The following is a 55958-nucleotide window of genomic DNA, read 5'->3' on the forward strand; positions in this document are numbered from 1 at the left end:
GTCCACGGTGATGATGCCGGCCGACGGCGCAGCCACCGTGCCTTCGACGCTGCCTTCCTTCTCAAGCACCAGCTTTTCCGAAGGCACCAGCACCTGGTGGCCGACCAGTGCCGCACCACGCAGCACCTGGTCGCTGGCCATCGATTCCTGGAAGCCCTTCACCGTCTTGTTCAGATCGGTGATGCCCTGCACGGTGGACATCTGCGCCATCTGCGCGACCATCTGCGTGTTGTCCATCGGCTTCAGCGGATCCTGGTGCTGCAGCTGCTCGGTCATCAGGCGCAGGAAATCGGCCTGGTCCAGCGTGTTCTTCTTCTTGGTGGCGTTGCTGTTCGGGGCGTTCAGGCCCAGCGCGGAATAGACGTCCTGGCTGGTCTGGTTGTTGACGGCGGTGGTCATGGCGGTATCCGGTGCTGCGGGGCTCAGCGGCCCATGGTCAGGGTGGCCAGGGCCAGTTCCTTGGCGGTGGTCAACATCTCCACGCCGGCCTGGTAATTGCGCGAGGTCGAGATCAGGTTGACCATCTGCGCCACCGGATCGACGTCGGGCTGGTAGATGTAGCCATCGCCATCGGCCAGCGGGTGGCCCGGCTCATAGCGCTTGATCGGCGCGGCCTCGCTCTGGGTGATCTCCTTGACCTTCACCGAGGTGATGTTCGGATCGTTCTTGCTGGTCACGGCCTGGAAGATCGGCTCCAGCGGCTTGTACACGGCGTCGGCGGAACCGGCGACGGTGTCGGCGTTGGAGAGGTTGGAGGCGATGGTGCTCATGCGCACCGACTGCGCCTGCAGCGCGGAGCCGGCGATATCGAAGATCGGCAGGTTGCTCATGGCTTATTGCCCCGTGATCGCGGTCAGCATGGAACGCACCTTGCTCTCGACGAAGCTGAGCGAAGCGCGGTATTCGAGTGCGGCGCGGCCATAGGCGGCACGCTCGGCATCGGGATCGACGGTGTTGCCGTCCAGGCTGGGCTGTACGCCGCCGCGCGCGATCTGGAACGGATTCAGGCCACTACTGATTTCGTAGTGCTGCTCGTTGGTGGTGGTCATCAGGCCGTTGGCATCCTGCCCCTGGGCATGGCGCAGGGCGGCATCGAAGTCCAGGTCCTGGGCCTTGTAGCCGGGAGTGTCGGCATTGCCGAGGTTGCTGGCGATCAGCTTCATCCGCTGTTCGCGCAACGGCATGGCCTGGGCGTGGACGCCCAGGTAGTCGGTAATCAGGTTGCGCACGGTGCACTCCCACGGGAACGTTGCCCGGGAAGCTGCAAGGGGTGTGCCAAAGCACGCGCGACATCGCGTCCGCCGGGCATGGTCCGGCGCTAGCCCAGGGGTCGGGGAGGTTGTGGTAGCGCCGGGCCATGCCCGGCGGAGACCCGTGACGCGGCCCTACGCCGCCATCGCGACCTTGCGCAGGCGGTCCAGCACGAAGTCAGCCAGTTCGTGAGGCGAGTATTTGGCGACGAAGGCGTTGGCGCCGACGCGCTCGACCATCGCATTGTTGAATACGCCCGACAGCGAGGTGTGCAGCAGCACGTACAGGCCGGCCAGGCCCGGATGGCGCCGGATTTCCGTCGTCAGCGTATAGCCGTCCATGGCCGGCATCTCGATGTCCGAGATGACCATGGCGTAGCGCTCGGCCGGGTTCTCGCCGGAGGCATGGATCTGAAGCAGGTGGTCCAGTGCCTGCTTGCCATCGGAAAGCAGGGTGGCGCCCACCCCCAGCTGGTCCAGCACGCTGCGGATCTGCTGGCGGGCTACGCGCGAGTCGTCCACCACCAGCACCTGCAGCTGCGGGCCGTCGGCCGGCATTGCCATGGTCGGGTCCAGCACCGCTTCGCCACGGACCTGGGCGATGTCGGCCAGTACGCTTTCCACGTCGATCACCTGGATCAGCTCGCCCTGGAAGCGGGTCACCGCGGTCAGGTAGCTCGATTCGGCGCCCAGTTCCGGCGGCGGGTGGATGTCTTCCACCGCGATGTTGACGATGCGCTCCACGCCGCTGACCAGGAAGCCCTGGATCGAACGGTTGAATTCGGTGACGACCAGATAGCCGGGCGAGGTGTCCGCATCGGGCTCGCGCTCGGGATGGCCGATCGCCAGCCCGAGGTCCAGCACCGGCACCGAACGGCCGCGCACGTCGGCCACGCCGGAGAACTGGCTGGGCAGCCCGGGCACCTGGAACAGCTCCGGGCGCCGCAGGACCTCCTGCACCTTGAAGACATTGACGCCAAAAAGCTGACGTCCGCCGAGACGGAACAGCAGCAGCGCCAGGCGATTGTGGCCGGCCAGTCGGGTCCGCTGGTCGATCCGGTTGAGCAGGTCATGGGACATGGCTGCTGTATCGGCGCCGCAGTGGCGGAACTTGAGGGCGCTCTGCCGCCCGCGTGGTCCGCACCGCAATTGTGGCGTCGCGCCATGTTCGACCGAGGCTCGACTCTACAAAACGCAGCTCTGCCCATCTGGCACACCCCTTGCACGCACCAGGGCCAGATCCCCTCGACAGGAGGCGCCATGCGCCGGGTCACATCTCTATTCGCCATCGCGCTGGCGCTGGCCTCGCCGTGGGCGGTTGCCGCCGACTGGCAGCCGGTGGCCAGCATTCGCGCCGCGGCGTTGTCGACGCTGCCGGCCGGCAGCGAGGGCGAGGCCCAGGTGGCCGATGCGCTGCGCCTGCCCAGGTGTGGTGGCGCGCTGCAGGTGCAGCCCACCGCCAACACCACGGTCGAAGTCAGCTGCCCGGATGCCGGTGGCTGGCGCCTGTTCGTGCCCGTAAAGGTGCGGCGCAACCAGACCGTGCTGGTGCTCAATCGTGGAATCGGCACTGGAGAAACCCTCACCGCCGCCGATATCACTACTGCCCAGCGTGACGCCGCCCGGATTGCCGGTGCAGTGCTGGCCGATCCCAACGCGGCGATCGGTCGCATCGCCCGCCGTCCGTTGCAGGCCGGAGCCCTGCTGTCGAACAACGATCTGGTGGTGCAGCGTCTCATCAAGAGGGGAGACAATGTGGCCCTGGTATCGCGTCGCGGCTCGGTCGAGGTCCGCATTGCCGGTCGCGCGATGGGCGATGCCGGTGAAAACGAACGGGTCTCGGTAGAGAACCTGTCCTCGCGGCGGATCGTGCAGGGCACGGTCGATGCCGCCGGTGACGTAATCGTGGCGCGTTGATTTACCGCAAAATATCCCTAAAGATCACGGCCCTGCGGCCGTTATCCCTTGTGAACGGCAACTCCAGGACACCCCATGAGCCAGAAAATCGACGGCAACCTGCAGGTCCCCCAGGCACTGCGCAGCGTGACGACCCCGGCCAACAAGCCCGGCGTCAGCACCGATGCGGCAGCACGTCCGGTCGAAGCGGCCGACAGCCTGCGCCTGACCGGCGAGGCCACCAATCTGCAGGCCATCGAGCGTGAGCTGACCACCGCCCCGGCGATCGACGCCCAGCGCGTGGCCGCCGTGCGCGAATCGCTGCAGAACGGCACCTACAAGATCAATCCGGACGCGATCGCATCGCGCATGCTCGAGCTGGACCAGCAGCTGCACGGATGACCGCGGCGATGAGCGAGCCGCTGCAGCGCCTTGCCCAGGCCCTGGACGTTGAACGCCAGGCCTTGGTCGAGCACGACGTGCACGCCCTGATCCGGGCCACCGGCGCCAAGCTGGAGGCGCTGCGTGCGCTGGAAGGCGCGCCGCCGGTGGGCGAGGGCGAACAGCTGCAGGAACTGGCCGAGCGCAACCGCGCCAACGGCGTACTGCTGTCGCGCCGCCGCCGCGAGGTCAACTGGGCATTGCGCCAGCTCGGCCGCACCGAAGATGCCTCGGCCTACGATGCCAAGGGCCAGGCGCACACCGTCACTGCGCGCCGTCCACTCGCCGTCGCCTGACGCGACGGCGGTCGCACAACCCATTCCTGCGGGCTGAAGCCCGCTGCGTGACCGCGTATATTGGGCGCCTGTTCGAATGCCCCGAGTCGCCGTGTCCGCTGCCAACGCCCTGGTTACCGCCCCCCTTCCGCCACAGCCGGTGCTGCAGGCCCTGCTTGAGCGCCTGCGCGAAGGGCTGCTGCTGTTCACTGAAGACGGGCAGGTGGCGCTGGCCAATCCGGCCGCGCAGAACCTGCTGGCCAGCGGCGAGGGTGGCGGTCTGCCACCACCGCAGCGCCTGCGTGAACTGCTGCCGCCCGATGCCCTGGAACAGGCGCGCCAGCATGGTCACTGGAATGGCAGCCTGCCGCTGGGCGAGGGCGTGGTCATCGCCCATCTGTATCACCACGGCCCGGTGGGCCAGGGGCACTTCCTGGCGTTGTTCCGCCATATCGAGGGGCAGGAAGACTACGAGCGCGAGCTGCAGCAGCGCCATGCCGAGCTGCGCCAGGCCTACCTGCGCCTGAACGGCACCCAGGAAAAGCTGCTGCAGTCGGAAAAGATGGCCTCGATCGGCCAGCTTGCTGCCGGCGTCGCGCACGAGATCAACAACCCGATCGGCTACGTGCACTCCAACCTGGGCAGCCTGCAGGAATACCTACGCAGCCTGTTCACGGTGATCGAAGCCTACGAACGCGCCCTGCGCGCGCCGGACCCGAAGGCGTTGATTCCGGAAATCGACGATATCCGTGACCGTCTGGACATCGATTTCATCAGCCGTGACCTGCCGCAGCTGATGGCTGAATCGCGCGAAGGCATCGAGCGGGTCACCCGCATCGTGCGTGACCTGAAGGACTTCTCGTATTCCGGCCGCGACGAATCGTGGAAGCTGGTCGACCTGCACGCAGGCCTGGAATCGACCATCAACATCATCTGGAACGAGCTGAAGTACAAGGTCACCCTGGTGCGGGAGTTCGGCCAGCTACCGCTGGTGGAATGCCTGCCGTCGGAGTTGAACCAGGTCTACATGAACCTGCTGCTCAACGCCGGCCATGCCATCGCCGAGCGCGGCACGATCACGGTGCGCACCGGCGTTGATGGCGATCACGTGTGGGTCGAATTCGAGGACACCGGCGGCGGCATCTCGCCGGAACTGCGCCAGCGCATCTTCGATCCGTTCTTCACCACCAAGCCCGTTGGCAGCGGCACCGGCCTGGGCCTGTCGATCTCCTACAGCATCATCAACAAGCACCACGGCCGCATCGACCTGGACAGCACCCCGGGCGTGGGCTCGCGCTTCCGCGTGGTGCTGCCGGTGAAGCAGCCGCGCTGATCGACTCTACATGTGGGTCACCGCAGCGGACGATCCTCACCGCCATCTCCGCTCTCCACCGGCGCCGGACCGGCGTTGCTGCGGCGTTGCTCCTCATAGGTGCGGAACGCCTGGTGGATGTGCTTGCGCAGCTCGTCATCGTTCCACGGCTTGGTCAGGAAGCGATAGATCGCACCGCGGTTGATCGCGTCGGTCACGGTGTTCAGATCGGTGTAACCGGACAGCACCAGGCGGATCGTGTCCGGGTACAGCATCTTCACCCGGCCCAGGAACTCGGTGCCGCTCATGTCGCTCATGCGCTGGTCGGACAGGATCACCTGCACGTCGTTGATCGCCAGCAGGTCGAACGCATCGCGCACGTTGCCGGCGGCCAGGATGCGGTAGCCATCGCGACGGAACAGGCGCACCAGCGAGCGCAGCACGTTCTCCTCGTCGTCCAGCAACAGCAGCGTGCGGTCGGGACGGGTCTCGGCAAAGGCCTCCGGGCGCAGGTAGCGGCGGCGCAGGGTCATGCCGGCGGCATCGGCCGACATCGGTTCGCCGAACAGGTAGCCCTGGAACACGTCGCAGTCGTTGCGGCGCAGGAAGCCCAGCTGCGCCTGCGATTCCACGCCGTTGGCGATCACGGTCATGCCCAGCTGGTGGCCCATGGCGATGATCGCACGAGCGATGGCCGCTTCGCGGTTACCGGCCGGCGCACTCTTGATGAAGCTGCGGTCGATCTTCAGCTTGTCCACCGGGTAGCGCACCAGCGCACTCAGGCTGGAATCGCCGGTGCCGAAATTGTCCAGGCTCAGGCTGATGCCTTCGTTGCGCAGGTTGGCCAGCGTCTCGTGCACGAAGTTGACGTTGTTGGTCAGCGCGCTTTCGTTGATCTCCAGCGTCAGCATCTGCGCCGGCACGCCCGCCGCCTGGATCAGGCCCATGACTTCTGCGAAGAAGTTGGGCCGCAGCAACTGCAGGGTGGAGACGTTCACGGCGATGGTGAAGTCGTCGAAGCCCTGGTCGCGCCACAGGCGGGCCTGCTTCAGCGCGCCCTCCAGCACCCAGGTGCCGATCTGCACGATGATGCCCAGCCGTTCGGCGGTGCGCATGAAGCGCTCCGGCACCAGCATGCCCAGCGTCGGCGACTGCCAGCGCAGCAGCGCCTCCATGCCCACCACGTGGCCGTCGCGGGCACTGACCAGCGGCTGGTAGCGAAGCTTCAGCTCGCCATTGGGGATCGCGTCGACGATCTGGCGCGCGATGATGCTCTCGCTGTGCGCGCTCGGCGGCGTGTCCACGGCGTGGATGCGCACCGCGTTGCCGCCTTCGCGGGCCGCCTGGTACAGCGCATCCTCGGCATGATCGAGCAGGCGTGAGGCGCTGCTTGCATGGTCCGGGCACAGGCTCACGCCCAGCTTGCCGGTCATGAACAACGTATACGGCAGCACCGACAGGGGCAGCTCCATCTGCTGCCGGATCTCCTCGGCAAAGTCCTCCGGCAGCGGCACGTCGGCCGTGCGTGGCACGGCGATCAGGAACTCATCGCTGCCGTGGCGCCACAGCTTGCCGCGCCCGCGCAGGTAGGACTGCAACCGCTGCGCCACCAGCGCCAGGGCCTGGTCACCCACCTCGGCGCTCATGTTTTCGTTGACCGAAGCGAAGTGGTCGATGTCGACATGCATCAGCATCAGTGCGGTGCCGCCCGAGGCCGCCTCGGCGACCATTACCTGCAGCTCGGGGTTGCCGGCGCCAAGGCGATCAGGCGCATCATCGATGCTGACCGGGGGCTGGTTGGGATTCCACATAGGCTCAGTATTCCGGTGACTCAGCGGCGGCCATGCTGGCCGCCTGGTAGGGGAGGTGGACGTCGATCAGCGTGCCTTCGCCGTGCGCGGATTCGATCCGCACATGGCCACCGACGCTCTGCGCGCGCTCACGCATCACGATCAGGCCCAGCCCGCGCGGACCATCGGGGTCGAAACCCTCGCCATCGTCGCGGATCTGCAGGTGCAGGCCGCGCTGGCCGACATCGCGCAGCTGCAGCTGCACCTGGCTGGCACGGGCGTGGCGCAATACGTTGGTCAGGCTTTCCTGCGCGATACGGAAGCAGGCCTGCTCGATGCTGTTGTCGGGACGGTGCGGCAGGGGCTCGATCTCGGCCAGCAGTTCCACCGGCGACGAACGGAACAGTACCCGTGCCTGCCAGCTCAAGGCTGCTTCCAGGCCCAGCGCGTCGAGCTGCGGCGGGCGCAGCAGGGTAGAGATGTCGCGCAGCTTGGCCACCGTGGTATCGGCCAGACTGACGATCTGCGCCAGATCCTCGGCGCGGCGCTGCGGATCATCTTCGTCCTGTGCTGCGTAGGCGGACAACTTGATCGCCGTGATCGCCTGGCCGATGTCGTCGTGCAGATCGCGCGAGATCGCGCGGCGTTCATCCTCCTGCAGCGAGAACAGGCGGCCGGCCATCGCCTGCAGTTCACGGTTGCTGGTTTCCAACGCACTGCGGGTGCGCTCGGAATCGCTCAGGTCGCGCACGATCAGCAACTTGCAGTCGCGTCCGCCATAACGCACTTCACCTACCGCCAGGCCGGCATGGAAGCTGCGGCCATCAGCGCGCTGCATCGCCACCACGCTGCTGTGACCGGGCCCCAGATGGGGCTGGCCTGCACGCAGCTGGCTACGCACGCGGGACAGATCGGCGTTGTCCACCAGTGCCGACAGCGGCTCGCCCAGCAGGGTGTGGCTGCCATAGCCGAACAGGCTGGCGGCCCAGGCATTGGCGTACAACACGTGTTCGTCGGAGAGGATCACCACGCCATCGGGCAGTACCCGTACCAGCTCGCGGAACTGCTCCTCGCGCTCGCGCAGCAGGCGTCGCGACTGCTCGCGCTCGGTCACGTCCTGCAGCGTGCCCAGCACGCGATTGCGGCCGGCCTCGTCGATGCCGCTGGCAGCACGCAGATGCACCATCAAGGCGCGGCCATCCATCGACAACAGCGGCAGCAGCACGTCCACGTGCACGGGATCGCCGGAGCAGAGTTCGGCCAGCAGCTGTTCGGTCTGGGTAGCGGTGGCCGGATCGGCCGGCACCAGCAGTTCGTCGAAGCGATGCCAGCGCCGGGCCTCGGGCGGGCGGCGACCCAGCAGGCGGTAGACCTGGTTGGAATAACGGCCGAGCCCGGTGGACGGGTCCAGCTCCCAGGCGCCGATGCGGGCCAGCTCGTGGGCTTCTTCCACCCGGGCCAGCGCCTGGTCGCGGCGCAGTTGCGCCAGATCCTCCGCAGTGCGGTCGATGGCAATCAACAAGCGGGCGTTGTGGCCGTCGTAGCTGATGGCGTTGGAGCGCAGCTCCATCTGCCGCAGCGAGCCGTCACGCAGCTGCAGCTGGGTACGCAGGATGCACAGTTCCTCTGGTGCCTCGCGGATCGCCTCCAGCTTGGTCTGCAGTGCCTGGTCCTGGCCTGGCGGCCACAACGCGTCGATGGTCTGCTCCAGCAGTTCGTCACGGTCCCAGCCGAAGGCGGTGCAGGCCGCCGGATTGGCATCGAGGATCGCCAGCGTATCGAGGTCATAGACCAGGATCGGGCCGGGGTTGCCTTCGAACATCTGCCGCAGGCGCAGCTCCGAGGCCTGCTGGCGTGCATGGGTGTGCAGCACGTGCTCGGCCAGCGGGCGCAGCAGCAGATACAGCAGGCCCGCACTGGCAAGGGCGAAGAACGAGCCCTTCAGGCCCTGCCACAAGGCCGCCTGCTGCGGGTCAGGCACCAGTGCCTGCACCGCACTGTCGGTGGAGATCATCCAGGCCAGCGCCATCGCCAGGTAGCTCAGCACCACCCGGCGCCGGTCGCGGCTCAGCGCCTGCGCCATCCGCGGGTCGGGAACTGGGGCGTTGCCGGTCGGTTCTGCGGGCATGGACAGGGCGGAAGAAAGGGGCGCCGGCCATCTTACCGCGCAGGTGCGCCCAGACCACTCAATTATCCGCCGCAGGCGCCGTTAACCACTGCGTGCCCCGCTGACGGGCGTGTCATCCGGAGCAAGATCGCGTGGACCAAGGGATCATCGCCAGCCTGCTGCAGCACCCGCTTGCGTCGGCGCTGGTCATCGTCGACCGCACGGGCCGCCCGCTGGCGGCCAATCCGGCTGCGCGCGAGCACGGCTTGCCGGCTACCGTGGCTGCGTATGCGCCGATGCTGGAAGATCTGCGCCTGATGGCCGCCGATGGCGGCATCGTGGCCTGCACGCTGCCGGGTGGCCCGCACGGGCACTACGACGGCCACCTGCGGGCCGTGCACGATGGCGCCGGCAATCTGCTGGCCTTCACGCTGAGCATTCCCGAACCGGTGCCGCTTGGCGGCGGTGGGCGCTGGGAGCTGGCGCTGGACAGTGCCGGGCACAGCCTCTGGGACTGGGACATTCCCAGCGACCGTGTGGTGCGCACCCCGGCGCTGGGTGACGAAACCGCCACCGAGATCCTGGCCCGCGTGCACAGCGAGGATATCGCCCAGGTGCGGGTCGCACTGGACGAGCATCTGCGTGGCTTGAGCGAGCAGTACAGCGCACAGTTCCGTTTCCGCCAGGCCGATGGCCAGTGGCGCTGGGTACTGGACCGCGGGCGCGTGGTCGCGCGCACCGCCGATGGCCAGCCGCTGCGCATGGTCGGCACGCATACCGATATCGAACAACAGAAGCAGCTGGAAGGGCTGCTTCAGGAACAGCAGCTGCACCTGAGCGAGGCCCAGCGCATCGCCAGCATGGGCAGCTGGTCGTTCGACCCCAACAGTGGTCATTTCTGGTGGTCGCCGGAACTGCGCTCGATGCTGGCGCTGGAGCAGGGCAGCGCGCCCGGTCAGCGCCGCTGGCTGAAGCAGCTGCATCCGCGCTCGCGGGGTGCGTTGCGTGCAGCCTGGCGGCGTCTGTGGCGTGATGGCCGGGCCGCCAACATCGAACTGGAACTGACCCGCGGCCACGAACCGTCGCAGCATCTGCGGCTGTGGATGCAGCCGCTGCTGGACATGGATGGCCAGCCCAAGCGCCTGCTCGGCCAGGTGCAGAACATCACCGAGCAGCACCAGACCGATGCACTGATCCGCTGGCGCACCGAACTGCTCAACCGTGTTTCCGCGCTGGGTCGCATCGGTGGCTGCGAGATCGAGGTGCAGACCCGGCACATGCAGTGGACCGAGGAGTGCTACCGCATCCACGGCCTGCGCAAGGAGCCGATCACCCTCGACCAGGCGCTGGCGCTGTACACCGAAGATTCGCGCAATGCCTTCGACGCCGCATTGGTCCGCATTGCCGGCGGCGGACTGCCCGAACAGCTGGACCTGTGCTTCTACCGTCAGTCCGGCCTGCGCGTGTGGGTGCAGGTGCTGATCGAGCTGGACCGCCGTGATGGCCTGCCGCCGCGCTTCGTGGTGCTGTTCCGTGACATCACCCGCGAGCGCGAGGCCAACGAGCGCATCGAGCTGCTGGCCCACTACGATCTGCTCACCGGCCTGCCCAATCGCGTGCTGCTCGGCGAACAGACGGCAGAAGCCATCGAGGAAGCGCGCGACCGTGGCACCTCGCTGGCGATGCTGTTCATCGATCTGGACGGTTTCAAGACCATCAACGACAGCTTCGGTCATGCCACCGGTGATGCGCTGCTGAAGGCCGCTGCGACGCGCCTGCACCAGAACCTGCGCAACAACGACCTGTTTGGCCGCTTCAGTGGTGACGAGTTCATCGTGGTGCTGCGCGATCTGGCCGAGCCGGAAGACGCCGGCCACGTGGCGCGCAAGCTGATCGCCTCGCTGGCCGAGCCGCTGCGCCGTGGCGAGACCACCTTGAAGGTCGGCGCCAGCGTCGGCATCGCGATGCTGGGCGACGCGCAGACCGACTTCGATTCCCTGCTGCGCGCCGCCGATGCGGCGATGTACGCGGCCAAGGAAGCCGGCCGCAATACCTACCAGTACTACAGCCAGGACGCGCTGGCCCGCATCCAGCGCAAGCTGGAGCTTGAGCACGCCCTGCATGGGGCGATCGAACGTGAAGAGTTCAGCCTAGCCTACCAGCCGCTGCTGCATGCCCACCATGGCGAGCCACCTGCAATCGAGGCGCTGCTGCGCTGGCACCGGCCCGGGATCGGCTACTGCAGCCCGGCCGAGTTCATTCCGATTGCCGAGAAGTGCGGTGAGATCGTACGGATCGGCGACTGGGTGCTGAATGAAGCCTGCCGCCAGGCCACCGCCTGGGACCGCGCCGGCCTGCGCTTCGACCGCATTGCGGTGAATGTCTCTGCGGTGCAGCTGCGTGACCGTGGTTTCGCCGAGCGCGTGATCGAGATCTGCCACACCCATGGTTGGCCGCCGCAGCGACTGGAACTGGAACTGACCGAGTCGGCACTGATCCGTGACACCGACATCCTGCGCCATTGCTTCGATGTGCTGGAACGGCACGGCGTGCCGCTGGCGGTGGATGACTTCGGTACCGGCTTCTCCAACCTCAATTATCTCAACCGCTTCCCGGTGGGCCGCCTGAAGATCGACCGCAGCTTCGTGCAGGGCATGCTGCATGATTCGGGCACGGCCGAAGTGACCCAGGCCATCGTGCACCTGGGCCACGCGCTGGGCATGAAGGTGGTGGCCGAGGGCGTGGAAACACACCAGGAAGAAGACATGCTGCGCCGCCAGGGCTGCGACGAGATCCAGGGCTACCTGTACTCGCGCCCGCTCAGCCCGCGCGACCTGGCGCAGTGGCTGCGCCAGCCACAGCAGGTTTCGCTGCGTACCGATGCCAGCGGGGAAGTGGTGCTGGCGCGCTGATCAGCTGCACTGGTTGGAACTGACCTTGGCTGCTGTGTCTATCCACGCATGGCGTGGATCTACCGCAACCCGTTTTGGTGGCTGCTGACCTTGGTCGGCACGAATGCCTCCTGCACGCGCGACCATCCACGCATGGGGTGGATCTACCTTGGGAACTCCGCCTTCAACTGCATGCGCAGCGCTTCGACGATGGCCGCATAGCGCCGCTTCTGGACCAGATAGCTGGCCAGGAACAGCGGCAGCACCAGCAGCATGGGCGCCACCATCGGGCGCATCGCCACCAGCGGCAACAGCAACAGCGACAGGATGGCCACGAACCAGCTGCACAGTCCGATCACCCGCACCTCGTGCCGTCGCGTGTTGAGTACGATGCGACCGCGCATCACGGGGAAGTAGCGCAGGCCGAAGCTCGGCGCGAAGCTCTCGCGGAACGCCATGCTGCCGTCAGGCAGCGCATGGAAGGCCAGTCGCAGCCACTTGTCCCGCGGCAGGTCACGTTCCAGGCTGCCCAGCGAGAGCCGGGCCTGCATGGCCGGTGACGCCGCGATGCGTTCGTTGAACACGGTGATGCCCCAGCTGAAATAACCGGCCACCCAGGCCATCAGAAGGACGGTCTCGATCAGCAGGAGTGCGATCAGGGCGATGGCCATCGGTCTTCCATGATCGGGATCGGTGGATCATGCCACTGCCCGGACAGTAGATCCACGCCATGCGTGGATGGCAGGCGGTCCGAGCCACCATGCGGGTGGGGCCGCCCAGCGACTCAAGCAGCCTCTTGGCGTCAGTCCTCTTCCACCAGATCGCTAAGATCCAGAATCCGTGGAGCAACACTGTGCGCAACGACGCTTTGGATCATTCCGGGCTTGGGCCGAAGTGAATAGGCTCGCATCGTGTGGATGGGATTGAACTCCAGCCACGGGCAGGATGAATGCCCCACGATAACCGGCATGTTGAAACTGATGTCCTTGGGATCATCCAGTGGGAGAGTCCATTTGCCGCCGTGATGCTGACACACGGTTTCCCCAAGATATCGTGCAAACACAACTCTCAAGGCAGCCTGCTCGTCCTTCGATAACGTTGCGGCCATCAACGTGTACAGGGTTTCGAGGCGATCAAGGCTCTCCAGGCTACCGTCTAGGTCGACGCCGCGCTGCTGCGCCTGCTCGATCAGCCATTCAATCTGATCGTCCATGATGATCAGAAACTGTTCGAAGGCTTCTTGCGCTTCTTCCGGATTGAATGCCATGACGCTGTCAAGGAGGGAGAGCGATGAGTGTGCCCGGAGCCGGTGATTCAGACCATGCAACAAATCTGAAATGGTGGGTGGCCGCTACCATTTCATCCACGCATGGCGTGGATCTACTTCAGCGCTTCCCCATCCAGCCCCAGGTCCCACGCCAGCCCCAGCAGCGCCTCGTCCGCGCGGGACGGCGCCGGCCGCGCATCGGCCAGCTGCTGCAGCTCGCGGATCTCCTCGCGTGCCACATCCTCCAGCTGTTGCAGCTGCTCACGCACGCTCGCGTTGCGCGGGCGCTCGGTATCGGTGAGGGAGGGCAGGGCACGGATCAGGGTCATGGTGCGCGTACAGGATGCATCCAACGGCGGGTCACAGGCAAAGGCCCCGGAGGAACCGGGGCCTTGCGGGCTGCCGGCGAGGGCAGCGGACATCAGGGTCAGAACAGCTCGACGGTGCCGGCGCCCATGCTCTGCTGGGCAACCGGCTTGTGCGGCGGGCGTTCCCATTCGCTGCGCAGTTCGCGCAGGCGGCTGCCGGTGCGCTGCAGGGCGGTGGCGATCTCTTCGTCGAACACGCCGCCGTTGCGGTGCAGCAGTTCCTGCAGGGCGACTGCTTCGCGGTTGATCGCGGTCAGGCGGTCCAGGTGGGTGTGCACGCCGCCCAGCGCCTGGGTGGCGATGTCTTCGAACTGCAGGGCGCGCACGGCTTCGGCCACGCTGCCATCAATCGAACGGGCACACTCGGAGACTTCGCGCATGCCATCGCCCAGCGAGGCATTGATCTGGGCCACGTTGTCGAGCATCGCGGCCGCTTCCTGGCGCGCTTCACGGGAGCGATCCATGTCACGCGACGCCATGTGCGAGACCGTCTCGCGCACCTTGGCAATGGCGTCCTTGGAGCTGTGCGCCAGCTTGCGGATCTGCTCGTTGAAGGTGGTCGAGCGCTCGGACAGGTTGCGGACCTCGTCGGCCACCACGGCGAAGCCGCGACCGGCTTCACCGGCACGCGCTGCTTCAATTGCAGCGTTCAGGGCTAGCAGGTTGGTCTGGTCGGCGATCGATTTGACGTCTTCCAGCAGCGCGAAGATGCCATCCAGGTGCTGCGCCATCTGGTCGATGTGCTGCACGGTGGTGCTGCTCTGGCCGCTGACCTGTTCCAGCGCTTCGACCAGCTGTTCCATGCGGTGGCTGGCGTGCTGGGCGAAACGGGCAACGTCGAGGCCGGCATTGCCTTCATCACCGGCGCGATCGACGATACGCGACAGGGCCTGGCTCTGCTGGCGCGACTTGCGGTTCATGGCATCGAAGCTGCCCCCCAGGCTGGAGACGGCCTGGCGGATCAGGTCACGGGCACGTTCCACTTCGCCGCGCGAACCGTCGATCTCGTTGCCGACGAAGTTGCGCAGTTCGGTCAGCAGCTGGTCCTGCTCACGCAGGACACGGGCATGTTCCGGGGAACGGTGCGCCTGGGCGCGGGTGGTCCACCACGCAAAGCCGAGCCAGCTCAGCGTCATCGTGGTCAGGATCGCCCAGCGCAGGGCGGCCGGCCATTCGAAACCGATGGCGAAGGGGAGCAGCAGGGTCAGAGCCAGGGGGGCGGCCAGACGGATGAAAATGCGTGAGTACATGGACGTTCTCGGGAGGTGCACGGAGGATGTATCGGCCGTACCCCCTTTCTCTTTAACGTCGATGTGCCCGGAAGTGCATTCTGAATGCGCCGGTTTTCCGGCGCCTTGGCGGCTTCAGGGTCAGAGCCCTTTCCGTGCCGGAAAGGGATCCGACCCCATGACCTCAGGCCAGCTGCCGGTCCACGGCCTCGATCATCGCCTTGCGGCTGAACAGGAAGTCCCAGTAGCTGCCGCCCAGCTGGCGCCACAGCACCGCCGAGCGCACCGCGGCCAGCAGCAGGGCGCGGATCTCGGCCACAACGCCAGCCTGGCCCAGATAGTGCGGGTTGCCCTGCACCATCACCCGCGGCTTGAGGTGGCTGATGGTGTCCGCGTAAAGGCCGCCCAGGTTGGCCAGCACGTCCGGATGGCCGCTGTCGCCCAGCTCGGTGGCCTGGCGCTGGGCGCGCTCGATGCCCGAGGCGACCTTGTTCACGGTGGCGCCGTCCTGCACGAAGCGACGCTCCAGCTGCAGCACCGACAGGGCCAGCTTGGGCAGGATCGGATCCTGGCCCTGGCTGCGGAAGTAGTTGTGCAGCAGGCGCAGGCCGGCCTTCAGTGCATGGCGGTCACCGAACACCTCCTGCGGCGAGGACGCATCGACACGGAACACGCTGTCCACGGCGGTGCGCACGGCGGCGGCGTCGGAATGGCCGGTATCGGCGATGCGGCGTACCTGCTGCAGGGCCTGGGCAATGCCGGCCAGGGCCAGGACGCGGTCGTCGACAGTGAAACTCATGCAGCGATTACCTCAAAAGGGGAGGGGGTGGTGCGCAGGCGCTGTTCCAGCGGCGCATCGGTGGCGGCGATCACCGCGCCACCCAGGCACACGTCACCGTCATACAGCACCAGTGATTGACCGGGGGTAACGGCGCGCTGCGGGCGCGCGAAGGTGACCAGCACGCTGCCATCGTCCAGCACCTCGACCGTACACGGCTCGTCGGGCTGGCGGTAGCGGGTCTGGGCGGTGCATTCAAAGCGCCGTGCCGGCGGCGCGCCGGCGATCCAGTGCGCGGTTTCCGAGCGCAGGCGATCGGACAGCATCCACTTGCTGTCGCGGTCCTGATCCACGTACAGCACGTTGCTGGCCACATCCTTGCCGACCACGTACCACGGCGCGGCCGGACGTCCACGCACGCCGCCGATGTTCAGGCCTTCGCGCTGGCCCAGGGTGAAATAGAACACGCCCGGATGTTCGGCGATGACGCTGCCGTCGGCCGGGTCGAGGATCTGGCCGGGCTTGGCCGGCAGGTAACGGCCGAGGAATTCACGGAAGTCGCGCTCACCAATGAAGCAGATGCCGGTGGAGTCCTTCTTGGCGTGGGTCGGCAGGCTGACGTCACGTGCGATCCGCCGCAGGTCGGTCTTTTCCAGGTCGCCGATCGGGAACAGGGTGGCCGCCAGCTGTTCCTGGCCCAGCTGGTGCAGGAAGTAGCTCTGGTCCTTGGAGCGGTCGGCGCCGCGCAGCAGCAGCCACTGGTGGCCGCGCTGGGTCACCCGCGCGTAGTGGCCGGTGGCGATGCGTTCGGCGCCCAGCTCGCGGGCGGCGTCCAGGAAGTGCTTGAACTTCACTTCGCGGTTGCACAGCACGTCCGGGTTCGGCGTACGGCCGGCCGCGTACTCGGCCAGGAAGTGCTCGAACACGCCCTGCCAGTATTCGCTGGAGAAATCGCGGAAGTGGAACGGAATGCCGAGCAGGCCGCAGACGGCCACCGCATCGCGGCGGTCGTCCTCGGCACGGCAGTCGCCGCTGCCGTCGTCGGCCCAGTTCTGCATGAACAGACCGGCTACGGCCTCGCCCTGCTGTACCAGGCGCCAGGCGGCGACCGAGGAGTCGACGCCACCGGAGACGCCCACCATCACGCGCGGAGTGCTCATGCGACCTCCCGGACCAGGGAAAGTGGATGGCGCTGGCCACCCAGGTAATCAGCCACCACCTGCCAGACCAGCGGGCTGCGCTGGCGCTCGCCGGCGGCTTGCAGTTCGGCCGGGGTCAGCCAGAGTGCGCGGTCGATGCCGGTGTCCAGTGGCTGCGCCGGGTCGTGCGAGACCGGGCGCGCCGCGTAGCAGAAGCGCAGGAAGGGGGTGCCGTCGCCGGCCGTCCACTGGTAGCAGCCGATGAAATGGGTCAGCTGCACGGTCCAGCCGGTTTCCTCGCGGGTCTCGCGCAGGGCTGCCTCGGCCAGGCTTTCGCCCGGCTCGAGGTGGCCGGCCGGCTGGTTCAGCACCTGGCGGCCGTCGATGGTCTCTTCAACCAGCAACACGCGGCCGCCGTCGACCACCACGGTGGCGACGGTGGCGTGCGGTGCCCAGCGCGGGTCCGGCGTAGCGTTCAACTCAGAACTCGTCCTTCTTGGTCAGTTCCAGCTCCATGGCGTCGGCGGTGCGGATGGCCGCATCGATGGCGTCGCTGAGCTGGTCGGCCGTGGCATCGGCGTCGATCTTGACCACGAACATGGCGGTGGTGTCCTGCTTCACCCAGCCGCCCATCTTGGCGTCCTGCGAATCTTCCAGCAGGCGGTTGGCCACGGCCACCGGGAACTGCTTGGTCTTGGCGTTGTAGGCCGGCGACCAGATCTCGCGGATGTTGTGGGTGCCGAAATCTTCCACCGACGAGCGCACGTAGACCATCTGGGTGCGGTCACCCTCGACGTCGAACACCATGCGGTAGTCGCCGTCCTCGTCGACCTCGTAGGTGTAGCCCAGCTTGTCCAGGTGGCGGGCCACGGCCTTGTCGGCCTGGGTCTCGGCGGCGGCGGAGCCGGCGGCGGCCAGGGCGATCAGCAGGGCGGAGAGAAGGGTCCTTTTCATGAAGATCCTGTGAAACAGTGTTGAGAGAGGATGCAATTGTGACGGCGGCGGTGCGTGCCGTCCAATCTGCGGCGGGCCGACGCAGGCCCGCTCGAGCCTCTATAATGAGCAGATGCCCCGCGAGTCTTCCCCCGATTCCCATCACGAGCACGGCGTTGCCGTGGAACCCGCGCGCCCGGAAGTGGCGCCGCCGCCGTTCTACCAGGTGATGCTGCTCAATGACGACTACACCCCGATGGATTTCGTGGTGGACGTACTGCAGCAGTTCTTCAACATGGACCTGGACAAGGCCACACAGGTGATGCTGCACGTCCATACCCGCGGCCGCGGCGTGTGCGGGGTGTTCACCCGCGAAGTGGCCGAGACCAAGGTTGCCCAGGTCAACGAGTATTCGCGGATGAACCAGCACCCGCTGCTGTGCACGATGGAAAAGGCCTGACCGCCCCCGACCTGTAGAGCCGAGCCCACGCTCGGCTGCTGTTCACCCAGGCATCCAGATCTCTGCCAGCAGCAGCCGAGCGCAGGCTCGGCTCTACAGGTGGATCACCCCTCCGCCAACGCCTCCAGCGCCATACGCGCCACGGCCTCGTCGACCTCGGCGGGGTCGCCGTCATCCCGGAACCAGACTGCCGACAGCCCCGCGCTGGCTGCGATCCAGCGCAGCAGGCGCGTGCGCTCCAGGCCCGCCAGTGCACTGACCTGTTCCAGCCGGGCGGCAAACCGCTCAGGCTGCGTCGCAACGTGGATGCCCGGACCGCACAGGTCCGGGTTGCTGAACAGTGTCGTGTAATCAAAGGCGCGATCACCCAGCAGCCGCTTCGGGTCGATCGCCAGCCAGCCACGTGCGCCGAAATCGAGCACGTTGTCGTGGTGCAGGTCGCCGTGCAGCGGCCGGATCTCGCGCTCTTCCTGCAGCAACCCCTCCGCCAGTGATCTGCACTGTTCCAGCAGTGGCGGCAGCGCAGCCCTTGGCTGCAGCAGGTCGGCGAACCATCTACGGAGGCAGACCAGTTCCGCTGGCGGCGCGTTCCGTGGCCGGTGCAGCCGCTGCAGGACCTGGCACAGGATCGTGGTGCAGGCGTCATCGTCGCCCTCGATCGAGCGTTGCCGCAGCGAGTCGCCGCCGGCACGCTCGATCAGGATCGCCGGTCCCTCGTGGGCCAGCAGGCGGGCGGCGCCATCGCCCTCCCACCAGCGCAGCAGGCGATGGCTGTTCTGCTCTTCGGTTTCGCTGCTGATCTTCAGCATGGCCGGCTCGCCGGCGATGGTCAGCACTGGCCAGAGCTGGGCATGGGGCGTTTCGATGGCTGCGCCATCACGCCGCAATCGCCAGCGGCTCAGGTAGGGTTCGCTCATGCTGGGCGGGCTGTCCTGGAGTGAATGAAGATCAAGCGATGTGTACTGCTAACGCCATCTGAACGCAGCAATCCGCTAGGGTGATGGAAATCGCGTAGTCAGGCCGCATATTGTCCCCATCTGCCGCCGGAGTAATCCATGTTCAGCAAAGACCTCGAACACACCATCGGCCAGTGCTACAAGCGCGCCCGTGAGGCCCGGCATGAGTTCATGACGGTCGAACACCTGCTGTTGGCACTGCTCGACAACCCGTCCGCCCAGGCCGTACTGAAGGCGTGTGGCGCCGACGCCGAACGCCTGCGCCAGGAGCTGGAGCAGGCCATCGAGGCCTCCGTGTCCCGCCTGGCCGAAGATGACGGCCGCGATACCCAGCCGACCCTGGGCTTCCAGCGCGTGCTGCAGCGGGCCGTGTACCACGTGCAGTCCTCGGGCAAGAAGGAGGTCACCGGCGCCAATGTGCTGGTCGCCATCTTCGGCGAAAAGGACTCCCACGCCGTCTATTACCTCAACCAGCAGGACGTCACCCGGCTGGACGTGGTCAATTACCTGTCCCATGGCATCGCCAAGCTGGGCGAAGAAGGCGAGCAGCCGTCCTCTTCGTCCGAGGGCGAAGGCCGCATTGAAGGCGGGGAGGGCGAGCCGAAGGGCGATGCCCTGACCGAGTTCGCCAGCAACCTCAACGAACAGGCCCGGGCCGGTCGCATCGACCCGCTGGTCGGTCGTGCCGACGAAATCGAGCGCACCATCCAGGTCCTGTGCCGCCGCCGCAAGAACAACCCGCTGTACGTGGGCGAGGCCGGCGTGGGCAAGACCGCGATCGCCGAGGGCCTGGCCCGCCGCATCGTCGAGGGTTCGGTGCCTGAGGTGCTGGCCGACGCGGTGATCTATTCGCTCGACCTGGGCGCACTGGTGGCTGGTACCAAGTACCGTGGCGACTTCGAGAAGCGCCTGAAGAGCGTGCTGACGGCACTGAAGAAGGTGCCCAACGCGGTGCTGTTCATCGACGAGATCCACACCATCATCGGTGCCGGTTCGGCGTCGGGCGGCACCATGGATGCGTCCAACCTGATCAAGCCGGCGCTGGCGTCGGGCGAGCTGCGCTGCATCGGCTCGACCACGTTCCAGGAATACCGCGGCATCTTCGAGAAGGACCGCGCGCTGGCGCGCCGCTTCCAGAAGATCGACATCGTCGAGCCGACGGTGGGCGAGACCTACGAGATCCTGCAGGGCCTGAAGTCCAAGTACGAGCTGCATCACGGTGTGACCTACTCCGACGAGGCCCTGCAGGCCGCAGTGGACCTGTCGGTGAAGCACATCGGCGACCGCCTGCTGCCGGACAAGGCCATCGACGTGATCGACGAGGCCGGTGCCCGCCAGCGCCTGCTGCCCGAGGAGCAGCGCAAGGAGCTGATCGACGTTGAAGAGGTCGAGGCAATCGTGGCCAAGATGGCGCGGATCCCGGCCAAGCAGGTCAGTGCCACCGACAAGGATGTGCTGCAGCACCTGGAGCGCAACCTGAAGATGGTGATCTTCGGCCAGGACCCGGCCATCGAGACGCTGTCCTCGGCGATCAAGCTGGCCCGCTCGGGCCTGGGCAATCCGGAAAAGCCGATCGGCAACTTCCTGTTCGCCGGTCCGACCGGTGTCGGCAAGACCGAGGTGACCAAGCAGCTCGCGCTGCAGCTGGGCATCGAGCTGGTCCGCTTCGACATGTCCGAGTACATGGAGCCGCATTCGATCAGCCGCCTGATCGGTGCCCCTCCGGGCTACGTCGGCTTCGACCAGGGCGGCCTGTTGACCGAGAAGATCGTCAAGACGCCGCACTGCGTGCTGCTGCTGGACGAAATCGAGAAGGCGCACCCGGACATCTTCAACATCCTGTTGCAGGTGATGGACCGCGGCGTGCTGACCGATACCAATGGTCGTGAGGCGAACTTCAAGAACGTGGTGCTGGTGATGACCACCAATGCCGGCGCGGCGCAGGCCTCGCGGCGTTCGATCGGCTTCACCAAGCAGGACCATGCCACCGACGCGATGGAGACCATCCGCCGCAGCTTCACCCCGGAATTCCGCAACCGCCTCGACGCGGTGGTGCAGTTCCAGGCGCTGGGCTTCGAGCACATCCTGCGCGTGGTCGACAAGTTCCTGATCGAGCTGGAGATGCTGCTGCAGGACAAGCACGTCAGCCTGTCGGCCACCCCGACCGCGCGCGACTGGCTGGCTCACCACGGCTTCGACCCGCTGATGGGTGCGCGCCCGATGGCCCGCGTGATCCAGGACAAGATCAAGCGCCCGCTGGCCGACGAGCTGCTGTTCGGCAAGCTGGTCAACGGTGGCAAGGTCAGCATCGATGTCCGCGACGACGAGCTGGTGGTCGAGACCCAGGCCGAGCCGGAGCGGCTGCTGCCGGTTACGGTGGAGTGAGCTGAAGGCTTGGCGTGAAAGACTGGAAACAACAAGGGCGGCTTCGGCCGCCCTTGTCCTGTCCGGGGTCAGCGGCTGCGGCGGCGTGCTTCGCGCTTGAACCGCTCGGCATCGATCGGCTCGATGCGCGCAACCTCGCAGCTGCCGCGACCGGTGTCCAGAGCGCTTCGGCCCTCGCTGCACAGCTCGCCAGCCTCCTTGCCGTCGGTCTTGAAGCCGAGGCGGGTGGCCAGCACGGCAGAAGGGCAGCTGTTGCGGAAATGCACGACATAGTGGTCTTCGCCGGAGCGAAGCAGGATGTTCTTGTCGGCGCCGGCACGAACGATCTGCTGTTCGCCGGTCAGTGGTACGCACTGCGCCGGCGGGGTGTCGGCGGCATGGGCGGGCGACGCCAGCAGGGTGGCGGCAGACAAGGCCAAGGGGATGAGCAGGGAAGAGAGGTTCATGGCGGGGCAGGGGGCGGCGATCCGGACTGGATCGGATCCCAGGATGCCGCCGCCGCTGCAAATGCGAATCTGCCGCAAGCAGGGCTGACCGACGTCACGGTGAGATCGGTCACGATGACCTTTGGCGCATCAGGCTGCGATCGAACGGAATCCCTGCTGGCGCCCCTGGTTGCCGCCATCCTCGATGACGAATGCGACCGCTTCATGCGGAATGTGCAGTCGCTGCTTGAGTGTGCTGCCCATGTGTGGGACCTCGCGCTGCACGGCCAGATACAGTGGGTGGGATGCGTCCATGCTGGTGCAGACCAGGCAGGGCTGGCCGAACCAAGTGCCGTCCGGGCCCTTGCTGGCGTAGCAGCGGCTGGTGACGGACTGCGGGTCCAGGACGATCAGGTAGGTCATGCGCGCAGCGCCTTCTGTGAAGAACGCGTTGAGTCTAGAGTCCCGGCGCGATGCCGGATTTCAGACAAGGACGAAAATCGAACGATCTCGGTGCCGCGCATTTTCTTCCGCGCACGACAAAGGGCCAGCAGCGAGGCCGGCCCTGTCGGAGTGGCGCATTGCGCCGACCGCTTACTTCATGCGGTAGGTGATACGGCCCTTGGTCAGGTCGTACGGGGTCATTTCAACCTTGACCCGGTCACCGGTGAGGATGCGGATGTAGTTCTTGCGCATGCGGCCGGAGATGTGGGCGATGATTTCGTGCCCATTTTCCAGACGAACGCGGAAAGTGGTGTTCGGCAGCGTCTCGCTGACGGTGCCCTCGAACTCGATGGAATCGTCTTTCGACATGTAGTCCTGTGCGGTTCAGAAAACGGCCACGCTGGGCCTAAGGCGCGGTATTTTACGCGTGATGGGCCCGGCTTGCAAAGTTTGTGTTAACCCCCGGCCAAACGCCGTGCTGGCAAGCGTCCGACCGCCTGGGTCCAGGGGCCTTCACGGCCGTCACGGTGTACGGCCTGACGGACGTGCTCCAGAAAGTCCGCGCGCGGCAGGTGTTCGGCGCCCATCCGCAGCAGGTGCGGATTCTCCACCTGGGCATCGATCAGTTCCCAGCCCCAGTCACGCAGGGTGGATGCGAGGGCGGCCAGGGCGATCTTGGAGCCGCCGCTGGCGCCACTGAACATGCTTTCGCCGAAAAACATCGATCCGATCGCCACCCCATAGATGCCGCCGACCAGCGTCTGCCGGTCCCAGACCTCGAAGGAGTGGGCAAACCCCAGGTCGTGCAGCTGGCTGTAAGCCTCGACCATCGCCGGGCTGATCCACGTACCGTCCTGGCCCGGTCGCGGTGCCGCGGCGCAGGCACGCATCACACGACTGAAAGCGGTGTCGGCGGTGATCTCCCACGTGCTGCCGCGCAATTGGCGGCGGAAGCGGCTGGACAGGTGCACGCCCTCGGTACGGAATACCATGCGCGGGTCCGGCGACCACCACAGGATTGGCTCGCCCTCGCTGAACCAAGGAAAGATACCGCCGGCGTAGGCATTGAGCAGGCGCACCGGATGCAGGTCGCCGCCCACCGCGAGCAGGCCGTCGGGCTGGCGCAGTGCGGTTTCAGCCGGAGGGAAGGGAGCGTCCGGCGCATCGGCCAGGCGCCAGGGCAGCTGGCGGGTCATGCCGCCATTGTATTCGTCGTGGCGATCGCTGATGTCTGGCACCATCAGCGTCCAACGGCAAGGAGCCCACGCATGAGTGACGCGATCACCGCCATCCTCGATGTGCACGATATCCCGCGCACGCGCAACGACAGCCAGGGCATGCTGCTGGCGCTGGCCACTGAACAGCCCGGCCAGCTCGGTGCGCTGATGCTGCTGGCCCTTGCCCGGCGTTCACCCAGCTCGGCCTTTCTCGACATGGCGCTGGATCTGCTGCCCGATGAAGCGATTGTGCCGGTCTGTGCCGAGGCCTGGCGCCGCTATCGGGATGGCGAGCGCGGCGAACTGCTGGCCAGCGTGATCGAATTCACCAGCTACCAGGCGCCGCAGGTGCTGCAGGACGACTGGGAGGCCTTGCTGGCGCTGGCCACCGAAGACGAGCTGCAGCTGGCTTCGCAGGTATGGCAGGGCCTGCCCTCCGTCATTGCCGTGCAGTGGGCGCAGATTCTGGTTGAGGCCGACGACGATCGCGAGATGGCGCGGGCCAGGGCGCTGCTGCTGGCGGCGCAGCCCGAGAGCTATGCCGTTGCCCGCGGCTACCTCGCTGACTGGGGCGCGCTGGATGCTGAGGTCTGGGCGCACTGGGCCGGCGTCGCGGACGGACCGCAGCCGCGGCGCCTGCATGGGGAGCGGCCGCTGCACATCCGCTTCGGCCGCGAGCAGCATCGCGCGCAGCAGGCGGACGAACCGAGCTGGCGCAAGCGCATCTGGCGCCTGCACCCGACCTGGAATGGCGGGCAGGTACAGTACGCCGGGCAGATGGGAGGGCCGCTGGAATCGTTGTGTGGCAGCTGCCATGCACCGCTGCAGCGCCTGCTGCGAACCGACGCTGCCGCGCTGCAGCCGGGCGCGGCGGGTGAGATCACGCTGGGCCTGTGCCTGGACTGCTGCGGCTGGGAAGATCCGCCCGTGCGTTTCTATCGCCACGATGCCAGCGGCCTGCCCAGCTGCCACCCCAGCCAGCGTCTGGAGGTGCCGGCGACGCCGACCGACAGCGGTGACCTGATGCAGGCCGAGGTCGGCCTGGCCGCCATGGATACCTCGCGCTGGCGGCAGCAGGACTGGGGACAGTCCAATCATCGGCAGAACCTGTCGCGCGTGGGCGGCGCACCGAGCTGGGTGCAGAGTGCCTGGTATCCGGCGTGCATCGATTGCGGTGAGGAGATGCCCTTCGTGATGCAGCTGGATTCGACGCTGCCGACCACCGGTGGGGGCGCGCTGCTATGGGGCAGTGGCGGCATGCTCTACACGTTCTGGTGTGCGAAGTGCAGGGTGAGCGGGCATTTCTGGCAGTGCACCTGAGCACAGCGCCATCGCTATTGCTCTGATAGATGCAAACGTCGGTTGGCACGCCTCATTGCCCCGGTAGGTGCCAACCTTGGTTGGCACGCTTTTCCGCACCGCGCAAGTCGAGCAAGCTCGACGCTACGGCTCTGCGCGGAACGGCCCATGCCCCTGCAGCTCCTGCTGGTACCGCCGCACACTCTGCCGCTCCTGTCGGCACCAGTCCTGCAGTGCCTCTGCGAAATCCGGATCGGCCACCCAGTGTCGGCTGCGCACCAGGGTCGGCAGGAAGCCACGTGCCAGCTTGTGCTCGCCCTGTGCGCCGGGCTCGAAACGGCTCAGACCTTCGCGCAGGCAGTACTCGATGCCCTGGTAGTAACAGGCTTCGAAATGCAGGCCGGGCAGGGTGGCGCCGCCCCAGTAGCGGCCGTACAGCGTATCGCCACCGCGCAGGCACAGCGCCCCGGCAATCGGCTCGCCGTCCTGTTCGGCCAGGAACAGCACCAGCCCGCGGCCCAGTGAAATGGCCAGATGGCGCAGGAAGGCCTCGGTCAGCGCCGGGGCGTTGCCGTATTCGAGGAAGGTCTGCAGATAGAAGCGGTACATCGCCTGCAGGTCTGCGCGGCTGGCTTCATCGCCGTGCACCACGCGGAAGGTGATGCCCTGGCGGGTGACCTTGGCCCGTTCCTGGCGGATGTTCTTGCGGTGCTTGTGGTTCATCGCAGCGAGGAACTGGTCGAATGTCGCCCAGTCACCCGGATTCTGCCATTGGAACTGCACGTCCTCGCGCAGCAGCCAGTCGTCATCGAACAGAGCCTCATCGCTGGCGGTGTGGAAGTTGATATGGGCCGAGGATACGTGCAGCGCGGGCAGCGCCTCGCGCAATGCCGACAGTAGCGCGATGCGCCCTGAATCGTGACGGACCAGCAACCGCGGGCCGGTGACCGGCGAGTACGGCACCGCGCCCAGCCACTTCGGATAGTAGTCGCGGCCGTGGCGGGCATACGCGTTGGCCCAGGCATGGTCGAACACGAACTCGCCATGCGAATTGGTCTTCAGGTAACCCGGAATGGCGCCGACCAGCGTGCCGCCCTCCCACAGGGTGAAGTGCCGGGGTTGCCAGCCCCAGTCCTCACGCAGGCAGCCGTGCTGTTCAAGCCCGGAAAGGAAGGCGTGGCTGACGAAGGGGTTGCGGCCGTCGTGCAGGGCATCCCAGTCGGTCGCGGCAATGGACTGCAGGGAGTCGAGGAAGCGGGGGGAAGACATGGGGGAAGGATAGGGCAGATGAAACAGAAAGGCCGACGCACTGGCGTCGGCCTATCATCCGGAGTCGGGCCTGGCTCGACCCTGCAGGAGCGGGTCAGCCTCTCAGCTGGCCTTGCCCTGGGCGTCCAGGTAGCGCTCGGCATCCAGTGCGGCCATGCAGCCGAAGCCGGCCGAGGTGATCGCCTGGCGGTAGTGCTGGTCGGCCACGTCGCCGGCGGCGAACACGCCTTCCACCGACGTCTGCGTGGCATTGCCACCCAGGCCCGAGCGGATCTCCAGGTAGCCGTTGTTCATCGCCAGCTGGCCGTCGAACAGGGTGGTGTTCGGGTGATGGCCGATGGCCACGAAAAAGCCGTGGGCATCGATGTCGCGGGTGCTGCCGTCCAGGGTGGACTTCACGCGCACACCGGTCACGCCGGCGTCGTTGCCCAGCACTTCTTCCACCTGGTGGTGCCAGACGGTCTCGATCTTGCCTTCGGCCACCTTCTTGAACAGCTTGTCCTGCATGATCTTTTCCGCCTTCAGGGTGTCGCGGCGGTGGACCAGGTAGACCTTGCGGGCGATGTTGGACAGGTACAGGGCCTCTTCCACGGCGGTGTTGCCGCCGCCGACCACGACCACGTCCTGGTCGCGGTAGAAGAAGCCGTCACAGGTGGCGCAGGCGGACACGCCGCGGCCCTTGAACTCGTCCTCGGTCGGGATGCCCAGGTACTTGGCGGTGGCGCCGGTGGCGATGATCAGCGCATCGCAGGTGTACTCGTGGCTGTCGCCGATCAGCTTGAACGGGCGCTGCGACACGTCGGCGGTGTGGATGTGGTCGAAGATGACCTCGGTCTCGAAGCGCTCGGCATGGGCCTGCATGCGCGCCATCAGGTCCGGGCCCATCAGGCCGTGGGCATCACCCGGCCAGTTGTCCACCTCGGTGGTGGTCATCAGCTGGCCGCCCTGCTGCAGGCCGGTGATGACGACCGGCTTCAGGTTGGCGCGGGCGGCGTAGACGGCGGCGGTCCAACCGGCCGGGCCGGAACCGAGGATGACGAGGCGCTGGTGGCGGGAGGGCAGGCTGGTGCTCATGTAAACTCGCGAAAAGGTAGATGGGACAAGGCGCTGGCGATATTTGCGCAGCATCCTTGGCAGGTCATAGAGTGGCGGCTGGGGCAGGGCGATTCAAGCCGATGAACAGAACGCCGTCATCCGGCGATGGTTCCGGCGCTCTGAACGCCCTGTCGGATGTCGCATAACTGAAAACTGACGCCGTCTCATTTATTATCAATCACTAACAGCGCATTCCAAAGGTATGGTCTAAGGTGGCGAAGCAGGTCCCCGAACGCTCCAAGTCCGACGACAGCAAGGCGTCACGTCGCACGGCCGCGGCGGCGACGACCGACAATCCACGCCGCCAGCGCCTCTGGCGCGATCTTGGCCTGATCGCCATCGCGCCGGCCCTGCTGTACCTGGCGGCCAGTCTGTTCACGTATTCAGCGACGGACCCGGGCTGGTCGCATACCGGCAGCGTGGTCGCGCCGGTGCACAACCTCGGCGGTCGCGCCGGGGCCTGGATCGCCGACGTGCTGCTGCAGCTGTTCGGCTACATCGCCTTCCTGCTGCCGGTGGTGCTGGGCGCGCTGGCGTGGATCGCCATGTTCGGCCTCAAGCGCGAGAGCAAGGGCGAGAACGACCTGGACCCGGCGCTGCGCCTGGTCGGCCTGGTCGGCTTCCTGATCGCCGGGACCGGCTTCCTGCACGTGCGCCTGTTCAGTGGCGATGTCTCCAGTGCCGGCGGCATTCTCGGCAAGCTGGTTGGCAATTCGCTCACGGTGGGCTTCGGCGCGCTGGGCGCGAACCTGTTCGTGCTGGTGCTGCTGCTGGCCTCGATCACCCTGGCCACCGGGCTGTCCTGGTTCACGGTGATGGAAAAGATCGGCCGTGGCGTGATGTCGCTGGCACCGTTGCTGGCGCGCAAGAAAGAAGAAGTCACCGAGTGGCAGCAGACGCGGGTGATGCGCGAGGAGCGCCAGGAAGTGCGCAAGGCCGACGCCGAAGTGCGCGCCAAGCGCGAGCCGGTAAAGATCGAACCGCGCCCGGAACCGGTGATCGAGAAGAGTGATCGGGCCAAGCGCGATACCCAGATTCCGATGTTCCGTGGCGTCAACGGGGATGGTTCCGACCTGCCGCCGCTGGCCCTGCTGGACGACCCCAAGCCGCAGCCGGTGGGCTACGACAAGGAAACCCTGGACGCGCTGTCGCGGCAGATCGAGTTCAAGCTGAAGGACTTCCGCATCGACGCTCAGGTGGTCGGCGCCAACCCTGGCCCGGTCATTACCCGCTTCGAGATCGAGCCCGCGCCGGGCATCAAGGTCAGCCAGATCAGTTCGCTCGACAAGGACATCGCGCGTGGCCTGTCGGTGAAGTCGGTGCGCGTGGTGGACGTGATTCCGGGCAAGTCGGTGATCGGCCTGGAAATTCCGAACGTCACCCGCGAGATGATCTACCTCTCCGAACTGCTGCGTTCCAAGGAATACGACAAGTCGGCCAGCGTACTGACCCTGGCGCTGGGCAAGGACATCGCTGGCCGCTCGACTGTGGCAGACCTGGCGCGCATGCCGCACCTGCTGGTGGCCGGTACCACCGGTTCGGGCAAGTCGGTGGCGGTCAACGCGATGGTGCTGAGCCTGCTGTTCAAGGCCTCGCCGAAAGACCTGCGGATGCTGATGATCGACCCGAAGATGCTCGAACTGAGCGTCTACCAGGGCATTCCGCACCTGCTGGCGCCGGTGGTCACCGACATGAAGGAGGCCGCCAACGGCCTGCGCTGGTGCGTGGCCGAGATGGAGCGCCGCTACAAGCTGATGAGCGCGGTCGGCGTGCGCAACCTGGCCGGCTTCAACAAGAAGGTGAAGGAAGCCCAGGACGCCGGCCAGCCGCTGATGGACCCGCTGTTCAAGCCGAACCCCGAGCTGGGCGAGGCGCCGCGCCCGCTGGAGACGCTGCCGTTCATCGTCATCTTCATCGACGAATTCGCCGACATGATGATGATCGTCGGCAAGAAGGTGGAAGAACTGATCGCGCGCCTGGCACAGAAGGCGCGTGCGGCCGGCATCCACCTGATCCTGGCCACGCAGCGCCCGTCGGTGGACGTGATCACCGGCCTGATCAAGGCCAACATTCCGACGCGCATCGCCTTCCAGGTCAGCTCCAAGATCGACTCGCGCACCATCCTCGACCAGTCCGGCGCGGAAACCCTGCTCGGCCACGGCGACATGCTGTACCTGCCGCCGGGCACCGCGCTGCCCGAGCGCGTGCATGGTGCGTTCGTGTCCGACGATGAAGTGCATCGCGTGGTCGAGCACCTCAAGGCGATGGGCCCGGCCGACTATGTCGACGGCGTGCTGGACGAAGTGCAGACGATGGGCGACGGCGTGGTCGTCGGCGCCACCGGACTGCCGGAGAACAGTTCGTCCGGCGACGAGTCCGACCCGTTGTATGACGAAGCACTGCGGGTGGTGACCGAGACCCGCCGCGCCTCGATCTCCGGCGTGCAGCGCCGGCTGAAGATCGGCTACAACCGTGCAGCGCGACTGATCGAGGCCATGGAAGCGGCCGGCGTGGTCAGTTCGCCCGAGCACAACGGCGACCGCACGGTGCTGGCTCCGCCGCCGCCGAAGTAAGACCCGACGTATCCCCCACGACGTCCAAGGAACCGACGCATGCTTCACCCCGTACCAAGCGCGCTGGCACTGGCGCTGGCAGCCTTCCTGGCTGCCGGCCCGGCACTGGCAGACACCGCCACCTCCGCGCCCGCCACGGCGCCGCCTTCCACCAGCGGCGATACCGAAGCCAGCAATAATTTCAGCATTGTCCGTTACCGCGCCGACTACCAGGTGCGGCCGGATGCGGGCAATGTGCAGACCGAAACCTACGAAGTCCTGCTCAAGACCAAGGCTTCCGTCGAGCAGTTCAGCCAGGTGCGGCTGAGCTACAGCGAGAAGATGGAGACGCTGGAAGTACTCGGCGCCTACACCATCACCGCCGACGGCCAGCGCCGCGACGTGCCGGCCGACCGCATCTACACCCAGGAGAGCTACTCCAGCGCCTCGGCGGCAATGTATGCCGACCGCAAGGTGCGGGTGATCGTATTCCCGAACCTGGCCCCGGGCACGCGCCTGTACTACCAGGTGCGCCGCACCCAGGTCACGCCGTACTTCCCGGGCTACTTTGGCCTGTGGGAAACCTTCAACGTCTTTACCGAGTACGAGGACGCTGAGGTCACCCTGAGTGCGCCGGCCAACCTGCCGATGTTCGTCGACAGCCGCGGCGTGCAGGGCAGCGATCGCCCGACGGTCAAGAATGGCCAGGCGCAGTGGCGCTGGCGCTACCAGCGTCGCGAAGCCATGCCGGCACAGAACTGGTCGGCGGCGGGCTGGGAGTTCGGTCCGAACATCATGGCCAGCACGTATCGTGACTGGTCGCAGATGGGGCGCGCCTACCAGCTCAAGGCTGGCCCGGCGGCGCAGGTCACGCCGGAACTGCAGGCGCTGGCAGACGAAATCACGACGGGCATCAGCGACCGTCGCGATCAGGCTGATGCGCTGTACCGCTGGGTGGCGCAGAACATCCGCTATGTGGCGGTGTACCTGGGCAATGGTGGCCTGGAACCGAACAGCGCGCAGAGCATCCTCGACAACCACTACGGCGACTGCAAGGATCACGTGACGATCCTCGAGGCGCTGCTGGCGGCCAAGGGCATCGCCAGCTCGCCGGTGCTGATCGGTGCGGGCGGCGGCCCGACGCTGCCGAAGATTCCGGTGCTGGGCCGCTTCAACCACGCCATCACCTACATCCCCGAATTTGATCTGTACCTCGATTCGACCACCGCGTGGGCGCGCTTCGGCCAGCTGCCGGAGGGTGACCTGGGTGCGCCGGTGATGCGCACACGGGACGCCACGCTGGCACGCACCCCGGCCAACACGCCGGAGCGCAACGCCACCTCGATGGAAGTGCGTTTCACCTTCGACGCCAACGGCAACCTGCGCGGCGAGACGATCCCGAAGCTGGGCGAGAACGCCGAGATCGGCATGCGCGCCCAGTTCTCCCAGCTCAACGCGCAGAACCGTGCGCGCGCTGAAGAGCAGATCATGGCCGCCTCCGGTTTCGACGGGCGAGGGCAGCTGCAGATCCAGGGTGTGCCGGTCGACCTGACCCGGCCGTTCGGCTACCGCATGGCGTTCCAGGCCGAGGATTACGCCGACTTCAGCGTGGCCGGCGGCATGGCCGTGCCGGATCCGCCGGGTGGCGAGTCGGTGCGTGGCTTGTACGCCACTGCCTCGGCGCCGGCCAACGAGACGCCGTTCTACTGCAATGCCAGCCTGCGCGAGGAGACCTACCGCCTGCAGTTCCCGGCCAGCGCGCCGATCATCGCCATCCCGGCCAGCCAGCGATTCGCCAACGCCGCCGGCGAGTACCGCGTGGACTGGAGCCGCGAAGGGCAGGAGGTGATCGTGCACCACCGGTTGCAGCAGAATGCGGTGCGCGGCCCGGAGGCACTGTGCCAGCCGCGGGATTATCCGGCGTTCCGCGCGCTGTATCGCGAAGTGCGGCGCGGCTTCCGTGGCCAGGTGCTGTACGGCAAGCTGCCGGCATCCGGCGGCTGAATCGCCGATGGACGTTCAGGGCGGCATAATGTCGCCCTGATCGCCCATTCATCTTTCCCCGGGCACACTGGCAACCACCTTTCCTGGCGCCCGCGCCCACAGGATTCCCGCATGAACTTCCGCTTCCGCCGTTTTCTTGCCACCACCACCCTGGCCGTGGCCTGCGCCGCCGCCGGCAGCGCCTGGGCTGGCGCCCGCGATGACCTGAAGACCTTCACCAGCGGCCTGAAGGGCTTGGATGGCCAGTTCAGCCAGCAGGTGTTTGACAGTCGTGGCAAGGTGAAGGAATCGACCAGCGGCCGCGTGGCCCTGTCGGCGCCGCGCCTGTTCCGCTGGGAGTACGTGCGCCCGCACGAACAGCTGATCGTGGCCGACGGCAAGAAGGTCTGGATGTACGAGCCGGACCTGGAACAGGCCACCGTGCGCGAGCAGGGCAAGGAAGAGCAGAACAGCCCGCTGACCGCGCTGATCAATCCCGCGCTGCTGGAGCAGCAGTATGACGTCAGTGAAGAGGCTGCGCAGCGTGACGGCCTGCAGTGGCTGTCACTGTCGCCGAAGCGGGAGACCGAAGCCAGCTTCCAGTACGCCGCGCTGGGTTTCAACGCCCAGGGCCTGGCCAGGATGGAAATCACCGACGCGGTCGGCCAGCGCACCGTGATCAGCTTCAGTGGCTGGAAGCGCAACCCGGGCTTTGCCGCCGGCACCTTCAGCTTCACCCCGCCGAAGGGCACCGACGTCATCGGTAATTGATGGCGGTCGCCGGGCATGGCCCGGCGCTACCTGCTCTGGTGGGTATCAACCGGTACCGCCTTGGTGGGTGTCAACCTTGGTTGACACGCTCTTGAACTGCCGGCCAGCGGCCGGCACTACCGGAATCGTGGTCACCCGGCGCGGTACAATAGCCGCGTGCCAAGACATCGCTCCACTTCCTTCCCTGGCCCCGATCTACTGAGCGTCGATCGGGAACACATGCGCCCGCTGGCCGAGCGCATGCGCCCGCGCACCCTCGACGAAATGGTCGGGCAGAAACGCCTGCTGGCCCCGGACAGTGCGCTGCGTCGCGCCGTCGAATCCGGGCGCGTGCATTCGATGATCCTGTGGGGGCCGCCGGGCTGCGGCAAGACCACGCTGGCGCTGCTGCTGGCCGAGTACTCCGACGCTGAATTCCGTGCCATCTCTGCGGTGCTGTCCGGTCTGCCGGAAGTGCGCCAGGTGCTGGCCGAGGCCGCCCAGCGCTTCGCCGAAGGCCGTCGCACCGTGCTGTTCGTGGACGAGGTGCATCGCTTCAACAAGGCGCAGCAGGATGCGTTCCTGCCGCACATTGAACGCGGCACCATCCTGTTCGTCGGCGCCACCACCGAGAATCCGTCGTTCGAACTGAACTCGGCGCTGCTGTCGCGTTGCCGCGTGCATGTGCTGGAAGCGGTCTCGCCAACCGATATCGTCGAGGCGCTGGAACGTGCACTGGGTGACCGCGAGCGGGGCCTGGGCGAAGAGGGCATCGAGGTCGCGCCTGAGCTGCTGCTGGAAATCGCTACCGCTGCCGATGGTGATGTGCGCCGTGCGCTGACGTTGCTGGAAATTGCCGCCGAGCTGGCGGGCGGGGAGGGTGGCCGCATCACGCCGCAGACCCTGACCCAGGTGCTGGCCGATCGTACCCGCCGCTTCGACAAGGGCGGCGAGCAGTTCTACGACCAGATCTCGGCGCTGCACAAGTCGGTACGCAGCTCCAATCCTGATGCCGCGCTGTACTGGCTGACCCGCATGCTCGACGGCGGTTGCGATCCGTCATACCTGGCGCGTCGGCTGACCCGCATGGCCATCGAGGACATCGGCCTGGCCGATCCGCGCGCGCAGAGCATGGCGCTGGAAGCCTGGGACATCTACGAAAGGTTGGGCAGCCCGGAAGGCGAACTCGCCTTCGCCCAGCTTGTGCTGTACCTGGCTAGCACCGCCAAGTCGAATGCGGGCTACGCCGCGTTCAACCAGGCCAAGGCCGACGTGCGCGAAAGCGGCACCGAAGAAGTGCCGCTCCATCTGCGCAATGCGCCGACCAAGCTGATGAAGGAGCTGGGCTACGGCGCCGAGTACCAGTACGACCATGACGCCGAAGGCGGCATCGCGCTGGACCAGACCGGTTTCCCGGATGCGATGGGCGAGCGCGTGTACTACAACCCGGTACCGCGTGGCCTGGAGATCAAGCTGAAGGAAAAGCTGGATCGGCTGCGCGCCGAGCGCGAAGCGGCGCGGGCCGCGAAGGGCCGCTGACCCGGCTTCTGTAGAGTCGAGCCATGCTCGACTTCGCTCTTGCATGGGCTTACAGGTACCTCTTGGAACAGCAGCCGAGCATGGCTCGGCGCTGCATTGTCCTGCGCGCGTTCATTTGGCACACTGCGCGGCTTCTCTTTTCAAGGATCGATGCCGTGCAGGAAATGATTCTGCCGTTGAAGCGCTATGCCCAGTTCGAGGGCCGCGCCAACCGCCGCGAGTATTGGATGTACCAGCTGTTCCTGTTCCTGGTGGCGACGGCAGTGATGCTGCTGGCCGGCGTGCTGGCGATCCTCCTGCGCAACAGTCCCGATGCGCTGGCCGGCATCCTGATCGGGATGGTGGTGCTGCTCTGCGTGATGTGGCTGGCGACGATCGTGCCGCTGATCGCGGTGACCGTGCGCCGCCTGCATGACTGCAACCAGTCGGGCTGGCTGTTCCTGCTGGCGCTGGTGCCGGGCGGTGGAATCGTGATCATGATCTTCTCGCTGCTGCCGGGCACGCCGCAGGAGAATGTCTATGGTCCGGTTCCGTCCGGGCCCTGACACTGCGTGAGTCGCACACGGCCCGACGCTACAGCACAGGTGAATGGAGTCGGCGTAACGCCGGCTTCATTGTTTCCGGGCCGCTGCCGGCGCTACGCCGCGCGCGCCGTTATGGGCAGGCCCAACGGGCTGTTGTGGATGATGCCCCATTGTGGGTACTGGCTGTCGTGCAGCTTGACATCGACGAAGCCTGCTTCCTCCAGCAATCGCACCAAGTGCGGGTATGAAAAGATCCTCAGTTCCAGCGTGGAGCCGTCACCGCCGTGGAAGGACAGGTCAGAGAATCGCTGCTCCCTGCCATCCTTGGTGATGTTGACAAGGATCCGGTCCGGGCCCGTGCCCTCGATCCGGTAGTCGTTGAGTTCGGGAAAGTGCTCGATCGTGACGTCGTGATATCCATAGGGAACGGTGAGTGCAAGAAGTCCACCCGGCTTCAGCAGCGCCCGCAGGTTCCCGAGCGTGCGTTCGCACGGTCCGTCCACGTGTTCCAGGACATCGGAGCTGACAACGAAGTCATGTTTCCCCAGGTATTGCTCTGCCGGGTGCCGGATGTCCAGCATCGGCTGGGTGTGGAAGTAGGTATTGATGTAGTCGAACTTCCGCCGCAGGGCCACGGCATAGATGTGCGCGTCGGTCATTCCGATTCCCTTGAGCTGTTTGCAACCGGGGATGCGTTCAAGCACGCGGACCTCCCGCCCCTCGTCCATTTCGGTCTGCAGTGCCGCCATGAGGGCTCGGAACCGGAGCGTGGATCCGCAGCCGATGCAGCTACGCGCCTCCCGCTCGGCGATGACCTCCCGAGACGCCCGCAAACGGAAGCCACAGATGTTGCAGGCGGGCCTTTCGGCGCTCGGGACGCTCACGGCAAAGACGTGCGGGCGAATGGTGTCGAGCGCTTTTCGGGCAAGGTTACGGCAAATGGCGTACACGCTGTGACAGTCCCTGTTTGTGTTGATGTTGCGTAGCTTGCCGCATGCCCGCTGCACGAATCCAGCCTGAAGGCCTTCATCGCGCGCGTGATACACAGCGTGACGTTCGATCGATGTGATAATCATTCGCGTTTAAGGTAGACTGCGGTCCCTTGTGAACCGGCGGCCCTGGGCCGCTTCTGCTGCCGCTGATGAAGCATTTCGTCCCGCCTTCGCGCCGTGGTCTGCTGGCCCGCGGCTTGGCCGCCTTGATGATGGGTCTGCTCCTGGCCACCCCGTATGCCTATGCACAGCAGCGCAATCCGCTGCAGAAGATCGGCCACACCGTGCTCGACGAGCCGGCGGCCAGCTATCGCTTCGAGCATTTCGTGGTGGACAGCCCGGACCGGCAGCGCCGTTGGCGGGTGAACCTGGCGATCCCGGCCAAGGCCGGCAAGACACCATCCCCAGTGTTGTACGCGCTGGACGGCAACGCCGTCGCCATGGTCCTGGACCAGCCGCTGCTGGCCGAACTGGCCACGCGCAAGGCGCCACCGGTGCTGGTGCTGATCGGCTACGACAATGACCTTCGGATCGATTCCAAGGCGCGCACCCGCGACTACACCGCGTGGATCGACCGTGCCGACGACGAGAGCGGTACAACCCAGGCGGTCGGTGGTGGTGCCGCGGCCTTCCTGGATGTGATCGAGCGCCGCATCAAGCCGGAAGTCGAGCGTCGCGCACGCATCGATGCGCAGCAGCAAGCGCTGTGGGGTCACTCGCTGGGCGGCCTGTTCGTGCTCAATGCGCTGTACACCCGTCCCGCCGCCTTCCAGTCCTACCTGGCGGCCAGCCCGTCGCTGTGGTGGAGCCAGGGCGCGGCGCTGGGTGATCCGGAACAGCAGTTCGTGCAGAACATGCATGGCCAGCCGGCAAAGCTCTGGCTGATGCTGGGCGGCGCCGAGCGCGTCGGTGATCGTGGCAAGCGCGACATGAACAATCCGCGCGTGGTCGCGCACCTGCGCCGCATCGGTGGCGCCACCCCGGATGCGGCGATGCAGTTGTCCGAACGGTTGGCCAAGGTGCCGGGCCTGAGCGTGCAGTACCGGGAGTTCGACGGCCTCGGCCATGGCCCGATGCTGCCCGCGTCGTTCCATGCCGCGCTGCATGAGTTGTACGGCGTGACCGACCGCAGCGCCGGTGACGGTGTCCCCACGGGTGGTGACAACGCCGCCGAGTGAATCCCTTCGCACGCGATGCCGTGCGACCCCACTACCCAGGCGAGGCTGCCGACGTGCAGCGGCCCAGGCAACCGATGAATCCCGCGTCACGTGGCGCGGCCTACGTGTGCAAGGAGCCTTCCATGTCGTTCCGTCCGTCTTTCCGTCTCACCTCTCTCGCCGCCGGCCTGTTGCTCGCGGTGACCGCCACCGCGCAGCCGGTGTTCGATCAGCCGGCCAACGCCACCTTCAAGGGTGAGGTCGTCTCGCGCGGTGAGAACGTGGTTCCCGGCAGCACTGCCGACGTGGTCGGTCGCGGCTTCGTGCCGGGCCAGAAAGTCAGCCTGCTGCGTGGCGACAGCGTGCTCAACACGCAGCCGGTGGTGGTCGACGCCGATGGCAACTTCAAGACCCAGCTGAGCATTCCGGCCGATGCGGTGCCGGGCACTCACCCGGTGGTGGTGCGCGCCAGCCAGCCGGCTGCAGCGACCGTGCTGAAGCTGCGCGTCTCGCCGCAGCTGCCGCTGTCCGGCCAGGCGCAGTTCGCCACCCAGTCCAACAAGCTGGTGCCGGGCCTGTACCAGTCCGCCTACAGCGCCGCCAGCAACGCGGTGTTCGTCACCTCGGCCGTGGGCCGTCCGCCGGTGACCCAGTCGCAGCTGCTGAAGCTGGACCCGAAGACCCTGAAGGTGACCAAGGCGATCACCCCGGCGCAGGTGCCGGGCAGCACCAATGGCGCGGTCTATGCGGTCTACGGTGTGGGCGTGGATGACACCAACGGCAATGTGTGGGTGACCAATACCCGCCAGAACTCGATCGCGGTCTACCGCCAGAAGGACCTGTCGCTGGTCCACCAGTTCCCGGTCGACACCGTGCCGCACGCGCGCGACGTAGTGGTCGATGGCACCCGCGGCAAGGTGTTCGCTTCGGCCACCGGTGAGGACCACCTGTCGGTGTTCGATGCCAGGACCTTCAAGGAACTGGCGCAGGTGACGCTGGAATCCGGCGTGGATGACGGCAAGTTCACCCCGATGAGCCTGGTGCTGGACGAAAAGGCTGGCAAGCTGTTCACCGTCAGCATCGGCACCCCGGAAGCGGCGGTGATCGATGTGGCCAGCGGCAAGGTCGAGAAGGTCATCGACCTGGGCAACTCGATCAGTGCCTCGGGCGTGGCCTTCGACGCCGCGCGCAACCGCCTGTACGTGGCCTCGCAGGGCACCGACAACCTGCTGATCGTCGATGTGGCCGCCGGCACGGTGCTGCACGATGTGCCGGTCGGCGCCGGCGCGCTGAACGTCGCCTTCGATGATGCCTCCGGCCTGGCCTACGTCAGCAACCGTGGCGCTGGCACGGTCACCGTGGTGAACGGCGACGGCAAGGTGGTCGCCAACCTCGATGGCGGTACGCTGCCGAACCACGTCCGTGCCGATGGCAAGGGCAACGTGTTCGCGGTGAACAAGTCGCGTGGCGCTGAAGACCCGAAGGGTGACCGCATCACCCGTATCACCCCGAAGCAGTAAGTCACAGGGCAGGGCGGCGTGCGCGTCGCCCTGCCAGCAAGGAGAACGTCCATGAACATCGCGTCCCGTCTGCGCCTGTGTGCGCTTCCGTTGGCTGTTTCGCTGGCGCTGGCCGCCTGTGGCGGTGCGTCGACGCCGCCTGATGGCCAGAAGGCCGGCGAGCCGCCCACTGCAACGGCCGCTGCGGCAACCGCGTTGCCGGCAGGCTGGCAGCGCGTGGCCGGCGCCGAGATGCCGACGGTGCATGACCAGAAGGCCGTGCTGCCGGCCAAGGTGCATTCCGATGATGGTGCCGACGTCGAAGTGGCCGACACCAGCCGGATCATTGCCGGTGGTGACGATGTCATCGCGGTGATCGAGGCGCTGGGTCTGGGCAAGCAGGTATTTGCCGCGCCGACCAACACCACCACCCAGGCCGGCCTGGCCGCACCGCACCAGTTCCTGTTCAACCGAACCACTGGCGTGGAGGGCGTGCTGAGCCTGCAGGGCTCGCTGTTCCTCGGCAACAGCCTGCGCCGCCACACCGAGCTGGCCAGGAAGCTGCGCGAAGTGGGCGAGCCGGCCGTGGTCATCGATGACCTGCAGCCGGCCCCGGACAAGGTGCGCAAGGTCGCCGCCGCACTAGGGCTGGCCGAGGCAGGGCAGGCACTTGCCACGCAGGTGCAGCGCCAGCTCGACGAGGCTGCAGCGATTGGCAAGGGCCTGGGCCATGCGCCACGAGTGATCCACGTGTCGGCCACCGGTGCCGGTGGCTCGCCGACTGTTGCCGGTGCCGACAGCGCGTCGGCGCAGCTGATCGCACTGGCTGGCGGCGTCAACATCGGCACCGAGGCCGGGGTGAAGAACTACTCGCAGCTGAGCAATGAAGGCGTGGTTGCCGCGGCACCGGAGGTGATCCTGGTGACCGAGCATGACCTGCAGTTGTTCGGTGGTGCCGAAGGCCTGTGGAAGGCGTACCCGACGTTGAAGCAGACCCCGGCCGGGCAGGCCAATCGGGTCTGGGTGATGCCGGATGTGCAGCTGAAGTACACCAGTGTCGGTTCCGGTGCTGGCGCACTGGCGCTGGCCAAGGCCCTGGCGGCGTTGCCGAAGGCATGAGTCCGGTGGATCGGCGCCGCCGTCGCGGGCGGACAATGTTGCTGGTGGCGTTGCTGGCACTGCTGGGTGCGGTGCTGGCCTCGTTCGCTGTGGGCCCGCTGCGGCTGCCGCCGCTGGAGGTGATGCAGGCGCTGGCGGTGAAGCTGGGCCTGCTCGATCCGCAGGCGGTCAGTAGCCGTGATCTGGCGGTGGTCTGGCAGCTGCGTATTCCGCGTGCCTTGTTGGGCGCGATGGTCGGTGCGTCGCTGGCGATGGCCGGTGCCAGCCTGCAGGGCCTGTTCGGTAACCCGCTGGCCGACCCCGGCATCGTCGGTGTCAGCCAGGGTGCTGCACTGGGTGCGGTGGCCGCCATCGTGCTGGGCGCCGCCGGTGCGGCGGGCTGGCTGGTGCCTGTGGCCGCGTTCGTCGGCGGTGCGCTGGCGATCGGCCTGACGTATGCGTTGGCCCGGCCTGGCAAGGGCACGGGTAACGCCACGCTGCTGCTGGTCGGTATCGCGATGGCCGCGTTCTGCTCGGCGCTGATTGGTTTCCTCACTTACATCGCCAGCGAAAGCGAACTGCAGTCGCTGGTGTTCTGGCAGATGGGCTCGCTCGCGCGCGCCAACTGGGCCGACGTGGCTGCGGTGGTGCCGTTGTTTGCGATTGGCGTGTTCGCATTGCAGCGATTGGCCACGCCGCTGGACATGCTGGCGCTGGGGGAGCGCCAGGCACAGCACCTCGGGCTGGATGTCACCCGCACGCGTCGTCGCCTGGTGGCGTTCAGTGCGCTGCTGGTGGGCGCGGCGGTGGCCTTTGCCGGCTCGATCAGCTTCGTTGGCCTGGTGGTGCCGCACGTGGCGCGCCTGTTGGTCGGCCCCGGGCATCGCTGGCTGCTGCCGTTGTCCGGCCTGCTCGGTGCGCTGCTGATCGTGGTGGCCGACACCGCCGCACGCACGCTCGATCCGCCCGCGGAGATTCCGCTGGGCTTGTTCTCGGCCGCGCTGGGCGCACCGTTCTTCCTCTGGCTGGTGCTGCAGCAGCGCCGCAAGGCGGCCCCATGAGCGTGCTGCTGAAACTGCACGAGGTGGTGGTGCGCCGCCAGCAGCGCGAGATCCTGCATGGCATCTCGCTGGCGTTCGAGCCGGGTACGGTGACCGCCCTGGTTGGACCGAATGGCGCGGGCAAATCCACGCTGTTGGCGGTGGCTGCCGGTGACCTGCGCGCCGATGCGGGCGAGGTGAGCCTGTTGGGCAATCCGCTGGCCAGCTACAAGGCCGGACCACTGGCGCGCGAGCGCGCGGTGATGCCACAGGAGCACGGCGTGCGCTTTGCCTTCAGCGTGGAAGAAGTGGTGGCGATGGGGCGTTTGCCGCATCCGCCGGACCCGGTCACGGACGATGCCCGGGTGGAAGCGGCCATCGATGCAGCCGAACTGCAGGCGCTGCGCCTGCGCGAGGTGCAGCAGCTGTCCGGTGGCGAATCGGCTCGCACCACGTTCGCGCGCGTGCTGGCGCAGGACACGCCGCTGTTGTTGCTTGATGAGCCGACGGCCGCGCTGGATCTGCGCCACCAGGAGCGCACGCTGCGCAGTGTGCGTGCCTGTGCCGAGGCCGGTGCGTGCGTGATCGTGGTGCTGCACGACCTCAATCTGGCCGCGGGCTATGCCGATCGCATCGTGCTGCTGGAACAGGGCAGGGTGGCGGCCGATGGCACGCCATTGCAGGTGCTGACCGAAGACAATCTTCAGCGCGTGTACCAGCAGGATGTGGTGGTGCTGGAGCATCCACGGCGTGGGGTGCCGCTGGTGGTGGTGACCTGAGCATCAACGCGCTCTGCCAGGCGACGTATCATGTGCGGTTCGTTCTCTTCAATGGACTGATGCAATGATCCGTACTGTTTCACATGGCGTGCTGCTCTCGGCAATGGTCGCCTCCGTATGCGCCGCCAGCACTGCGTCGGCATCCTCGGTTTCCCTGATCAAGGCCGCCGAGCAGGCCTCGCTGATCGAGAGCCGGTATTCCGCTGGCGGGAGCGCTCCTGTGGTTCCGGTGGCGACCCGCTATTTCGCCAGTGATGAAGTGCTCATCAGCTGGGACGACCAGCAGGTACTGATGTTGTGCAGGGAGGCGGTGTACCTTCAGATTCCTGCCGGCAAGGCAGGTGACGTTGCGCTGGCCACCGAACAGCGGCAGATGATTGCCTACCAGGCGCTGATGTCTGGAATGGGTTCGGTTGCGGCCGTGGCAGAAGCGGCGGGTGATTCCGTGGTGGTGGCAGACGACGGTAGCGAGACCCGTCGCGCGGGGGAGAGCAGCTGGGCCTACGGGGTGGAGCGCAATGAAGTCACCACCCAACGCATGGCCGATGGCGCGCTGCGGATCCGGGCGCGCAAGACCGAGACCGTGAACAAGGCCAAGCCTGCGGAGCCAGGCGATATGTTCAGCACCGAAGACGACCAGGCTGCACGGTTGTCGGAGCTGGCGCCGGTCGGCAGCTGGACCGAGGTGGTGATCCATGGTGGCCCGCGCCAGGCGCAGGTGGATCTGGCGATGTCGTTGAAGGGATGGATCTCGATGGGGGACGACCAGGCGGCGACCGTGGGTGAGGCGCGCAAGCTGCACAACTGCAACTAAGGCAGGGGAGGGGTCAGAGCCCTTGGCCGTCGCAAAGGGGTCCGACCCCGATGCCCGCCGGCTTCATCGTTCCATCTGTGTGCGTAATATTCACTTGCGCGCCAGATTGGCAGGTCTAGAATGCGCCCCATGAACCGGATGCCGCTCCTGAAGTTTTTCACCCTGACCCGCGCAAGCGCGGAACGGGCGTGTCTGCCTGGAGCCCCACGAGGCCGTTGAGACGGCCATCGCTGGACCTTCGACAGAGCGCCCTTCGGGGCGCTCTTTTCGTTTCCGCAGTTCCATTCCCCGTAACCCGATGTGCCGCAAGGAGAACGTGCCATGCACCAGATCGCCGAGACCGAACGCTAGCCGCGCACCCTGTCGCCAACCGGGGTGCGCGGCCCCCGAAGTTGGCTTTGCAGGAACCTTTCTCATGAACACCCAAGTCCTTTCCCGCCGTCGCAACCTCGGCATCATTGCCCACATCGATGCCGGCAAAACCACGCTGACCGAACGCCTGCTGTGGAAAAGCGGCGAAATCCACCGCGTCGGCGAAGTGCACGACGGCAATGCGACCACCGACTTTTCGGCGATCGAGCGCGAGCGTGGCATCACCATCGGCGCTGCCGCCGTGCAGGCGCAATGGGCACCGCGTGACCTGCCGCCGCATCGGCTGACCCTGATCGACACCCCCGGTCACATCGACTTCGCGATCGAAGTCGAACGTTCACTGCGCGTGCTCGACGGTGCCGTGGCCGTGTTTTCGGCCGTGGACGGCGTGCAGCCGCAGTCCGAGACGGTGTGGCGCCAGGCGCGCCGCCATCGCGTGCCGCTTATCGCTTTCGTCAACAAGATGGACCGCGTTGGCGCTTCGTTCGAGCGCGTGTTGGAGCAACTGCAGGACAAGCTGCGGGCGCGGCCGTGGGCACTGGGCGTGCCGTTGGGCAGCGAAAGCGGCTTCAATGGCTGGGTCGATCTGGTCGATGAGCGCGTGCTGCAGTGGCAGGATGGCGCCGCAACCACGATGACCCCGTGGGACGACGCGGTGCGCGACCAGTGGCAGGCACAGCGCGATGCGCTGGTCGAAGCCGTGGCTGATCACGACGAGCAACTGGCCGATGCCTGGCTGGAAGGTCGCGTGATCGATGCCGGGACGCTGCGTGCGGCGATCCGTCGGGCGACGCTGGCAGGTGCGGGCGTGCCTGTGCTGGCCGGTGCTGCGTTCAAGGACAAGGGCATCGAAACGCTGCTGGACGCCGTGGTCGATTACCTGCCGTCGCCGCTGGATCGCCCTGCGGTGAGCGCCGAGAGCGAAGGTGGCGAGGTGGTGCTGCCGCCGGATCCGGACGGTCCGCTGGCGGGCCTGCTGTTCAAGATCACCCACCAGCAGCACGGCGCGCTGAGCTTCGTGCGGCTGTACTCGGGCACCTTGAAGGTGGGCGACGCCGTGGCCAGTTCGCAGCATCCGCAAGGGCGGCGCGTCAGCCGCCTGGTTCGCGTGCAGGCCGACCAGACCCACGACATCGAACAGGCCGTGGCCGGTGACATCGTCGCGGTACTGGGCTGGAAGGATGCGGTCAGTGGCGAGACGCTGAGCAGCCGTGCGCTGCCGTTGCGCCTGGAGAACATCCAGGCACAGGCGCCGGTGCTGGCCTGGCGGCTGGAGCCGGCGCGTGCGGCCGACCTGATCCGGATGGCGCAGGGGCTGGCCAACCTGGCCCAGGAAGACCCCTCTTTCCGCGTCGAAACCGATCGCGATACGGCGGAAACCCTGGTCTGGGGCATGGGCGAGCTGCACCTGGAGGTGATGGTCGAACGCCTGCGCAGCGAATGGAAGGTGGACGTGGGTGTGGGCTCGCCGCGCGTTGCCTACCAGGAGACGCCGATGCGTGCGATGACGGGCGTCGTCGGGCGGCTGGTCAAGCAGACCGGCGGCCAGGGCCAGTTCGCGCACGTGGTGCTGGACGTGGCGCCGCGTGAGGACGACCAGATCGTGTTCAACGATCGCATCGTCGGTGGCGTGGTCCCGCGCAGCTTCATCACGGCGGTGGAAAAGGGCGTGCGTGCCGCACTGTCGGAAGGGCCGCAGGGTCATCCGGTGGTCGGTATCGAGGTCAGTCTTGTCGATGGCCAGACCCATGCCAAGGACTCGTCGGAGATGGCGTTCCACCGTGCGGGTGCCGAGGCGATCAAGGCGGCGCTGGCCGAGGGTGGCACGCAGCTGCTGGAACCGGTGATGGCGGTGACGGTGCATTCGCCATCAGCGTCGGTGGGTGATGTGGTGGGCGACCTCAACCGTCGCCATGGTCGCATTGCCAGCATCGACGACCAGGACGGTCGCGCCGAGGTCAGTGGCTTTGCGCCGCTGGCGCAACTGGTGGGTTACACCACGTCGCTGCGTTCGCTCAGCCAGGGGCGGGCGAGCAGCGAGGCGCACCTGCACGGCTATGAGCCGGTACGCGCTGCATGAGGAAGGTGAGGGGAGCCCGTTCGCGGGCTCCCTTTTTTTTGTGGTCGGGAACGCGCATCCACGCATGGCGCGGATCTACTGGGAGTTGGCGGGTTTCCGTATCCACACAAGGCGCGGCGATTCCGCAGTAGATCCACGCCATGCGTGGATGGAGCCCTCGGCATGCGATTTTTTGCATTGCATCGCAACAAAACTGCAGAAAAGGCTGGATTAAAGTGATGCCTCACGATAAATTGCGCACCCCCCGTTGCTCGCCGCCGCCCGCACCCCTCTCATGCGTGATGACAAAGACCCCGGAACCCTGGAGCTGACCCTGCCGCGAAAGCGCGGTCGTCCGCCCAAGTTCGGGTACGCCATGAGTGATGCGCAGCGGGCCGCACGCTATCGCGCGCGCCGGGCAGGGCAGGCCAACCACGCCGATGTGCGCTCCTGCTCGGACATGGTGCTGCTGGACAAGATCCGCGCCGCAGTCAGCGCGCGCGACACCGAGCTGGCCGGTTTCCTGGTCCACGTGCTCTGGCAGCGCTACCCCCTGCAACTGAAATAGGCCGTCGGTGGGGTGGCCGTTGTCATCGAGCTTGTTGATAATGCGGGATTCAGGTTGTTCCCGCTGGCGCGCCCGGGATGGCAGGCGCGCATGATCGAACGGTTCCCAAGATGACGACCACCAGCGACACCACCACCGAAGCGGCGCCGAGCAGCGCCCCCCTGTTCTACACCCGTCCGGTGCCGCTGCAGGCCGATGTGCATGCCGATCTGCGCATCCTGCCGGGCAAGCTCGAGTTTGCCGCCGGCAACAACGCCATTCCGCTGGTGCTGGGCGAGTTCTCGCTGGCCCTGCACCACTTCCCGATCCTGTTCGCTGGCCCGACCGCCGTGCCGATGGCCGCCGTTGGTGTTTCCGACCAGAACCTGTTCATCAAGGACGGCCTGTGGGAAGACGAGGCCTATATTCCGGCCTATCTGCGTCGCCACCCCTTCATCTTCATCGACACCGGTGCGGACAACGACTTCCTGCTGGGCATCGACGAAGAGAGTTCGCGCGTGGTCAAGGGCGGTGACGAAGGCCAGCCGCTGTTCGTGGACGGCAAGGCCACCGACATGGTGCAGCAGGCGCTGGAGTTCTGCGGCCAGTATACCCGCGAGCATGAACAGACCCAGGCCTTCTCCAAGGCCCTGATCGACAACGGCCTGCTGGTCGAGCGCAATGCCACCGTGCGTACCCCGGATGGCCGCGAGTTCAATCTCAACGGCTTCCTGGTGGTGGACGTGGAGAAGTTCGTGGCGCTGCCGGAAGCGACCGTGGTCGAGTGGCACCGCAGCGGCTGGTTGGCGCTGATCCATCAGCACCTGATGTCGCTGGGTCGCTTCAACGACCTGACCCGTCGCCAGGTCGAGCGCCTGGCGGCCTGATCAGGCCGATGGTGCGGCTTCCGCCCTGCGGGAGCCGTGCCACTGCTGCAATCCCTGCAGCAGCCGCCGCGCCTGGACCCAGTCGGGCGCGGCCTCATGCCCCATCTCCCACAGAGCGGCCGCCATGCCGGCCTGATCCATTGCCCGGCACATCTGCAGCGTGCCCTGCAGGCGGTGCGCATGGTGGCGTAGTGTCGCAGCATCGACGTCGTGCACGGCCTGTTCGATCCTGGCCAGCTCATAGGCAATGTCCGCAGCGTAATCCGGCTCGACGCCAGGGGCGTCATCGGGCGCAGTACGGTGCGCCGGGGGCGGAAGGCCCAGCGCCTGCAGCAAGCTCGCAACCTGCAATGGCTTGACCAGGATGGCGTCGAATCCGGCTCTTCGGCAGCGCGCCGCATGGCGGCGCCCCATGCGGGCGGACAGGGCAATCACTCGCAGGGGGGACTCTGCCTGCGCGCGCAGCTGCTGCGCCAGAGCGTAGCCATCCGAGTCGCGAAGCCCGATGTCCAGCATGACCGTGGCGCGCGGTCGTAGCGCGTGCTCGGCCAATGCGGTGTCGGCATCGGCAACCGCGCGTACATCCGCACCCAGCCGGCGCAGCTGCTCTGCGACGATGTGCCGGCTGAGTGCATGATCTTCGACCAGGAGCAGGTCGATGCCGGCCAGTGGTGTCTGCTGCAGCGGCTCGATGGGTGGCGGATCGCCGTGGACGGCGCGGACCGGCAATCGCAGGGTGAAGCGGCTGCCGCGCCCATGCACGCTGTGTGCGGTCAGGTTGCCGCCCATGGCAACGGCCAGTTCGCGCGCGATCGTCAGGCCCAGCCCGGTGCCGCCACGTCTCTGGCCATCCTCGCTCTGCTGGAATGGCCGGAACAGAAGCGCCAGTTGAGCGGGCGCAATGCCGATGCCGCTGTCGATCACATCCAGCAACAGCTCCCGGGGAGACAGGGCGGGCGATAGTTGCAGGCGCATTTCGATACCGCCGACATCCGTGAATTTCAATGCATTGCCCAGCAGGTTGTCGACAATCTGGCGTAGTCCATCGGCATCCAGCGCGACCACCGGCGCTGGATCAGGCGTGCGATCGAGCTGGAGTGACAGGCCTCTCCGTAGTGCCTCCGGCCGGATGGCTTCCAGTGCACGGGCACAGAGTTGACCGACGTCACAGGGCACGGGATGCGGCCTGAAGCTGCCGCTGGCAAGGCGCGAGAACGCCAGTGAGCGATCGAGCAGCCTGCGCAGCGACTGGCCGGCAGCAAGCGCTGCCGCGAGCAGTTCGCGCTGCCCCTTGGGCAGGTGTGACTGGCTCAGCAGGTCGATCGAAGCCAGAATCGTCTGCGCGGAATTGCGCACCTCATGGCTGATCATCCCCGCCGCGCGCCCCAGGCGGCGTTCCGTGCGGCCGATTCGCCAACGTAGCGCCTGCCAGAGCACGGGCAGGCCGATGAGTGCCGTGGCCAGACACAGCAGCCATCGCAGGAGCGGGAGGCGCATCTGGTCAAGTGTGCTCTCGATGGATGCGGGCAGCATCTGCTGTGCCCACAACTCCAGCAGCCCTGCGTGCTCTTCGAGCGTGATGGCGCGCAGCGCCTGATCGATGCGCGCCAGCAGCTGCTGGTCCTCGCGGCGGACAAACAGGTGCAGATCGGTGGAAAAATCGCTGTCGAACGGGTGCAGTTGCAGGTTGCCCGCGAAGTGCTTCCGGATCATCGACTGCAGCGTTGCTTCCAGGCCGATGGCCGCATCGGCGATACCGCTCTCCACGGCGGCCAGCGCCGCATGGCGGTCGTGAAGGTGCAGCAGGTGGATCTGAGGATGGTGGGTCGCCAGCCAGTCGGCATAGGGGCCACCGTCAACGACGGCCAGCACCTGCGCCCTCACCCCGGTGACGTCACGGGGTGGGCGCTCGCCTTTACGCGAGGCCAGCACCGTCCTGCCGCCATGGAAAGCGCCCGATGCCATCAGGTCGGGACAAGGAAGCGGGCGATGCGAAGGATTGCCCATGACCAGCACCAGGTCAGCCTCATGCCGGCAGACGGCAGCGACCGCCGCGCTCGTGCTGGTGTAGGTGAGATCGCGGAAGCGCAGGCCGGAATGCTGAGCGACAAGGTCGGCATAACCATGGGCGAGGGTAGGGGGCGTGCGTGAATCCTCCAGCGCTGCAGGTAGCGGGCGCAGTGATGGCGCGGTGGCAACCCGCACTTCGCGGCCGGCGGACCATTCCTGCAGTTGCGCATCCTCGGCGGAGGCTGCGGGCAGCAGGATCAGGGCCAGCAGCAAGGTGCACGAAGTGCGCAGACGGAGACGAGCGCGGCGCCTCATCGCACCCCCAGCTGCCGCCGCAGTGCATAGATCTCCACGTCATTGCGCAACCCGAGCTTGCGCAGGGCGGCGACCTTCTGGGTGCTGACCGTCTTGACGCTGCGGTGGCGGTGCAGCGCGATCTCGGAGACGGTCAGGCCTGCCAGAAGCAGGTCCAGCACTTCGCGTTCGTTGCGACTGAGTTCCTCGCGGTTGGCCGGGAACAGGCAATCGGCGGGCAGGCGGCACAGTCCCTGCGATATGCGCACGATGGCTTCAGACAGCATCTCCAGGGGCTCGGACTTGCTGACCACGCCGCTGATGCCGGCCGTCAGCAGGTGATCGATGCGGGTGGTTGGCGTCAGCGTGGCGAAGGCGAGCAGGGGAACATGAGGAAAGCACTCGCGCAGGAGAGAAACCAGTTCATCACTGCTGCGGTCGCCGGGCGCCAGGGTGAGATCGATGATGGCGACATCCACTGCCAGCCGGCGCAGGCTGCCAACGAGCTCATCGCTGCGGGTGTGGCTGGCGACGATGTCGAAGCGGATGTCGCGGGACAGGTGCAGGACGGTGCCGCGGCGGACGACTTCGTGATCGTCGAGGAGTGCCAGCCGCAGTCGGCGCGGTGCAGGGTATCCATTCATGCGCTGGGAGGTGATCGGCGCCCGAAGGGCGTGGCGATCATTCTGGCGCTGCTGTCGCGTCGAGCATCGAATTTGTTGGATTTTTGCGATTATTCCTAAGGGTCGATGTGCAAGATCCATCAATCCAGTGTTGCCGATTGATGCAGTGGATCGTCAGGCCACAGTCAGGCCCTTCAGGGCACGTCGCCCCCGCTGCGCAGGTCGCGGGCCATTTCGCTGGTCGCAGCCCATCCGAGATCGGCATACAGAGGCTTCCCTTGGGCGGTAGCGTGCAGCACCGCGTAGGCCACGCCTCGCCCGGCGAACGCGTGGTCGGCCAGCTTCATCAGCTGGCGGGCGATGCCGCGACGCCGGTAGCCGGGCTCCACGTAGACATTAAGTACGTAGCCGCGCGAGTCCTGCTCTGGATGGGCGGGGTGGGGCGGCCAGTCGATCAGCATCAGGCCGATGCCTGCGATGGGTTGTCCATTGTCGGAAAGGACATGGCCGAAGTAGTCGCCCGACATCAGGCGCGGCTCCAGCCATCTACGGAACGGGGCGGCCATCTGCTGCAGGACCTCTTCGCTCCGGCCGCTTTCACGGAACATCGCTTCACGGTGGGCACAGATGAGGTCGAGATCGCACGGAAGGATCTGCCGGACGACGAAGCCATTCCAGGAGGCTGTGATGGTATTGTCCGGAGTGCTGTCCATCGATCGTGTATCCGTTCAGACCCTGCTGGCTTGCCCAGCATCGTATCTGAAGGGCGCATGGTGAAAGCACCACGTTGCAATGATTGATGATCGATTGTTGCTCCAGGACGATCCACCGGGGACGAGGGTGCGGTGTCATCGCACCGACTGCGGTACCCGCCTCAGCGTGCGGGTGTCGTAACCCATCGCCGCAATCCGCTCGACTGCCTGCTGGTAGTCTCTGTCCGACACCTGCGGGGTGCGGGCCATATACCAGACGTAATCACGCTTGCTTCGCGCCACGATGGTCTGGCGGTAGCCTTCGTCGAGCCAGGCGATCACGTACTCAGCCTGGATCGGCCAAATGAACTGCATGCCCCAGATCGCGCCATTGCCTTCCTTCTCGACACGGCCGATGGGGTGCATCGACTTCTGTGGCGCATCAAAACTGCCCTTGCGATAGGTGAAGTTGGTCTGGATGCGCCCGTCCGGCTTCAGGGCATAGCTTTCCACCGCATCGTAGGCCTCGCGCTCGGGCCAGGACGGGATATGGGCGATCACGTACCAATCGCCCATGAAGCGTGGCACATCCACCGATGGCGCACGCGGCAGTGGGCGCGTGTCGCTGGAGCTGCAGCCGGAACCGAACAGGCCGATCGCGATCAGGGGAAGCAGTGCAAACTTGCGCATGTCACACCTCAGCGGGGACGGAACAGGTAGTGGGCCACCAGCCATTGCTGGCCGTCGTCGTAGCCGAACAGCTCGGCACACGCCATCCAGAACATCCGCCAGCGTTGCCACCAGATCCGCGCAGCCGCCGGCCCATAGGTCGCCGCCAGTATCGGCATCACCCGGTCGCGTGCCGCATCCTGATTGGCCAGCCAGTGCTCGGCGGTGCGCTGGTAGTGGGTGCCGTCCAGCAACCAGCGCTGATCCAGCCGCAGGTCGCGCTGGAAATGCAGAAGGGTATCGGCGGCCGGCATCAGTCCGCCGGTGAAGAAATGGCGGCCCATCCAGTTGTCGCCACCCTCGGTTTCGAACGGGTACATCAGCGTGCGATGGGCAAAGATATGCACGAACAACGCACCGTCTGGCTTCAGCCACTGCGCGATGCGCGCCAGCAGGCGCTCGTAGTTGCGCACGTGTTCGAACATCTCGACCGACACGCAGCGGTCGAAGCGTGCCGTGGGCAGCTCAAGCTGGTTGACATCGCGGGTGATCACCTCGACGTTGCGCAGCCCCCTGGCTTCACACTGCGCCATGATGTGCTGGCGTTGGCTGTGCGAATTCGAAACGGCGGTGATGCTGGCCTGCGGGTAGCGTTCTGCCATCCACAGGGTCAGTGAGCCCCAGCCGCATCCCAGTTCGAGAATCTGCTGGCCATCGGCCAGGCCTGCGCGCTGGCCGTACAGTTCCAGCATCGCGTCCTCCGCCTGGTCCAGCGTTTCGCGCCCGGTGGGGTAGTAGCAGCTGCTGTACTTCAGTCGCTTGCCCAGGCAGGCCTGGAAAAAGGCTGCTGGCACTTCATAGTGCTGTCGGTTGGCTGCGTCGGTGTGTAATGCGAGTGGGCTGTCGGCCAGCTCGGCGATGCGCCGGCTGAAGCGCGCCGACTGGCCTTCGATGCCACCCTCGCTTTCCTCATGCAGGCGTCGCGCGCACAAGCGGCGGATGCCCGCACGCAGCGCCGCATCGGGGACCAGCCCGCGTTCGGCCCAGGCGATCAGCCCGGTTTCCGCGTCTTCGGCAGGATTCAGTGAGGGGATCGCGTTCATGCGGAATGCTCCTTGGAAGGGCGGGGGAACCAGGGAAAGAACATCGGCGTGCTGCGCTGATAGGCCTGGTAGTCGTCGCCGCGGCTGCGCAGGGCCTGCTTCTCGGTGAACGGGATGCCGCTGAGATAGCGCAGGAACACATACATCAGCACGGGGCCGAGCCAGGCCAGCCACCACAGCGGGGAGCCGACGGCCAGCAGCACGTAGGTGAACCAGTGCAGCCACTCGAAGAAGTAGTTGGGGTGGCGGGAATACCGCCAGAGTCCATCACGGCAGGTGCGGCCCTTGTTCGCCGGGTTGGCGCGGAACCGGGCCAGCTGCTGGTCGGCCAGCGATTCTCCGCCCACGCTCAGCAGCCAGACGAGCGCAGCCGCCATCACCCAGGGTGCCGTGCCTGCGGTTTGATTGGCGGCGACCGCGACGAAGGGCAGGGCAAACAGCACCACCAGCAGTGCCTGTGCCATGAAGAACCCGAAGATCTTTCCCTGGTGTCCTTGCCAGTGCTCACGAAGGTAGCGATAGCGCCCGTCCTCTTCTTCGTGCCGGACCCGGTGCCAGAGATGAAGGGCCAGGCGACCGCCCCACAGGCCACCGAGCACAGCCAGCGCCACCCGTGGTGTGACCGCACCCTCGCCCAGCAACGCCAGTAGCAGCGCGGCGGCGCCCACGCCCTTGGCCCAAAGTACGTCCACAACGCCGATGTTGTGGTGGCGGCGCTGCCAGGCCCAGCCCCAGCTCATCACCAGTACCGCGTAGAGCAGCACCCAGAGCAGGTTGATCATGATGACGCTCCGACCAGAGGTGGTTGTGGCGTGGAACGCGGACCGCCACGGGCGGCGCGGCACAGGAGGGAAAGCGCAATGGCCCAGCCTGCGCCCAGCACCAGGACGCCATGCCACATCGGGCTGTTGAACTGCACCGCATCGAATCCACGCGCGGCCGACAGGTAGGCCAGTGGCGCCAGCAGCAGGCCGAACAGAGGCGGCAGGGCAGGGTGTCGCTGAAGGAAGCGCATCGAGGTGGTCAGGGTCATGGCGAATGCCGCCCACAAGGCCATGATCCAGGGCGGCGGCGCCCATCCCAGCGGGGCAGCGGCGTAGCGCACGGTGCCGCTGGCGGCCGCAGTGGCATCGACCAGCCAGGCGCAGGCCAGCGCAAGCACCAGCAGCCGCAGGTCCAGTCGCGGATGCGCCGACGCCAGCAGCTGGCTGCCGATGTAGAGCGACGCGGCCAGCAACGCAGGCCACTGCCAGCCGCGGCCCGCGCCGGCTACCGCGCACAGCCAGACCAGCTGGTTGCCAAGCAGATTGGGCCAGAACCGGCGCATTTCAGTTGCCTTCACCCGGTGCGCCCGCGGGCCGATGGCCCGGGCGCGCCAACAACAGATGCGAGACGCCGATCGAACGCTCCAGGAAACCGCCTTCGCAGTAGGCCAGGTAGAAATCCCACAGACGGCAGAAGCGGGCATCGAACCCCTGCGCCTGCACGGCAGGCAGCTGCGCAAGGAAGCGTTGGCGCCAGGCGCGCAGGGTCAGCGCGTAGGAATGGCCGAAGTCCTGCTGGGCGATCAGCTGCAGGTCGCTGGAACGCGTCTTGGCGGCCATGATCGCGTTGATCGATGGGATGAAGCTGCCGGGGAACACATAGCGTTTGATGTAGTCGACGCTGCGCCGGGCCTGCTCGTAGCGATGATCCTCGATGGTGATGGCCTGCAGCAGGGCAACACCATCGGGCTTCAGCAGTCGCTGCAGCGTGGCCATGTAGGTGTCCAGGTATTCCGCGCCGATGGCTTCGATCATCTCGATCGATACCAGCTTGTCGAACTGGCCCTGCAGGTCGCGGTAGTCCTGCATCAGCAGCGTGACATGGTCCTGCAGGCCCGCTGCCTGCACGCGCTGGGCAGCCAGCGCGTGCTGCTCGGCGGAGATGGTGGTGGTGGTGACGTGGCAGCCGTAGTGCTGCGCGGCGTGCAGCGCAAAACCACCCCAGCCGGTGCCGATCTCCACCACGCGATCGCCCGGCTTGAGCTGGAGCTGCTGGCAGATGCGGTCCAGCTTGCGGCGCGAGGCGGACTCCAGCGATTCGGATTCGCCGGTGAACAGCGCCGACGAATACATCAGGTCAGGCGACAGGAACAGGGCGAAGAAATCGTTGCCCAGGTCGTAGTGGGCGGCGATGTTGCGCCGGCTGCCCTCACGGCTGTTGCGGTGCAGCCGGTTCCATCCGCGCAGCAGCCAGCCAGCCACACGGGCCGGGCCCTGCTCCATGCCGTCCAGCAGCTCGCGGTTGCGTACCAGCAGTTGTATCAGGGCGACCAGATCATCGCAGTGCCACTCGCCCTGGATATAGCTTTCACCTGCGCCCACACTGCCTTGGGCAGCAACCTTGCGATAGAACGCGTGGTCATTGATGGTAACAGTGACATGCAGTTCGCCACGGGCGTCGCCCAGCCAGACTTCGCCGAGTGCATCGCGCACGCATAGGCGGCCGTCGCGCAGGGGGGCAAGCTGCGCCAGCAGGCGGCGGCGCAGGAAGGCGTCCAGCGCACCGGGGCGCGGCAGGGCCACCGAAGGTGTCATCGAGTTCATCGCGGTTTCCCGGCAAGGGTGGGGTGGTCGTGTACGGGGTTGCGCTTCAGCCATAGCCGCAGTGCGTGCCAGTGGATGGCGGCCACCACCTGGGTGGTCATCAGGGGATAGCAGGCCAGAACCCGGGCCAGTCCGCGGCCATCCAGGGCACGTCGCTGCATGGCCTGGGTGGCATCGAACTGGCGCACGCCGTCGCGCCAGACCTGCATGTGCACGCGCAGGTCCTGGTCCGGGCGGTTGAACCGCCAGTCGTAGCGGCAGTCCATCGGCATGAACGGCGAGACATGGAAGCACTTGTCGAACTGCCAACGCAGTGAACTGCCTTCGTGCGTGGCGGTAGCGACCGGCAGCACATAGGTGTGTCGTTCCTTCCAGGGCGTGTTGGTGATCTCGGCGACGATGCAGTCCAGCGTGCGGCCGTCGGCCTGGTAGCAGTAGTAGAAGCTGACCGGGTTGAAGACATGCCCGGCGAAGCGGAGATGGGTGAGCAGGCGCACCGGGCCGGTCGGCCGGTAGCCGAGCGTGCCTGCAGCGTGGTCGCGCACCGCATCGGCCAGTGGTCGGGCGGGGTCGCCGAAGTAGTCGCTGCGGCGGAATTCGGCCAGATTGCGGCGATTGACCGACCACAGCCAGCGACCGACAAACACGGTCTCCAGTTCATCCAGGTCGAGCAGCAGTTGTGCAACCGGGTAACGGAACGCATGCGGATGCGGATGATGCCGGCGATGCATCACCTGCCCGATGTAGAGTGCGCTGGCACTCATGCCGCCACCTCATCCGAGGCGGATGCCAGCCGATGTGGAGCGCAGGCTTGCAGGGCATCGACCACGCGGCGGGCACTGCGGATGCCATCCTCATGGAAGCCCCAGCCCCAATAGGCGCCCGCAAACCATGTGTGGCGGCGGCCCTGCAGTTCCGCCCAGCGCTGCTGTGCGCGCACTGCAGCGTGGTCGTGTACCGGGTGCGCGTAATGCAGGGTCCGCAGCACCTTGGCCGGATCGATCGCCTCTCTGCGGTTGAGGGTCACTACCAGGGGGATGTCGCCCGGCAGGCCCTGCAGCAGGTTCATGCAGTAGCTGACCGTGCAGGGCGCCGCGCGATCCTGTGGCACGTGCGCGTTCCAGGCCGCCCACGCTTTGCGGTTGCGCGGCAGCAATGACGCATCGGTATGCAGTACCGCCTCGTTGGACTGATAGCGGATGGCGCCGAGGACCTCTCGCTCGATGGGATCTGCGTCGGCAAGCAACGCCAGTGCCTGGTCGCTGTGGCAGGCCAGGATCACTTCGTCGAAGGCCTCCACGCCGGCGCTGCTGTGCACGCGTGCACCCCAGGGCATGCGTTCGACCCTGCTGACCGGGCATTGCAGCCGCTCATGCACACGCCAGCGGCGACGCAGCGCATCCACGTAGCGCGTCGATCCCCCGCTGACCACCCGCCAGCTTGGCCGCCCGGTCATCTGCAGCATCTGGTGATTGGCCATGAACTGGGCCAGGTAGCGCGCCGGGAACGCCTGCACGGTAGCGGTCGGCGAGGACCACAGCGCCGAGGCCATCGGCAGCAGGTGCTCGTCGATGAACGCCTCGCCATAGCGCTGGCTGCGCAGGTACTCGCCAAGCGTGGGACCGTCTTCTTCGGCCAGCAGCAACGGCGCGTCGCGATAGAACCGGCGCAGGTCGGCCAGCATGCCCCAGAAGCGCGGCGATACCAGATTGCGGCGCTGGCAGAACAGCCCATCCAGCGAGGTGGCGTTGTACTCCACACCGCTGCGCTCACTGTGCATGGAGAAACTCATCGTGGTCGGTTGCGAGGCCACGCCCAACTCGTCGAACAGCGCCGTCAGCAAGGGATAGTGCTGGGGGTTGAAGACGATGAAACCGGTATCCACCGCCATGCCTCTGCCCGCCACCTGCACGTCGTGGGTATGGGTGTGCCCGCCGAGGTAATCGTTGGCCTCGAACAGCGTGACGTCGTGCTGGCCATCCAGCCACCAGGCACTGGCCAGCCCCGCGATACCCGAGCCGATGACCGCGATGCGCATCTCAGTACCTCGCCTTGGCCAGAACCCACTCGGGGATGGGCTTGAGCCCTTTGACCAGGCCCAGCGCCGCCATCGCGCGCAGCCCATACCAGGTCAGGTCCACTTCCCACCAGCGGAAGCCCT

55 protein-coding genes (2 of these 55 running past the window's edge) are annotated in these 55958 nt (G+C 66.6%); 22 read left to right on the forward strand and 33 right to left on the reverse strand.

All coding sequences use genetic code 11. The features are described from left to right. The 4 genes from AC5P6E_RS05005 to AC5P6E_RS05020 all read right to left on the reverse strand — a co-directional run. On the reverse strand, positions 1-399 hold the 5' portion of the coding sequence (locus tag AC5P6E_RS05005; RefSeq protein WP_010485894.1) for a flagellar hook assembly protein FlgD. It extends 285 nt beyond the left edge of the window; the window shows 399 of its 684 coding nt (coding positions 1-399); the start codon lies at positions 397-399; the stop codon falls past the left edge of the window. 23 nt (positions 400-422) lie between these two features. Continuing rightward, positions 423-830 (reverse strand): flagellar basal body rod protein FlgC, encoded by a 408-nt coding sequence (gene flgC / locus AC5P6E_RS05010; RefSeq protein ID WP_010485892.1) that lies wholly within the window; start codon positions 828-830, stop codon positions 423-425. Between the two features lie 3 nt (positions 831-833). Next, complete coding sequence (gene flgB, locus AC5P6E_RS05015; protein WP_019337420.1) at positions 834-1229, reverse strand: flagellar basal body rod protein FlgB; 396 nt, start codon at positions 1227-1229, stop codon at positions 834-836. 156 nt (positions 1230-1385) lie between these two features. Beyond that, on the reverse strand, positions 1386-2330 hold the full coding sequence (locus tag AC5P6E_RS05020) for a chemotaxis protein (RefSeq protein ID WP_010485887.1): 945 nt from the start codon (positions 2328-2330) through the stop codon (positions 1386-1388). A 180-nt stretch (positions 2331-2510) separates the two neighbouring features. Here AC5P6E_RS05020 and flgA point away from each other — a divergent pair, with 180 nt between their 5' ends. The 4 genes from flgA to AC5P6E_RS05040 all read left to right on the forward strand — a co-directional run bounded on the left by flgA (position 2511) and on the right by AC5P6E_RS05040 (position 5195). Then, positions 2511-3167 (forward strand): flagellar basal body P-ring formation chaperone FlgA, encoded by a 657-nt coding sequence (gene flgA / locus AC5P6E_RS05025; protein WP_010485884.1) that lies wholly within the window; start codon positions 2511-2513, stop codon positions 3165-3167. A 75-nt stretch (positions 3168-3242) separates the two neighbouring features. Next, on the forward strand, positions 3243-3548 hold the full coding sequence (gene flgM, locus AC5P6E_RS05030) for a flagellar biosynthesis anti-sigma factor FlgM (protein ID WP_019337421.1): 306 nt from the start codon (positions 3243-3245) through the stop codon (positions 3546-3548). Continuing rightward, entirely contained in the window at positions 3545-3883 is a 339-nt protein-coding gene (locus AC5P6E_RS05035) for a flagella protein (RefSeq protein ID WP_010485882.1), read from the forward strand. The genes flgM and AC5P6E_RS05035 overlap by 4 nt, the downstream gene beginning before the upstream one ends. 91 nt (positions 3884-3974) lie before the next feature. Then, positions 3975-5195 carry an ATP-binding protein gene (locus tag AC5P6E_RS05040; protein ID WP_019337422.1) on the forward strand — a complete coding sequence of 407 codons (1221 nt, stop codon included), beginning with the start codon at positions 3975-3977 and terminating at the stop codon, positions 5193-5195. A gap of 17 nt (positions 5196-5212) precedes the next feature. On the opposite strand, the gene AC5P6E_RS05045 is transcribed toward AC5P6E_RS05040, so the two are convergent. Then, positions 5213-6985 carry an EAL domain-containing protein gene (locus AC5P6E_RS05045; protein WP_019337423.1) on the reverse strand — a complete coding sequence of 591 codons (1773 nt, stop codon included), beginning with the start codon at positions 6983-6985 and terminating at the stop codon, positions 5213-5215. A gap of 4 nt (positions 6986-6989) precedes the next feature. Then, positions 6990-9092, reverse strand: coding sequence for a PAS domain S-box protein (locus AC5P6E_RS05050; RefSeq protein ID WP_019337424.1), 2103 nt, complete (start codon positions 9090-9092; stop codon positions 6990-6992). A gap of 131 nt (positions 9093-9223) precedes the next feature. Here AC5P6E_RS05050 and AC5P6E_RS05055 point away from each other — a divergent pair, with 131 nt between their 5' ends. Further along, on the forward strand, positions 9224-11983 hold the full coding sequence (locus tag AC5P6E_RS05055) for an EAL domain-containing protein (protein WP_019337425.1): 2760 nt from the start codon (positions 9224-9226) through the stop codon (positions 11981-11983). A gap of 143 nt (positions 11984-12126) precedes the next feature. Here AC5P6E_RS05055 and AC5P6E_RS05060 read toward each other — a convergent pair whose 3' ends face one another. The 8 genes from AC5P6E_RS05060 to AC5P6E_RS05095 all read right to left on the reverse strand — a co-directional run bounded on the left by AC5P6E_RS05060 (position 12127) and on the right by AC5P6E_RS05095 (position 17697). Beyond that, a complete protein-coding gene (locus tag AC5P6E_RS05060) occupies positions 12127-12633 on the reverse strand; it encodes a hypothetical protein (RefSeq protein WP_019337426.1) in 507 nt (168 codons plus the stop codon). A gap of 131 nt (positions 12634-12764) precedes the next feature. Continuing rightward, positions 12765-13229, reverse strand: a complete 465-nt coding sequence (locus tag AC5P6E_RS05065) for a hypothetical protein (protein ID WP_019337427.1) — start codon at positions 13227-13229, stop codon at positions 12765-12767. 113 nt (positions 13230-13342) lie between these two features. Then, complete coding sequence (locus tag AC5P6E_RS05070; protein ID WP_032966708.1) at positions 13343-13558, reverse strand: hypothetical protein; 216 nt, start codon at positions 13556-13558, stop codon at positions 13343-13345. A gap of 98 nt (positions 13559-13656) precedes the next feature. Beyond that, the gene (locus AC5P6E_RS05075) at positions 13657-14847 is read right to left on the reverse strand and encodes a methyl-accepting chemotaxis protein (protein ID WP_010485867.1); all 1191 of its coding nucleotides are present in this window, start codon (positions 14845-14847) and stop codon (positions 13657-13659) included. Between the two features lie 163 nt (positions 14848-15010). After that, a complete protein-coding gene (gene hflD / locus AC5P6E_RS05080; protein WP_010485865.1) occupies positions 15011-15625 on the reverse strand; it encodes a high frequency lysogenization protein HflD in 615 nt (204 codons plus the stop codon). Next, on the reverse strand, positions 15622-16764 hold the full coding sequence (gene mnmA / locus AC5P6E_RS05085; RefSeq protein ID WP_010485863.1) for a tRNA 2-thiouridine(34) synthase MnmA: 1143 nt from the start codon (positions 16762-16764) through the stop codon (positions 15622-15624). Before mnmA ends, hflD begins: the two co-directional genes overlap by 4 nt. Next, positions 16761-17222, reverse strand: coding sequence for an NUDIX hydrolase (locus tag AC5P6E_RS05090; protein ID WP_126561112.1), 462 nt, complete (start codon positions 17220-17222; stop codon positions 16761-16763). The genes mnmA and AC5P6E_RS05090 overlap by 4 nt, the downstream gene beginning before the upstream one ends. A 1-nt stretch (position 17223) precedes the next feature. Next, positions 17224-17697 carry a hypothetical protein gene (locus tag AC5P6E_RS05095; RefSeq protein WP_010485859.1) on the reverse strand — a complete coding sequence of 158 codons (474 nt, stop codon included), beginning with the start codon at positions 17695-17697 and terminating at the stop codon, positions 17224-17226. Between the two features lie 112 nt (positions 17698-17809). Here AC5P6E_RS05095 and clpS point away from each other — a divergent pair, with 112 nt between their 5' ends. Then, positions 17810-18136, forward strand: a complete 327-nt coding sequence (gene clpS / locus AC5P6E_RS05100) for an ATP-dependent Clp protease adapter ClpS (RefSeq protein ID WP_019337429.1) — start codon at positions 17810-17812, stop codon at positions 18134-18136. A gap of 104 nt (positions 18137-18240) precedes the next feature. Here the strand turns inward: clpS and AC5P6E_RS05105 are convergent, their stop codons facing one another. Beyond that, positions 18241-19053 (reverse strand): APH(6) family putative aminoglycoside O-phosphotransferase, encoded by an 813-nt coding sequence (locus tag AC5P6E_RS05105; RefSeq protein ID WP_134958111.1) that lies wholly within the window; start codon positions 19051-19053, stop codon positions 18241-18243. A gap of 138 nt (positions 19054-19191) precedes the next feature. On the opposite strand from AC5P6E_RS05105, the gene clpA reads away from it, so the two are divergent. Then, positions 19192-21477: an ATP-dependent Clp protease ATP-binding subunit ClpA gene (gene clpA / locus AC5P6E_RS05110; protein ID WP_049481282.1), complete on the forward strand. Its 2286-nt coding sequence runs from the start codon at positions 19192-19194 to the stop codon at positions 21475-21477. Positions 21478-21545: 68 nt separating this feature from the next. On the opposite strand, the gene AC5P6E_RS05115 is transcribed toward clpA, so the two are convergent. The 4 genes from AC5P6E_RS05115 to aat all read right to left on the reverse strand — a co-directional run bounded on the left by AC5P6E_RS05115 (position 21546) and on the right by aat (position 23542). Next, the gene (locus tag AC5P6E_RS05115) at positions 21546-21923 is read right to left on the reverse strand and encodes a hypothetical protein (RefSeq protein WP_019337442.1); all 378 of its coding nucleotides are present in this window, start codon (positions 21921-21923) and stop codon (positions 21546-21548) included. 129 nt (positions 21924-22052) lie between these two features. After that, the gene (locus AC5P6E_RS05120) at positions 22053-22325 is read right to left on the reverse strand and encodes a hypothetical protein (RefSeq protein WP_019337443.1); all 273 of its coding nucleotides are present in this window, start codon (positions 22323-22325) and stop codon (positions 22053-22055) included. Between the two features lie 171 nt (positions 22326-22496). Next, positions 22497-22715 carry a translation initiation factor IF-1 gene (gene infA, locus AC5P6E_RS05125; protein ID WP_005409596.1) on the reverse strand — a complete coding sequence of 73 codons (219 nt, stop codon included), beginning with the start codon at positions 22713-22715 and terminating at the stop codon, positions 22497-22499. Positions 22716-22801: 86 nt separating this feature from the next. After that, complete coding sequence (aat, locus tag AC5P6E_RS05130) at positions 22802-23542, reverse strand: leucyl/phenylalanyl-tRNA--protein transferase (RefSeq protein ID WP_049409900.1); 741 nt, start codon at positions 23540-23542, stop codon at positions 22802-22804. A gap of 72 nt (positions 23543-23614) precedes the next feature. Here aat and AC5P6E_RS05135 point away from each other — a divergent pair, with 72 nt between their 5' ends. After that, a complete protein-coding gene (locus AC5P6E_RS05135) occupies positions 23615-24883 on the forward strand; it encodes a hypothetical protein (protein ID WP_257471119.1) in 1269 nt (422 codons plus the stop codon). 123 nt (positions 24884-25006) lie between these two features. Here the strand turns inward: AC5P6E_RS05135 and AC5P6E_RS05140 are convergent, their stop codons facing one another. Further along, complete coding sequence (locus AC5P6E_RS05140) at positions 25007-26131, reverse strand: GNAT family N-acetyltransferase (RefSeq protein WP_312717462.1); 1125 nt, start codon at positions 26129-26131, stop codon at positions 25007-25009. Between the two features lie 102 nt (positions 26132-26233). Beyond that, positions 26234-27205: a thioredoxin-disulfide reductase gene (gene trxB / locus AC5P6E_RS05145; protein WP_014037154.1), complete on the reverse strand. Its 972-nt coding sequence runs from the start codon at positions 27203-27205 to the stop codon at positions 26234-26236. Positions 27206-27438: 233 nt separating this feature from the next. Between trxB and AC5P6E_RS05150 the strand changes: the two genes are divergently transcribed. From AC5P6E_RS05150 to AC5P6E_RS05170, 5 genes are all read left to right on the forward strand, one after another. Beyond that, on the forward strand, positions 27439-29799 hold the full coding sequence (locus tag AC5P6E_RS05150; protein ID WP_010485837.1) for a DNA translocase FtsK: 2361 nt from the start codon (positions 27439-27441) through the stop codon (positions 29797-29799). 39 nt (positions 29800-29838) lie between these two features. Beyond that, complete coding sequence (locus AC5P6E_RS05155; protein ID WP_010485836.1) at positions 29839-31782, forward strand: DUF3857 domain-containing protein; 1944 nt, start codon at positions 29839-29841, stop codon at positions 31780-31782. A 111-nt stretch (positions 31783-31893) separates the two neighbouring features. After that, the gene (gene lolA, locus AC5P6E_RS05160) at positions 31894-32532 is read left to right on the forward strand and encodes an outer membrane lipoprotein periplasmic chaperone LolA (RefSeq protein WP_049448152.1); all 639 of its coding nucleotides are present in this window, start codon (positions 31894-31896) and stop codon (positions 32530-32532) included. 219 nt (positions 32533-32751) lie between these two features. Continuing rightward, positions 32752-34050: a replication-associated recombination protein A gene (locus tag AC5P6E_RS05165; protein WP_228355318.1), complete on the forward strand. Its 1299-nt coding sequence runs from the start codon at positions 32752-32754 to the stop codon at positions 34048-34050. A gap of 155 nt (positions 34051-34205) precedes the next feature. Next, complete coding sequence (locus AC5P6E_RS05170) at positions 34206-34595, forward strand: DUF805 domain-containing protein (protein ID WP_029550756.1); 390 nt, start codon at positions 34206-34208, stop codon at positions 34593-34595. 92 nt (positions 34596-34687) lie between these two features. On the opposite strand, the gene AC5P6E_RS05175 is transcribed toward AC5P6E_RS05170, so the two are convergent. After that, positions 34688-35650 (reverse strand): class I SAM-dependent methyltransferase, encoded by a 963-nt coding sequence (locus AC5P6E_RS05175; protein ID WP_019337453.1) that lies wholly within the window; start codon positions 35648-35650, stop codon positions 34688-34690. 65 nt (positions 35651-35715) lie between these two features. Between AC5P6E_RS05175 and AC5P6E_RS05180 the strand changes: the two genes are divergently transcribed. From AC5P6E_RS05180 to AC5P6E_RS05220, 9 genes are all read left to right on the forward strand, one after another. Continuing rightward, complete coding sequence (locus AC5P6E_RS05180; RefSeq protein ID WP_495230735.1) at positions 35716-36744, forward strand: alpha/beta hydrolase; 1029 nt, start codon at positions 35716-35718, stop codon at positions 36742-36744. A 122-nt stretch (positions 36745-36866) separates the two neighbouring features. Continuing rightward, entirely contained in the window at positions 36867-38243 is a 1377-nt protein-coding gene (locus AC5P6E_RS05185; RefSeq protein ID WP_495230736.1) for a YncE family protein, read from the forward strand. Between the two features lie 51 nt (positions 38244-38294). After that, positions 38295-39341 (forward strand): heme/hemin ABC transporter substrate-binding protein, encoded by a 1047-nt coding sequence (locus tag AC5P6E_RS05190; RefSeq protein ID WP_495230737.1) that lies wholly within the window; start codon positions 38295-38297, stop codon positions 39339-39341. Then, positions 39338-40381: a FecCD family ABC transporter permease gene (locus tag AC5P6E_RS05195; RefSeq protein ID WP_049481266.1), complete on the forward strand. Its 1044-nt coding sequence runs from the start codon at positions 39338-39340 to the stop codon at positions 40379-40381. The genes AC5P6E_RS05190 and AC5P6E_RS05195 overlap by 4 nt, the downstream gene beginning before the upstream one ends. Continuing rightward, on the forward strand, positions 40378-41139 hold the full coding sequence (locus AC5P6E_RS05200; RefSeq protein WP_049409838.1) for a heme ABC transporter ATP-binding protein: 762 nt from the start codon (positions 40378-40380) through the stop codon (positions 41137-41139). Before AC5P6E_RS05195 ends, AC5P6E_RS05200 begins: the two co-directional genes overlap by 4 nt. Before the next feature lie 64 nt (positions 41140-41203). Further along, entirely contained in the window at positions 41204-41953 is a 750-nt protein-coding gene (locus AC5P6E_RS05205; protein ID WP_019337459.1) for a hypothetical protein, read from the forward strand. Positions 41954-42368: 415 nt separating this feature from the next. Beyond that, a complete protein-coding gene (gene fusA, locus AC5P6E_RS05210) occupies positions 42369-44405 on the forward strand; it encodes an elongation factor G (RefSeq protein ID WP_495230738.1) in 2037 nt (678 codons plus the stop codon). A gap of 274 nt (positions 44406-44679) precedes the next feature. After that, on the forward strand, positions 44680-44952 hold the full coding sequence (locus AC5P6E_RS05215) for a hypothetical protein (protein WP_005409616.1): 273 nt from the start codon (positions 44680-44682) through the stop codon (positions 44950-44952). 110 nt (positions 44953-45062) lie between these two features. Beyond that, positions 45063-45818, forward strand: coding sequence for a SapC family protein (locus AC5P6E_RS05220; protein ID WP_010485810.1), 756 nt, complete (start codon positions 45063-45065; stop codon positions 45816-45818). Here AC5P6E_RS05220 and AC5P6E_RS05225 read toward each other — a convergent pair whose 3' ends face one another. The 11 genes from AC5P6E_RS05225 to AC5P6E_RS05275 form a co-directional block, all read right to left on the reverse strand. Beyond that, a complete protein-coding gene (locus tag AC5P6E_RS05225; protein WP_311069202.1) occupies positions 45819-48143 on the reverse strand; it encodes an ATP-binding protein in 2325 nt (774 codons plus the stop codon). Then, entirely contained in the window at positions 48140-48886 is a 747-nt protein-coding gene (locus tag AC5P6E_RS05230; RefSeq protein WP_237707010.1) for a LuxR C-terminal-related transcriptional regulator, read from the reverse strand. The genes AC5P6E_RS05225 and AC5P6E_RS05230 overlap by 4 nt, the downstream gene beginning before the upstream one ends. Positions 48887-48939: 53 nt before the next feature. Continuing rightward, complete coding sequence (locus AC5P6E_RS05235) at positions 48940-49458, reverse strand: GNAT family N-acetyltransferase (protein WP_019337463.1); 519 nt, start codon at positions 49456-49458, stop codon at positions 48940-48942. Positions 49459-49593: 135 nt separating this feature from the next. Next, complete coding sequence (locus AC5P6E_RS05240) at positions 49594-50127, reverse strand: lipocalin family protein (RefSeq protein WP_495230739.1); 534 nt, start codon at positions 50125-50127, stop codon at positions 49594-49596. A gap of 8 nt (positions 50128-50135) precedes the next feature. Then, positions 50136-51209, reverse strand: a complete 1074-nt coding sequence (locus AC5P6E_RS05245) for an SAM-dependent methyltransferase (protein WP_019337465.1) — start codon at positions 51207-51209, stop codon at positions 50136-50138. Beyond that, a complete protein-coding gene (locus tag AC5P6E_RS05250) occupies positions 51206-51991 on the reverse strand; it encodes a DUF1295 domain-containing protein (RefSeq protein WP_010485798.1) in 786 nt (261 codons plus the stop codon). Before AC5P6E_RS05250 ends, AC5P6E_RS05245 begins: the two co-directional genes overlap by 4 nt. After that, complete coding sequence (locus AC5P6E_RS05255; RefSeq protein ID WP_495230740.1) at positions 51988-52536, reverse strand: DUF2878 domain-containing protein; 549 nt, start codon at positions 52534-52536, stop codon at positions 51988-51990. The genes AC5P6E_RS05250 and AC5P6E_RS05255 overlap by 4 nt, the downstream gene beginning before the upstream one ends. Position 52537: 1 nt before the next feature. Then, complete coding sequence (locus AC5P6E_RS05260) at positions 52538-53797, reverse strand: class I SAM-dependent methyltransferase (protein WP_495230741.1); 1260 nt, start codon at positions 53795-53797, stop codon at positions 52538-52540. Further along, on the reverse strand, positions 53794-54561 hold the full coding sequence (locus AC5P6E_RS05265) for a DUF1365 domain-containing protein (protein ID WP_049409823.1): 768 nt from the start codon (positions 54559-54561) through the stop codon (positions 53794-53796). The genes AC5P6E_RS05260 and AC5P6E_RS05265 overlap by 4 nt, the downstream gene beginning before the upstream one ends. After that, positions 54558-55835: an NAD(P)/FAD-dependent oxidoreductase gene (locus tag AC5P6E_RS05270; RefSeq protein ID WP_227199411.1), complete on the reverse strand. Its 1278-nt coding sequence runs from the start codon at positions 55833-55835 to the stop codon at positions 54558-54560. Before AC5P6E_RS05270 ends, AC5P6E_RS05265 begins: the two co-directional genes overlap by 4 nt. A gap of 1 nt (position 55836) precedes the next feature. After that, a protein-coding gene (locus AC5P6E_RS05275; protein ID WP_262102639.1) for an acyl-CoA desaturase crosses the window boundary here: on the reverse strand, positions 55837-55958 show its 3' portion. 829 nt of this gene lie beyond the right edge of the window; only the last 122 of its 951 coding nucleotides appear in the window; the start codon falls outside the window, past its right edge — the gene reads right to left on this strand; the stop codon is at positions 55837-55839.

This window comes from Stenotrophomonas sp. YJH_SMC_16, from assembly GCF_059367875.1.

Coding starts and splice junctions, on each gene's coding strand:
- flgC (WP_010485892.1), bottom strand. CDS start 830: ATGAGCAACCTGCCGATCTTCGATATCGCCGGCTCCGCGCTGCAGGCG.
- AC5P6E_RS05020 (WP_010485887.1), bottom strand. CDS start 2,330: ATGTCCCATGACCTGCTCAACCGGATCGACCAGCGGACCCGACTGGCC.
- flgA (WP_010485884.1), top strand. CDS start 2,511: ATGCGCCGGGTCACATCTCTATTCGCCATCGCGCTGGCGCTGGCCTCG.
- flgM (WP_019337421.1), top strand. CDS start 3,243: ATGAGCCAGAAAATCGACGGCAACCTGCAGGTCCCCCAGGCACTGCGC.
- AC5P6E_RS05035 (WP_010485882.1), top strand. CDS start 3,545: ATGACCGCGGCGATGAGCGAGCCGCTGCAGCGCCTTGCCCAGGCCCTG.
- AC5P6E_RS05045 (WP_019337423.1), bottom strand. CDS start 6,985: ATGTGGAATCCCAACCAGCCCCCGGTCAGCATCGATGATGCGCCTGAT.
- AC5P6E_RS05050 (WP_019337424.1), bottom strand. CDS start 9,092: ATGCCCGCAGAACCGACCGGCAACGCCCCAGTTCCCGACCCGCGGATG.
- AC5P6E_RS05060 (WP_019337426.1), bottom strand. CDS start 12,633: ATGGCCATCGCCCTGATCGCACTCCTGCTGATCGAGACCGTCCTTCTG.
- AC5P6E_RS05065 (WP_019337427.1), bottom strand. CDS start 13,229: ATGGCATTCAATCCGGAAGAAGCGCAAGAAGCCTTCGAACAGTTTCTG.
- AC5P6E_RS05070 (WP_032966708.1), bottom strand. CDS start 13,558: ATGACCCTGATCCGTGCCCTGCCCTCCCTCACCGATACCGAGCGCCCG.
- AC5P6E_RS05075 (WP_010485867.1), bottom strand. CDS start 14,847: ATGTACTCACGCATTTTCATCCGTCTGGCCGCCCCCCTGGCTCTGACC.
- hflD (WP_010485865.1), bottom strand. CDS start 15,625: ATGAGTTTCACTGTCGACGACCGCGTCCTGGCCCTGGCCGGCATTGCC.
- mnmA (WP_010485863.1), bottom strand. CDS start 16,764: ATGAGCACTCCGCGCGTGATGGTGGGCGTCTCCGGTGGCGTCGACTCC.
- AC5P6E_RS05095 (WP_010485859.1), bottom strand. CDS start 17,697: ATGAAAAGGACCCTTCTCTCCGCCCTGCTGATCGCCCTGGCCGCCGCC.
- clpS (WP_019337429.1), top strand. CDS start 17,810: ATGCCCCGCGAGTCTTCCCCCGATTCCCATCACGAGCACGGCGTTGCC.
- AC5P6E_RS05105 (WP_134958111.1), bottom strand. CDS start 19,053: ATGAGCGAACCCTACCTGAGCCGCTGGCGATTGCGGCGTGATGGCGCA.
- clpA (WP_049481282.1), top strand. CDS start 19,192: ATGTTCAGCAAAGACCTCGAACACACCATCGGCCAGTGCTACAAGCGC.
- AC5P6E_RS05115 (WP_019337442.1), bottom strand. CDS start 21,923: ATGAACCTCTCTTCCCTGCTCATCCCCTTGGCCTTGTCTGCCGCCACC.
- AC5P6E_RS05120 (WP_019337443.1), bottom strand. CDS start 22,325: ATGACCTACCTGATCGTCCTGGACCCGCAGTCCGTCACCAGCCGCTGC.
- infA (WP_005409596.1), bottom strand. CDS start 22,715: ATGTCGAAAGACGATTCCATCGAGTTCGAGGGCACCGTCAGCGAGACG.
- aat (WP_049409900.1), bottom strand. CDS start 23,542: ATGACCCGCCAGCTGCCCTGGCGCCTGGCCGATGCGCCGGACGCTCCC.
- AC5P6E_RS05135 (WP_257471119.1), top strand. CDS start 23,615: ATGAGTGACGCGATCACCGCCATCCTCGATGTGCACGATATCCCGCGC.
- AC5P6E_RS05140 (WP_312717462.1), bottom strand. CDS start 26,131: ATGTCTTCCCCCCGCTTCCTCGACTCCCTGCAGTCCATTGCCGCGACC.
- trxB (WP_014037154.1), bottom strand. CDS start 27,205: ATGAGCACCAGCCTGCCCTCCCGCCACCAGCGCCTCGTCATCCTCGGT.
- AC5P6E_RS05155 (WP_010485836.1), top strand. CDS start 29,839: ATGCTTCACCCCGTACCAAGCGCGCTGGCACTGGCGCTGGCAGCCTTC.
- lolA (WP_049448152.1), top strand. CDS start 31,894: ATGAACTTCCGCTTCCGCCGTTTTCTTGCCACCACCACCCTGGCCGTG.
- AC5P6E_RS05165 (WP_228355318.1), top strand. CDS start 32,752: ATGCGCCCGCTGGCCGAGCGCATGCGCCCGCGCACCCTCGACGAAATG.
- AC5P6E_RS05175 (WP_019337453.1), bottom strand. CDS start 35,650: ATGATTATCACATCGATCGAACGTCACGCTGTGTATCACGCGCGCGAT.
- AC5P6E_RS05180 (WP_495230735.1), top strand. CDS start 35,716: ATGAAGCATTTCGTCCCGCCTTCGCGCCGTGGTCTGCTGGCCCGCGGC.
- AC5P6E_RS05185 (WP_495230736.1), top strand. CDS start 36,867: ATGTCGTTCCGTCCGTCTTTCCGTCTCACCTCTCTCGCCGCCGGCCTG.
- AC5P6E_RS05190 (WP_495230737.1), top strand. CDS start 38,295: ATGAACATCGCGTCCCGTCTGCGCCTGTGTGCGCTTCCGTTGGCTGTT.
- AC5P6E_RS05195 (WP_049481266.1), top strand. CDS start 39,338: ATGAGTCCGGTGGATCGGCGCCGCCGTCGCGGGCGGACAATGTTGCTG.
- AC5P6E_RS05200 (WP_049409838.1), top strand. CDS start 40,378: ATGAGCGTGCTGCTGAAACTGCACGAGGTGGTGGTGCGCCGCCAGCAG.
- AC5P6E_RS05205 (WP_019337459.1), top strand. CDS start 41,204: ATGATCCGTACTGTTTCACATGGCGTGCTGCTCTCGGCAATGGTCGCC.
- fusA (WP_495230738.1), top strand. CDS start 42,369: ATGAACACCCAAGTCCTTTCCCGCCGTCGCAACCTCGGCATCATTGCC.
- AC5P6E_RS05215 (WP_005409616.1), top strand. CDS start 44,680: ATGCGTGATGACAAAGACCCCGGAACCCTGGAGCTGACCCTGCCGCGA.
- AC5P6E_RS05220 (WP_010485810.1), top strand. CDS start 45,063: ATGACGACCACCAGCGACACCACCACCGAAGCGGCGCCGAGCAGCGCC.
- AC5P6E_RS05225 (WP_311069202.1), bottom strand. CDS start 48,143: ATGAGGCGCCGCGCTCGTCTCCGTCTGCGCACTTCGTGCACCTTGCTG.
- AC5P6E_RS05230 (WP_237707010.1), bottom strand. CDS start 48,886: ATGGATCTTGCACATCGACCCTTAGGAATAATCGCAAAAATCCAACAA.
- AC5P6E_RS05235 (WP_019337463.1), bottom strand. CDS start 49,458: ATGGACAGCACTCCGGACAATACCATCACAGCCTCCTGGAATGGCTTC.
- AC5P6E_RS05240 (WP_495230739.1), bottom strand. CDS start 50,127: ATGCGCAAGTTTGCACTGCTTCCCCTGATCGCGATCGGCCTGTTCGGT.
- AC5P6E_RS05245 (WP_019337465.1), bottom strand. CDS start 51,209: ATGAACGCGATCCCCTCACTGAATCCTGCCGAAGACGCGGAAACCGGG.
- AC5P6E_RS05250 (WP_010485798.1), bottom strand. CDS start 51,991: ATGATCAACCTGCTCTGGGTGCTGCTCTACGCGGTACTGGTGATGAGC.
- AC5P6E_RS05255 (WP_495230740.1), bottom strand. CDS start 52,536: ATGCGCCGGTTCTGGCCCAATCTGCTTGGCAACCAGCTGGTCTGGCTG.
- AC5P6E_RS05260 (WP_495230741.1), bottom strand. CDS start 53,797: ATGAACTCGATGACACCTTCGGTGGCCCTGCCGCGCCCCGGTGCGCTG.
- AC5P6E_RS05265 (WP_049409823.1), bottom strand. CDS start 54,561: ATGAGTGCCAGCGCACTCTACATCGGGCAGGTGATGCATCGCCGGCAT.
- AC5P6E_RS05270 (WP_227199411.1), bottom strand. CDS start 55,835: ATGCGCATCGCGGTCATCGGCTCGGGTATCGCGGGGCTGGCCAGTGCC.